This window comes from Amycolatopsis camponoti, assembly GCF_902497555.1.
GTDB lineage: Bacteria > Actinomycetota > Actinomycetes > Mycobacteriales > Pseudonocardiaceae > Amycolatopsis > Amycolatopsis camponoti.
This window is the reverse complement of sequence record NZ_CABVGP010000001.1, coordinates 1-56,135: the sequence shown is the minus strand read 5'-3', so window position 1 is coordinate 56,135 and position 56,135 is coordinate 1. Positions and strand designations below refer to the sequence as shown.

The following is a 56,135-nucleotide window of genomic DNA, read 5'->3' as shown; positions in this document are numbered from 1 at the left end:
CCGTAAGAAACGTACCCTTTTCCCCAAACCCGCCGCCCCACTAACATTGGTCTAGACCTGACCGACGCCGCCTGAGTCCGGTACATAATGCCGGAGGTGGAGAGGAAAATGATGACCGAACAACGGCCCGGCGAGCACATGGCCGCGGAGATCGCCCAGCAACCGGACGTCCTGGCCGGACTGGTGGGGCGTCAGGCGGAAATCGCCGAGGTGGCGGAAAAGATCTCACAACGGCCTCCGCGCTTCGCTTTGCTCGCCGCGCGTGGATCGAGTGACCACGCAGCGTTGTATGCGAAGTACCTGATCGAGGTACTGCTCGGCCTTCCGGCTGGTCTTGTCTCCCCGTCCACGGCGACGCTGTACGGCGCGCGGCCCGATCTGCGGGACGTGCTGTTCGTCACGGTCAGCCAGAGCGGCGGCTCGCCCGACCTGATCGAGGTCACCGAAACAGCGCGCCGCCAGGGCGCGCTGACGGTGTCCGTCACCAACACCCCGGACTCGCCGCTGCGGGCGGCGTCCGAGCTCGGCGTCGACATCGGCGCCGGCGTCGAGAAGGCCGTCGCCGCGACCAAGACGTACTCGGCGACGCTGATGGCGCTCTACCTCCTGATCGACGCGGTGCGCGGCGGCAAGGCGGCCGACGCCGAGAAGATCGGCGAGCTGGCGCAGCAGACCCTGGACGGCGCCGCCGAAGGCGTCCAGCGGGCGGTCGACCGATACCGCTTCGTGGACCGCGTCCTCACCACCGGCCGCGGCTACTCCTACGCGTCGGCGCTGGAGGGTTCGCTCAAGCTGGCCGAGACGAGCTACCTGGCCGCCCGCGCGTACAGCGGCGCGGACCTGCTGCACGGCCCGGTCGCGGCGGTCGACGGCGAGACCGCCGTGCTCGCGGTGACCAGCAAGGGGCAGGGCGGGCAGGCGATGCACGAGGTTCTCGAGGCCGTCGGCAAGCGCGGCGCGGACGTGCTCGCCGTCGGTTCGGCCGCCTCGGAGGTGCCGGCGGCGCTGCGCATCGACGTCGCCCCGACCGTCGAAGAGCTCGCGCCGATCCTGGAGATCCTGCCCATCCAGCGGATCGCGCTCGGCCTGTCGCTCGCCCGCGGCGGCGACCCGGACAGCCCGCGCGGCCTGCTGAAGGTGACCAAGACGAGGTGACCTACGCGATCGGCGTCGACGCCGGCGGAACGTCGACCAGGGCCGCACTGGTCGACGCCGCCGGCGCCGTGCTGGGCACCGGCCGCGGCGAAGGCGCCAACCCCAACGCGCACGCACCCGAGGTCGCGGCGGGCCGGATCGCCGACGCGATCACCGCGGCGCTGGGCACGCGCGACCCGGGCGAGGTGCGGGCGTCCGTCGTCGGCATGGCCGGGGTCAGCAAGCTCAGCGACGTGCGCGTGGCGGCGGTGTTCGACGCGGCCTGGACGCGAATCGGACTCACGAACGTCCGGGTGGTCGCCGACGCCGAAGTGGCTTACGCGTCCGCGACGTCGGCGCCGGACGGGACGGTGCTCGTCGCCGGCACCGGTTCCATCGCGGGCCGGATCCGCAAGCGCCGGCTGACCGGCACCGCGGGCGGCTACGGCTGGCTGCTCGGCGACGAAGGGTCCGCGTTCTGGCTCGGCCGCGAAGCCGTCCGATCCACTTTGGAGGCTCTCGGCCGCGGCCTCTCCCTGGACGGGCTGCCCTCGGCGGTGCTCGCCGCGGCGCTCGGACCGTCCGGTTTGGACGTCCGGACGGACGCGGAGCGCCTCGCCGCCGCACGCGCGTTGATCACGACCGCCAATGCCGAGGCACCGGTCCGGCTCGCCCGCTTCGCCCCCTTGGTGAGCGCGGCGCACGACGCCGGGGAGCCCGCGGCGGGCGGAATAGTGGCCCGCGCGGCCGAACTTCTGGTCGCGAACGCCCTCGCCGCGCGCGAACCGGGCGAATCGACCCCGGTGGTGCTCGTGGGTTCGGTCCTGACCGGAAACAGCCCGGTCGGTGCCCTCGTACGCCGTGGTTTGTCCGGCCTGGAGGTGCTGACCAGCTCGGATGGGGTGCTCGGGGCGGCCTGGCTCGCGGCCGTGGACGCCTTCGGCGAAGGGGTGGTTAGACCAGTATTTCCCTAAAAAATTGAGTAAAACGCGACGGGAAGACGCCAAAACGTCGACTGGAGCCCGGTAGTCCGGGTAACGTAGTCAGTGGCCCCCGGACCCTCCCCCCTCGCCGGGGGCCGCCTTATGTCCCGGGTACGTCGTCCGACCGGGTTTCGGGGGCCAATCGCAAGCCGGGGTGCTCCGGCGGCAATGCCCGGTAGAGCACCCAGCCGCTCACCGCGACGGTCAGCGCGACCAGTGGCCACGACAGCACCGTGCGGGCCACGCCGAGCGCGATCACCTGGCCGGACCACCACAGCAGGCCGTAGACGACGACGCGCAGCACGTACTGGCCGAACACCCAGACCCAGCTGGCGCGCGAGTACGCCTTCAGCAGCACGGGGTCGCGGCGCCAGCGCGTCTTCTGGCCGAGCACCAGGCCGACGACGACGCCGAGCAGCGGCCACCGGACCACGATGCTCGCGGCCCAGAGCAGCGCGCTGGCCACATTGGACATCAGCTGCAGCAGGAAGAAGTCCTGGGCGCGGCCGGTGTGCAAGGCGATCAGCGCGGCCGCGACGACGGCGGCCAGGCTGACGACCACCGCGCGGACCTTCCCGCCGCGGACCATCCGGTAGACCCCGAGCGCGACGGCGACCGCGATGGCGGCGCCGGCACCCCAGGCGATGGACTGCCCCGCCGCGAGCCAGCCGACGACGAAACCGGCGGGCGGGATACTGGCGTCGAGCGCACCTCGGCGGCCGCCGAGGATCTGCGCGAGCGACTCACGGGGTTCTGCGGACACCTGTCCAGCGTGCCGGATCGTGCCAGGCAGGCTGCAAGCAGGGAGATTTTCGCCACAAGAGTCTGGTGATTGCCTTCGAGTGTGCTGTCTCACGGCATGCGGAAGGTGAAGACTACGTAATAGAGAGGCGGGGAAGGCCGACAAGATAAGACACTGTTACCACAGGCTGAACACCGGAGGGGCTCGGACGGTTAGTTGTCGTGTACAACTACATGTCGGGGAGTCGGTCGCAGGACGGGAAGGGGACCCACCGTGTACGGATTCGACAGCTATGTGGCGATCGGGGACAGCTTCACCGAAGGGCTCAACGACGAGCTGCCGGACGGTTCGTACCGCGGCTGGGCCGACCGGCTCGCGGAGATCCTGGCGGCCGGGCGCACCGGCTTCCAGTACGCGAACCTGTCCCTGCGGGGCAAGATGCTCGACGAGATCATGGACGAGCAGCTCCCGATCGCCCTGGAACTGAAGCCCGACCTGGTCACCCTGTGCGCGGGCGGCAACGACATCATCGTCCCGGGAGCGGACGTCGACGCGGTGGCGGCGCGCCTCGAAGAGGGCGTGGCCAAGCTGCGGGCGGCGGGCATCCCAGTGCTCATCTTCAACGGCCCGGACACGAAGGTGCTGTCCGTGATGTCGGTTCTGCGCGGCAAGGTGGGGATCTACAACGCCCACCTGTGGGCGATCGCGGAGCGCCACGGCGCCCGCATGGTCGATTTGTGGACGATGGCGCCCCTCCACGACCGCCGCGCGTGGAGCGACGACCGCCTGCACTTCTCCCCGGAGGCCCACCGCCGGATCGCCCTGAAGGCAGCGGAGGTCCTGGGAGTGCCGATCGAGGGCGACTGGCGCGAGCCGTGGCCCGCGGAGGAGGTCCCGAACCGCTGGATCGACTCGCGGCGATCGGATCTGACGTGGACGAAGGCCTACCTGCTGCCGTGGATCCGGCGGCAGCTGCGGGGCGAGTCGATGGGCGACGGGTTGTCGCCGAAGCGGCCGCAGCTGGCGCCTTACGTGCCTTTGGACGTGCTCGAGGTGCCGGACAACGCCCAGGCTCGGCAGCAGGCCAGCTGAGGTCGGCCGGGAGCTGCCGAGGGTCGTGACGGCCACCTTGAGGGAGACCTGAGGGTGGCGGTCACGGGTTTCTGCCATCCGGCGGCCAGACCCAGCCCCCGGCGGCGCCTTTGCGGCTCCCGCCCAAGACCCCCAGCCCCCCAGACCAGCCCCCGCCACTCCCAGGGGGGCGTGCCCTGCTCCAGCATATCGCCCCCCTCCGACGCAAAGTGCTCAACCGATCACTCCCCCTCGAGTTGTCCACATGTCGACTTGCCTGGGGACAACTTGTGGACGACCACTCTTCCCCCGCTCGCCAACCCGCCCCACCCGGCTTACAGTCCCCTTATGTCCGGTGGTCGTCGCTGGATCCTCGTGGTCCCGATCGCGGTGCTGGTCACCGCGTTGCTGGCGGGGGTCGTCACCTGGGCCCAGGGCGGGAACATCCAGCGTGACCTCACCGCCGACGCCCAAGCCGCGCTGGCCCAGGCCGGGCTGTCCCCCGGCACCGTCACTTTCGACGGCCGGGACGCCACCCTCACCGGCTTCGCGCCCGACCAGGCGCTGCGGGCCCTCGAAGTCGTCCAGAACGTCGATGGCGTCCGGGCCGCCCAGCTGCAGGGCGACGTCACCCCCATCGCCCCCAGCACGCCGCCGCCCCCGACCACCCCGCCCAGCACCAGCAGCCCGCCGCCGACCACCAGTGCCACCGCTCCGCCGCCGCCCACCGACAAGGCCGGTGTGCAAGCCGAGATCGACCGGATGCTCGCCGAGGCGCCGATCACCTTCGTGCCGGACACCGCCCGGCTCACCCCCGAAGGCGAACAGGCCGCCCGCACCGTCGCGATCGCCCTCGCCAAGTCGCCGGCCACCTTCCGGTACCGCGTCACCGGGCACGCCGCCCGCGGGTCCGGCAGCGCCGGCGGCGCGCTGAAGCTTTCCCGGGACCGCGCCAGGGCCGTCACGCGGATCCTCACCACCAACGGCCTGACGGCCAAGCGCGTGACCTACCGGGGGCTGGGCGACACCCGGCCCGCCACCGGCGGCGAAGAGGACCGGCGCGTCGAGATCACAGTCGTTTGAGGGGTGAGTGAGCAGATGGTGTGGCTGTTCGGGCAGATCTGGCTGTGGCTGATCATCGCCTTCGCCCTCGGCGCGCTCACCTCGTGGCTGGTCCTGCGCACCCAGCGCCCCAAGCCCCGGCCCGAACCGGAGCCCGAGCCCGAGCCCGAGTTCGTGGACGTCTACGACGAGCCCGAGCCGTCGGCCGCCGAGCAGACGCAGTTCATCCCCGCGGCCTGGATGCAGCCCGGGAGCGACCGCCACGAACCCGTCCAGGACGACGAAGAACCGGAGCCCGCGGGCCACCGCGAAGGCCGGCTGCCGCTGCCTCCGCAGCGCGGCGCACAGGCCGAGGACTGGCCGACCGAAGAGGAACCCGCCTGGCCGGAAGCCGACGAGGTCACCCCGCAGTGGCCGCACCAGCCTGGGCGCGGTGGCTGACACCCATCCTGGTAAGTTCGGCTACGCACTGTGAGCGAGCCTGAGGAGGGGGTGGCGTGGCGCTCCCCCATTGGACGCCCCAGCAGGTCCTTCCGCCGGGCCGCCACGCCTGCGACCTCGCCGACGTCTACGAACGCCTGGTCTTCGACGCCCCGCACCAGAACGAGCGCGAGATCCTCTTCAGCGCGCTCAACAGCTACCTCGGCGTGGCCCGCCGGATCATGCCGTCCGGCCGCGCGTGGATCGGCGGCGAGCTCGTCACGCGCACCGCGCACCCGCCGCAGAGCCTCGACGTCGTCCTCATCCCGGACGAGTGGGGCGCGCTCAAGCGGCTCGACGACGCCGGCCGGTCGGCGCTGTACGGCCTGCTCACGCTGCGCGGCGTGATCGTCGGGCAGCCCGCGATGTACCTCGATCAGGTTCAGCCGGTCGGCGGCATGCTGGACGGCTTCCTGTGCCGCCCCGGCGACGAAGACGTGTGGGCCGAGGTCTGGGCCCGAGGCGGCAGGGGCTACCCGGAGATGATCTGGTGAGGAACGAGTTCCGGCGCATCGCCGACGAGATCCCCGGCGGCACGTGGCTCGACGACCTGGCCCGCGCCTCGGCGATGGCGGCCAACGCCAAGTTCGAGCGGACGTCCCGCTCACCGCTGCTGCACGTGTCGGTGATCGGCGAGCAGACCATCGACGCCTACACCTTCTCCGACATCAGCCGCGCCCTGCAGGACGCGACGGCGAAGATCGGGCACATCATCCGGAACCCGTCCGGCGAGGTCACCCAGGTCCAGCAGACCGACCGGGACAAGGCGCCGCTGATCCAGCGCGGCCAGGCGGGCAACGCGATCTTCTTCGGCTTCCCGGAGCTCGACGTCTCCGACGACGCGCTGATCGTCGACGGCATCGAGACGCTGTCCGAGCGCGCGGTCAAGGAGCTGTGCGACTTCCTGCCGGCGAACGGCTCGGACGACGGCGCGCTCGACGCCGTGCTGCTCCAGCGCGACACCGTCCGCAACGCGGTGAGCGACATCGTCAACGCCGTCGCGAAGAACGCCGGCATCGGGATGGCGCTGACCCCGACCGCCGGCGAGCAGGTCACCCGCAGTATGACCACCGAGCAGGCGCGGATCCTGCAGGGCAGCCTCCGCGAGTCCCGCGAGGAGGTCGGCTACGAGACGGTGCGCGGGCGGCTCGACGGCGTCCGCACCCGGCGGCGCATCTTCTACCTCGACCGCGAGTCGGGCGGCACGATCCAGGGCGCGGTGGCGCCGGACCTGCTCGACGAGATCAAGGAAAACCTCGACCGCCCGGTGACCGCCCGGCTGCGCGTCGTGCGGACGACGACGATCGACGGCCGCCGCGGCCGTCCCGTTTTCGAGCTCCTCGAAATCACCCCCGAAGTGAGCCTTTTCGACTGAGAAGTCCGGTACGCGACTTTCGTCTTGAACACCGGAACCGACCGTCGTCGTAGGCCGCACGGCCACGGAAACAGTGGGAACTCCGATATTCTTCTCATTGATCACCGGGCCACACCCTGCGCGCGTTGTCAGGAAATACCGATACCTGGCGCGAAACGGTGGGACAATGACTTTTTCCAGAATGTAACATTTTCGTTCGTGGGCACTCTTATGGGTTAACGTCGTCGCACTCCCACCCGAAGGGGTTCGCATGATGACCGACCCGCAGTACCCGCCGCCGACCGCCGCGCGCCATGGACGGCCCGCGCCACCGGTGACGGCCACGGAGCGTCGTCAAGCCAACGCGAAGCCCGGACGGAACCTCCTCGCGATCGCCGGCCTGGTGCTCGGCGTGGCCGCCCTGGTCGTCACGTTCGTCCCGGACATCGGGTTCGTCGCGTGGCCGCTGGGCGGGATCGGGCTGGTGCTGGCCGTGGTCGGGCTGGTCCAGGTCAAGAAGGGCACGACGGGCGATCGCGGGCTGGCGATCACCGCCACCGTGGTCTCGGTCGCCGCGCTGCTCACGACGGGCGGGATGCTGCTGTACTCGACCTTCCTGGGCGGCGGCGACGCCGGGCTCCACCTGCCTTCGGTGGCCGGGGACAAGCACACCGTGACGTTCCAGGTGACCTCCGCCGGCGGCGCGACCGTGCGGTACGGCAGCCTCTCGGACCAGCGCACGGAAAACGCGCCCGCGAGCACCGACGCGTGGGAAGGCCAGGCCTCCTACAACAATGGTTCGTACCTGCTGACGCTGACCGCGGACACCCGCAATTCGCAGCTCAACAACGAAATCGCCTGCGCCATTCTGGTCGACGGCAAGAAGGTCGCGGAAAACAGCGGGACGACGATCGCGCTCTGCACGGCGAACGTGAGCTGAGCTGCGGTTTTCGCCGAGCCTGGCGACCGGCCGGCCTACCCCCACGTCGGCCGGCCGGGCCGCCACGAGCCGCTCCTGGCGGCTCCCGGCCCCGGCGGGGTTTTCCCGCACGGGGCCCGGCGCCGGCGTCTCAGCCTGCCCCTCCCCTAGGGCTCAGCCGGCACTCCCGAACCTACGCGGACGCCGGCCGGGGGCACTAAGAATCCACTAAGGATCGACCGCCGGAGCCGGGTCGTGATCCATTCGCAACCGGCATTCTCCCCACGACTGTGGATCACCGCCGGAAAGTTGTCACGCGAAATCGTCACTGCAGTTCGGCGAGTTCCGCCCGGACCTCTCCGACGAGCTTCGGGTGCACGCGTTCGTAAATGCGCACCGACAACGCCAGCTGTTCCCGCGCGCCGTCGAGATCGCCCTTCGCCCGCAGCACCCGGCCCAGCGTCAGCCGCAGCGCTCCTTCGCGGGCCGCGAACTCGCGGCTGATCGCCAGGTCGATCGCTTCCCAGACGTGGCGCTCCGCCGCCTCGAGGTCACCCGCCCGGAGGCTGAGCTCGGCCAGCTTGTCCAGGGAGACGACCACCCGGTCGTCGTCGCCGAGCGAGCGGTCGATGGCCAGCCCGGCGAGCTGGTGGGCGATCGCGTCCGGCAGCCGGCCCGCCCGCTTCTCCGCCTGCGCGCAGCTGCTGAGCGCCTGGCCGCGCAGGGTGACGTCCGGCGCCTCCGCGATCGCGCGAGCCAGCCGGTCGATGGCCTTCTGGTGCTCGCCGCGCCGGCTCAGCGCGCGGCCCAGGTGCAGGTCGACCGACGTGACCAGCCGCGCGTCCGAGGAGCCCGCGGAGAGCTCCAGCGCCCGCCGGGCGTCGGCCAGGCCGGCACCCGGCAGCTCGAAGGTCAGCGCGATCTCGCACCGCGCGAGCCGCAGCCAGCACTGGCCGGCGACGTCGCCCGCGGCTTCGGCGGCGGCGACGCCGAGGTCGGCCATCCGCGACCACTCGTCGAGCAGCGGGCAGGCGACGCGGTAGCTGTGCCCGATCCGGGCCAGCCGCCAGACGTCGTCGTGGCGCCCGGCCGAGAACGCGGCGTCGAGCGCCGCGAGGAGGTTCGGCCACTCCCTCGCGAACCAGTCCTGCGCCTCGGCGAAGCCGGTCAGCGACGGCATCGCCTCCTCGGCGAGCACGCCGGTGTAGTCGAGCGGGTCGGCGACGTGACCCAGCCGGCGCCGCGCCCGGTCGGCCGCCGCCTGGTAGTAGCGGACCGCCCAGCCGATCGCCTCGTCGCGCTCCTTCTCGCCGAGCTCCTGTTCCGCGAGCTCGCGCAGGTAGAGCCAGACGAGGTCGTGCGGGGCGAAGACGTCCCGGGCCGTCTCGGCGATCAGGTTGTGCGCGGCCAGCGCGCGCAGCCGCCGCCGGGCCTCGACGACCGGGACCTGCGCCACGGCGGCCATCAGGTGCGGCCCGACCATCACCCCCGGCACCGCGCCGAGCTGCAGGAACGTCTCGGCGATCTCGCCGGGCAGGCCGCGGAAGGAGACGTCGAAGGCGGCACGCACGCTGTCGTCGGCGCCGTCGACCTGCAGCCCGGCCAGCCGCGTCCGCTCGTTGCCCAGCTCGTCGACGAGCTCCTCGGCGGTCCGTTGCGGGCTCGCCGAGAGCCGCGCTCCGGCGATCCGCAGGGCGAGCGGGAGGTAGCCGCAGAGCCGGGCGAGCGTGTGGTTGTGCCCGGCCGGGCCGGCGAGCTCCTCGATGAGCCGGACGGCGTCCTCGGGCGCGAGCGTGCCGAGGACGCGCTGCTTGGCCGCGTTCGACACGGCGAGCCCGTCGAGGCGCGACCGGCTGGTCACCACCGTCATCGTCCGCGCGCTCGGCGGCAGCAGCGGGCGCACCTGCTCGGCCGTGCGGGCGTCGTCGAGCAGCACGAGCATCCGCCGTCCGGCGATCAGCGACCGGTAGAGCGCGACGCGTTCGTGCAGCAGCTCGGGGATCTTCGCGGTCTCGACGCCGAGGCCGAGCAGGAACTGCGTGAGCAGCTCGGCGGGCTCCAGCGGCGGGTGGTGCGGGTCGAAGCCGCGCAGCGACGCGAACAGGACGCCGTCCGGGAACCGCGCCGCGACGCGGTGCGCCCACCACACCACGAGGGTGCTCTTGCCGACCCCGGCGGTCCCGGTGACGATCGCGATGGTCGTTTCGCCGGCTTCGGCGCGGGTGACCAGGCCGTCGAGCCAGGCCAGCTCGTCGGCGCGCCCGGCCAGGCTCGGCACCGCGGCGGGCAGCTGGGAGATCGGCTGCCCCCGCTCGTCGAGGACGGCGCTTTCCCGGGAAAGCTCGGCCCGCAGGTGGGAGCTTTCACGGGAGAGCTCCGGGAGGTCGGCGTTGAGCACGCGCTCGTGCAGCCAGCGCAGCTCGGCGCCGGGTTCGACGCCCAGGGTGCGGAGGGTGGCGCGCGAGACGGTCCGGTACAGCTCGAGCGCGTCCCCGCGGCGCCCGGCGTGGTACAGCGCCCGCATGAGCTGGCCGGCGGTCCGCTCGGCGAGGGGGTCGGCGCGGACGATCGGGCTCAGCTCGACGATCAGCTCGGCGTGCCGGCCGAGGTCGAGGTCGGCGTCGACGCGAGCACCGTGCACGGCGAGCCGGAGGTCCTCGAGTTCGGGTGCCCGCAGCGAGTCGGGCACGCCGCCGAGCGCCGGGCCCTGCCAGAGCGCGAGCGCTTCGGCCAGCAGCGCGGCGGCGACCTCCGGGGTGGCCTCCGACGCGCGGTCGAGCAGGCCGCGCGCCCGGTGGACGTCGACCCGGTCGGGCTCGACCGCCAGGCGGTAGCCCGGCGGCGTGGTCACGATGCTGGGGCCGTCGATGTCGCGGAGGATCCGCCGCAGGTGGGAAACGTTGCCGTGGACGATGGTCCGGGCCGTGGCGGGCGGGTCGTGGCCCCAGAGAGCGTCGATGATCTCGTCGAGCCCGACGACCTTGCCGGGCTTGAGCGCGAGCAGGGCGAGCAGCCCGCGGACGCCGGGGCCGCCGATCGGGACAGCCACGTCGCCGTCGAAGAGCTGGACGGGCCCGAGCAGCTGGAACCGGCATTCGGCCATGCTCGCGCCCACCTCCCCGGGGGTCTCCCTCGCCGCGAAAATCAACCTACCGTGGTCACGGGTTGTCGAAGGGGGCCGGTACCAGGAGTTTTGGCCGTCCTGCGGATTCCGCAGCGGCGAGTGGGACGGGGTGCGACATCCACCGGCGGAGCGTCACCCCCGGACGTGACACGACCCCGTGCCGGCGGTCCCGAGCCGCTGGTACGGGGTCGTGCTGGAACTCCCGGCTGGGCCGCCAGGGGGCGCGGTCCACCCGTCGTCTTCCCAGGCGACCGGGCGGGTGAGCTCACCCCGAGCGAAGCACCCGCCGATCGTCCGCGAAGACGTCTGTCGCGCGGGCCACACGCCCGCGCGGTGGCGACACGGTAACAAAGCGCACCGGGTCGGTCACCGCCGGGCCATCCGCGTTCCGGGGCTCCGGATGGGGGAGCCCCGGAATGACACTGTGGCTAGCGCGAGATCGGTGTCGAGTCGCGGCCGGCGATGAACGCGGGCCGCGGGGCACTCGCCGCGAACGGCTCCTGCAACGCGTTCTCCACGCTGTTGAACACCAGGAAGATGTTCGAGCGCGGGTACGGGGTGATGTTGTTGCCGGAGCCGTGCATGATGTTCGAGTCGAACCACAGCGCCGAGCCGGACTGGCCGGTGAACTGGTCGATGCCGTGCTCGGCCGCCATCTTCGTGATGTCGTCCTCGCTCGGCACGCCGACCCGCTGGTCCTTGAGCGACGCCTTGTAGTTGTCGTCCGGCGTCTCGCCGGCGCACTGGACGAACGTCCGCTGCGACCCCGGCATGATCATCAGGCCGCCGTTGAACGGGTAGTTGTCCGTCAGCGCGATGGAGCAGCTGACCGCGCGCGGCGACGGCATGCCGTCCTCCGCGTGCCAGGTTTCGAAGTCCGAGTGCCAGTAGAACCCGGTGCCCTTGAACCCCGGCATGTAGTTGACGCGGCTCTGGTGCACGTAGACGTCCGAGCCGAGCAGTTGCCGGGCCCGGTCCAGCACGCGCGGGTCGCGCACCAGCTCGGCGATCAGGTCCGAGATCTCGTGGACGTCGAAGATCGACCGGACCTCACCGGTCTTCGCCTCGGCGATCACGCGCTCGTCCCCGGCCGGCTCCCGGTCGGAGGACAGCCGCACCAGCTCCTGCCAGTACGTCTGCACCTCCCCGACGGAGAGCATGTCGTCGACCACGGTGTAGCCCTTGGTCTCGTGGTTCGCCAGCGTCGCGGCGTCGATCGGGCCGTCGGCTTCGGTGCCCCACACCGTGGGGTGCACGCGCGGCAGGTGCTCCGGCGTACCGGTGATCCGGGTCGGGTAGGTGTCGTCGACCCGGGTGTCCGTCAGCGTCACGGGCTTCGCCTCCTGTTTCCTCTCCGGTGTTTACGAGTCCTCGGTGATCAGCGGGTACACACCGTTCTCGTCGTGGACCTCGCGGCCGGTCACCGGCGGGTTGAACACGCACACGCACTTGATCTCGGTCCGCGGCCGGACCTGGTGCTTGTCGTGGTCGTTGAGCAGGTACAGCGTCCCCGGCTTGAGCTCGTACACCTTGCCGGTGGCGAGGTCCTCGATCTCGCCCTCGCCCGAGGTGATGAACACCGCCTCGATGTGGTTGGCGTACCAGAAGTCGTTGACCGTTCCCGCGTACAGCGTGGTCTCGTGCACCGAGAAGCCGACGCCCTCCTTGGCGAGGATGATCCGCTTGCTGCGCCAGTTCGGGGTCTTGATGTCGGCGTCGGTGTCGGTGACCTCGTCGAGTGTGCGGACGAGCACGGGTGAACTCCTTTACTTCTTGAGGACGGCCTTGATGGACTCGTCGATGGTCGACAGGCCCTGGGTCAGCTCGTCGTCGGTCAGGGTGAGCGGCGGCAGAAGCTTCATGACCTCGCCGTCGGGACCGGAGGTTTCCATCAGCATCCCGCGCGCGAACGCTTCGGCGCAGACGCGGCCGGCCGTGTCGCCGGATTCGAACTCGAGACCGCGCGCGAGCCCGCGGCCCTTGGCGACCAGGTTCGCTTCCGGGTAGGCCTCGACGATGCCCGAGAACGCGGCGGCGATGCGCTCGCCCTTCGCCTTGGTCGACTTCTCGAGCTCGTCGTCGCTCCAGTAGGCGTTGATCGCCTCGGTCGCGGTGACGAACGCGGGGCTGATGCCGCGGAAGGTGCCGTTGTGCTCGCCCGGCTCCCAGACGTCGAGCTCCGGCTTGATCAGCGTCAGCGCCATCGGGATGCCGTAGCCGCTGATGGACTTCGACAGGCAGACGATGTCCGGCTTGATCCCGGCGTCCTCGAAGCTGAAGAACGGGCCGGTGCGGCCGCAGCCCATCTGGACGTCGTCGAGGATCAGCAGGATGTTGTGGCGCTTGCAGAGGTCGTCGAGCCCCTTCAGCCACTCCAGGCGCGCGGCGTTGATGCCGCCTTCGCCCTGCACGCCTTCGACGATCACCGCGGCCGGCTCGTTGAGCCCGCTGCCGGAGTCCTCGAGGAGCTTCTCGAAGTAGAGGAAGTCCGGCATCGCGCCGTCGAAGTACTTGTCGTACGGCATCGGGGTGGCGTGCACCAGCGGGATGCCCGCCGCGCCGCGCTTCATCGAGTTGCCGGTGACCGACAGCGCGCCCAGCGTCATGCCGTGGAAGGCGTTGGTGAAGTTGATGACCGACTCCTTGCCGGTCACCTTGCGCGCCAGCTTCAGCGCGGCCTCGACGGCGTTCGCGCCACCCGGACCCGGGAACACGACCTTGTAGTTCAGGTCGCGCGGGTCGAGGATCCGGTCGCGGAAGGTCTGCAGGAAGTCGCGCTTGGCCACGGTGTACATGTCGAGCGCGTGGGTGACGCCGTCGCGCTGGATGTAGTCGATCAGCGCCTGCTTGAGCCGCGGGTTGTTGTGCCCGTAGTTCAGCGCGCCCGCTCCGGCGAAGAAGTCCAGATAGGGCTTTCCGCTCTCGTCGTAGAGGTGGCTGCCCTGGGCTCGATCGAACACGACCGGCCACCCGCGGCTGTAGCTGCGGACCTCGGATTCGAGCTCTTCGAAGATGCTCATGACGTTTCTTTTCTCCTACTCGCCCGGATCTTTGCGTGCGGTGAGCGGACCGATGCGGTAAAGCTCTTCGGCGAGGTGCCCGGCTTCGGGGAAATCCTCTCCGTCGAACAGCACACTGGTTTCCACCGCGGCGTTCCAGCGCTTCGCGAACGATGTGAACAGCCGGATGGACGCTTCGTTGTCCGGGGTGATGGTGGTCTCGAGGTAACGCACCCCGTCGGCGACGAGCCGCGTGTACAGCGCATCCAGCAGCGTGCCGGCCAGGCCCTTTCCCCGCTGCGACGCGTCGACCGCGACCTGCCAGACGAACCCGACACCGGGTTCCCGCGGCCGGCGGTAGCCGGTCACGAATCCGACCGCCTTGCCGCCCTCGCGCGCGACCACCGATGTCTCGGCGAAATCGCGGCACCACAGCATGTATGCGTACGGCGAGTTGAGATCGAGCTTGGCGGAATCGCGCGCGATTCGCCAGAGCTCCGCGCCGTCCGCCTTGGTCGGCGATTCGATCAAGTGCGTTACGGACATACTCAGGAAACGTAACAGAGAATTTTCGCCGTGCCAGCGACGCAGCTCACGACCCCCGCAATGACCTGCGGCGACGCGGAGTACCCGGTGAGGAGGCCCACAAACATGTTTGATGTGGATCATTCCGGGGCATACGCGCGGCTGGGTCGCGCGCCCATGGCTCGCGACCTACCCGCACCTTGAACCTTCGGCGCCGTGATCGCAAGGCGACGGGCCGCATTCCGCACGATTCCGCACGAGCGGCGCCCCGGGCCGGACGGTTGGGGTCTCGGCCGCCCGCCGGCCGCCGAGACGTCCGGTCAGGCCCCGCGCCGGTGCCGCAGACGGCGCCAGATCCCGCTCACCGGCATCACCACCGCGGGCAGGATCAGCAGGCCGGACACCACGAGCCACCACACCGCGGCCTCACCGCGCCGCCAGCCGGCCACCACGCTGCCCAGCCAGCCGAAGAACGGCTGCGCGATCGGGGGCAGGAACGCCGCCAGCAGCAACGCCGCCACGACCAGCACGCCCAGGGCCGCGAACAGCCGGCGCGCGGTGCGGCCCATGGTCAGCAGCGCCGTCGCGAGGTAGATGACGGCGCCCGCCAGCACCGGGAGGCCGATCCACTGCAGGATCGCGCCGCCGCTGTCGCCGATCACCAGGCCGGCCAGCAGCGCCAGCACGCCCGCCGCCAGTGAACCCGGCGTGCCCAGCCGGGACGCGCTCTGCGTGACCTTCGCCGTGCTCCGGGCCACCGTCCGGAGGATGCCCGCGACGGTCTTCGGCCAGCCGCCGGGCAGGCGGAACGCCACCGTCCCCGCGTTGACCGTCGCCGCGCCGAGCCTGACCAGCGTCCGCGTGAGCTGGGCCGTGCCCTGCTCACCGGCGAGCTTCTCCGCCGACACCTGGCACGCCTGGAACACGCGCTGAGCCGCGGCCGCGTCGGCGATCGGCTGCGCGGCCCGCGCGCGGAACCCGGCCGAGGCCGCGCCGCTGCAACCGCCCACCTTGACGTCGGCGGCCGCCTGCGTCGCCACGACCGGCAGCTCCTCCGCGGCGATCTCCGCCTGGCGCGTGCGGGCCAGCACCATCGCCGTCACCGGCATGCTGACCGGCCGGTCGGTGGCGAAGTCCACGGTGTTCAGCGCCGAGTCCAGCCCGAGGAACGCCAGCTCGGCGTCGAGCTGGCCGGTCAGCTCCCCGATCTCGGCGGGCTCGGCGTTGTCGTCGCGATCAGGTGCGCGCCAGGCCGGCTTGAACGCGGTCCTGATCTCCTCGCGGAAGGTCTCCGCCCCGACGAGGTCGCGCAGGGTCTCCAGCCGCCGTGGATCGAGCAGGCACTGCACCAGCCAGCCGGCGCCGTCGACGCGGCCCCACATCCAGTCGCTGGCGCGCCACGACGACTTGTAGAACGCGCCGAAGTAGTCGGCCTGCAACCCGGTCAGCTTGTCTCCCGACCGGCGCCGCTTGAGGTCCAGCAGCGTCCGCGAATCGGCGCTGACCTGCACGAGCTCGACCCGCTGGTCGACCGACGGCGCTTGGGCGAGCAGCCCGCGCGTCGCGATGTGCAGGCCGAGCAGCCGCGCCTGGACGACGTCGTCACCGCCGTCGGGCAGGGCCAGCCAGTCGAGCAGCGTCTTGACCGTGCCGGGGGTCTCCGCGCTCAGGGTCCGCAACGCGGGTGTCGCGGACCGCAACGCCGTCACCACCATCGGCCAGGCCTGCGCGACGGCGTCCGAGCGGCCGAGCCCGGCCCACTCCTGGGCGAGCTCGCGGATCCAGCCGTCGAGCGTGCTGCTCGCGCCGGGTTCGTCGTGCGCGGCGACCCACTGCGCCAGCCGCACGCCCCTGGCGGACGTCTTCCGCGCCGCGTGCAGGCCCGCCCGCGCGTTGTTGAGCTCCTTGGCCTGCGTGGGGTCGGGGCCGAGCTTGAACCCCGCGTTGATCAGCTGCAGCCCGGTCGCGACGGCGTCGTCGAGCGCGCTCGTGCGGTACGCGACGAGGTCGGCGACGGTCATGCTCGCCGACGGCGGCTCCGGCGGGATGCCGCTGCTCAGCCCGGCCACGGCGACCGCGCGCAGCTGCTGCGACATCCCCGAGGCCCACTCCCGGTCCTCGGTGTCCACATCGGACAGCGCGTACCGGCGGGTGGCGACGCGGACGAGCTCGGCCGCGTCCTCGGCCGTCCGCCGCTCCAGGTACGAAGTGGCGATCCCCTTGTCCACCAGGCACTCCGGCCCGCCGCGCAGCCCCAGCGCGGCCAGCGAGACGCGGGTGTCGCGGGTCCGGACGACGGCGTCGTTGTGCCGGGTCAGGTCCTCCAGCTCGGCGCTGATCGACTGGCTCATCACCGTCGAGACGACCTTGCTCATCGCGTTCGACAGCAACGGCGGGTTCGCCGCGTCGCAGGCGATCTCGGTCGCCTCCCGTTCCCCGGTCGGCACGACGTAGAGCAGCAGGCGCCGGACGTCGGCGTGCGACGGGCGTTCGAAGATCTCCCGCAGCGCCGGCCGCAGCGGCTTGTTGAGCAGCACACCGCCGTCGGTGAGCCAGTGCGACCGGGTCAGGTCGGTGTAGGCGGTCATGTCGGGGTGCAGCTCGTCGGCGCCGTCCGGGCCGATCGGCATCCGCGACAGCTCGAAAGCGCCCGGGAACGACGCCGTCGAGCGCGCGGCGAGCGCCAACGGGGTCTGTACGCCTTGAGTCCACAGTGGACCATCGAAGCGGAAGAGCATCCGGTGTTCGGTGTCCCGCACGAGGTTCCCGAGCGCGTCGTCGAACCGGGTGGTCTCGCCGTCGATCATGGTGCCGGTGAGCAGCACGGTGATGTCCGGCGGTTCGGCGGGCGGCGCGCCGGGATCGGTGATCCGGTGCAGCGCGCGTTCGAGATCACCGAGCAGCACGCGGTCCCCGTCGAGGATCGACCGCGGCTGCGCCTCGGCGGGGTCGCGCACGAGGTTCTCCAGCGAGCCGATCTCGATCCAGGTGTCCCGCAACACCTGCGGCGTCGAGCCGAAGGCCTCGGCCAGGCCCAGACAGGCGGCGTTGACCCCACCGGCACTGGTCCCGGTGAGAACGTCGATCGACACCGACGCGCGCAGCAGGTCGAGCAGCCGCCGGTAGAGCCCGGGTCCGGCATCACCCCGCGACTCCCGCAACAGCTGCGACGTCTCGGTGGCGACCCCGCCCATCCAGATGGCGAGGCTGGCACCGCCCACCATCGTCATGGCCAGCCGGATCTCCTGCTGCCAAGGTTCATCTGGTTGAGGCATGGGGCTCCCCCGCCCGTAGTCGTCCTGCGCAGAATAGAGGCGCAAGGTAAGCGCGGGGACACGTCCGGGTGTACGGCCGTTCGGGTGGACTTCCTCCCCCGGCCGGACCCCTCGGACGGCCTAAGCGCATTGCGCTCCCGGACGCCGGGCACGTAGAACCGTCCTCACACTCCGGCACCCAGGACGGGGTCGCACCGATGGCAACGAACCCGAACGCGGAGTCCGCCGGACACGCGTGGCCGTCCACCGGCTTCTTCGGCCAGCTCACTCCCGGGACTCGCGCCGCCATCCTGCGCCGGGGCACGCGCCGGCAGTGCTCCGCGGGGGAGACCGTGATCCACGAAGGCGCGCGTTCCGATTCCGCGGTCATCCTGCTGTCCGGCCTCTACAAGGTCGTCGGCCTCACCGAAACCGGACGCGAGGCCCTGCTCGCCATCCGCGTCGGCGGCGACCTCGTGGGGGAACTGGGGATCGCGGACGGCGAGCCGCGCAGTGCGAGCGTCCGGGCCGCCGCTCGCGGAGAGTGCCTCCGGCTCGGAGAACGCGACTACCACGCGATCCTCCGGACCCACCCGGACGCCAACCGGGCCGCTTCCCGGGCCATGGCCGCGAAGCTGCGGTCCGCCACCCGCCGTCGGGTGGAGTTCGCGACCTTCCCCGCGCCCGTCCGGGCGGCGCGCGTGCTGCGGGAGCTCGCGGCGGCGCACGGAACCCGGAACGAGCGCGGGGTCCTCATCGAGATCGCGCTGGCCCAGCCGGAGCTCGCCGCCTTGGCCGGCGCGACCGAAGCGACCATCCAGCGCGTTCTCACGTCGATGCGGGAAGAAGAGATCGCCGAGACCGGCTACCGGTGGATCCGGATCCTCGACGAGCGGCGGCTCGACGAGCTCGCCGGTTTCTGATCAGCTCGCGGCACCGGCGTGGATCCACGCCTTCGCGGTGAATCCCTTCTCGGGCATGTCCACCTCCGCCGAGGTGAACGAAGCGGGCGTGGGCACCAGACCTCGCTCGCTGAAGACGTCCCGGTACAGGCAGTCGGAAACGGCGAAGACGAAGGGAACGCCGGCGTCGCCCCGGAGCACATCTCGAGCCTGACGGCAATCGCGCAGCCGGGCCGCCGTGATGGGCCCGTGGCCCACCCACCCACTGGCTCCGCGCAGGGTCAGGCCCCGGTCCGCCCCGACGCGCAGGCGCATCGCGGCGTCGGCGCTGAGATCGACGTTGGCCTCGCGAAGGCCGGACGCCAGCTCGGAGTAGAAGGCGACCAGGACGGCTCGTTCGTCGATACCGGGCGGGAAGACGACCATGAACGAGTCGCCGCCCTCCTGCCGGTCCTCGAGCTCCGAACCCGTGGCGCGGCTGGCCCGGTCCAGCACCGTCGCGAGCCGGTCCTGGGCGCGTTCCGTGCCTCCGGCATCCCGCCCGCTGTACGCGTGGACGTCGGCGGCGACCACCAATCGCACGGCGCGGCCGCTCGCGACGCGCTCGGCGAACGGCGCGGACTTCTCCGTCTCCGTCTGGACGATGTGCACGAGCTTGCCCACCGACCGGCAGATCTGGGCACTGCACCGCACCTGGCCGGCGAGTTCGAGCAGCTCACGCGGCGCTTCCACGATGACGTGCACCACCAGGCCCGACCCGTCCATGGTCTTGACGGTCCGGCCGAAGACGTTCCCGTGCAGACCCACGACGTCCGGCTCACCACCCGGGAACGCGACGATCCGGCAGGACTCCGGCAGCGTGACTTCCAGCTCGACCGCGCCGTAGGTCCGTCCCCGCCGCAGCGGCTCCAGCTCGACCGCGGCGAGAAACCCCAGGAGCTGGGTCGTTCCCTGGTCGGCACGCCTTCGGGCCGGCGCCGGCAGGTCGTCGGGACGGGCGGGGTAGAGCAGCGGCTTCCGCAGCACCACGCCGCCGAAGCGCCTCTCTCCGCCCAGCTCGCTGCGGTCACCCGCGCCCTTCGCGACGAGGTCGACTTGGGCGAGGACTTCGTCGGGCAGCGCCTCGACGGGGATTTCAACCACGGGTGTGTTCCTCTCTGGACCAGGTCGTTTCGGTGAACCCGATGCCCGAGTCCCGCACGGCGTGCCCGAGCTTCGCCAGATCGCCGGAACGGGGGACGCCGATCAACCAGACGTCGTCGCCGTCCTGGCCGACCTGGATCGGGGGTTGTGCGGGCTGGGCATCGAGGTAGGGCTCGTACCGGCGCCGGCCCAGCGCCGTCAGCGGGACCAGCCGCTGGTTGGCCGAGCCCCGCCAGATCAGCCGGGTCGGCCGGGCCCGCGCGTACCGCCCGGTGATCACCGCGTCGGCGAAGGCCAGCGCCGCGGGCTCCCGGAGCTCGGCCTCACGAGTCGTGTATCCGGTGTAGAGCAGGATGTCCGCCTCCGGGCGGGCCCGGTCCCGAGCTTCGGCCAGCGCCGCGAGCAGGCTCACGATCCCGGCCTGCTGCAGGGGTTCGCCGCCGGAGATCGTCACGCCGTCCGCACCGTCGTCGAGGGCCTCCCGCCAGGCGTCTCCCACAGCCGCGACGGTCGTCTCGCGGCCACCGGACGGGTCCCACGTGTGCTGGGACATACAGCCCGGGCAGGCCAGCGAGCACCCCTGCACCCACAGACCCAGCCGCCGCCCGGGGCCGAGGGCCGTGACGGGGTAGTGGAGCCGCTCCAGCCGGACCACGGTCGCCGGCGTCACACCCGCACCCCGGTGTGCGGAGCGGCCGAACCGGCGGCCTGCGTCCTCGACGGGTTCCCGGCGGCGAGGGACCAGGCGTCCCGGTAGGCGGCCCAGGCCGCGGCGTAGTCGGCTTGGAGCACCTCGAGTCGCTTCTCGTGTTCCAAGGTCAGGCTCTCCTCCGGAGACACTTCGGGCTCTTCGGCGTCTTCGATCAGCACGGACGCGTGGGTCCTGACGGCCTTCAGGTTCGCCTCCTCCGCCTGCCGGAGCCCCCGGTCGGCGCGGGCGAACGCACTGACCGCGGGGTGGTTGTCGGCGATGCCGAGCAGGAACGAGAGGAGACCGGACACGACGATGACGAGACCGAACGTCGCCAGCAGGGTCGTCGGCCCGAGGTTGCTCACCGGGCTCTCGATGCGGTGCCCGTTCAGGAACAGCGGCTGCACCAGCGTCGTGCTGCGCAGCTTGGCGAGGAGCACCGCGGCACCGAACCACGCCGTCATCAAGACGCCCGAAGCCACCGTCGGGACGATCCCGATCGACGGCTTGGCCAGCCGTTTTCGCAGCCACAGCCCGGACAGGTGCGGCGCCAGCACCATGCACAGCGCAACCGGAATGGTGAAACACCAGACCAGGGCGAAGTTCCGGGGGTCGAACGCGCGGAACGTCGAGAAGTAGATGGGAACCTCGACGACGGCGAGCAGGACCATCAGGACGTACTTCAGCAGGGGTGGCACCACCGGGCTCAGCTGTCCGTCCGCCGGCCCGATCCACCGCCCCGGCACGGTCGGACCGGGGTCCACCCCGTCCTCCGGGATCGGGTCGTGGACGCCGGTCAGCAGGTCGAGCTGGGCCCGGCTCGTCTCGCGGTGGTCCTGGTTCCGCGCGAGCCGTCCCCGCGCCTGACCGATCTCGGCTTCGGCCGCCTCCCGCGCGATCCGCCGTTGCCGGGTCTGGGCCGCCTGCGCGGTCCGGAGAGCCATCAACCGTGTCTCGTGGTTGATCGCCTCCTCGGTGACGTCGCACTGCTCCTGTGCGTCGAGCAGCTGCGCGTACGGGATCGACTGCTCCTGCTCGAACGACCACTCGTCGTACTGGCCGGCCCGCGCGGCGCGGGTGCCGTCAGCCCGTCCGCGGCGGACCAGCTCGGACTCGGCGGCGCCTGCTCGTTTCCGGTTCTCAGCCATAGTTCATCTCGATCTTCGGCCGGCCGGACGCGTCGGTGGCGAACAGCTCCGTCCAGAACTCGCGGACGTTCAGGCCGTGCTTGGGGTCGGCAAGGTTCGCGCTGAGGTCGGTCGGGTAGAGGACGGTGTCGGTCAGGTGCGGCGTCAGATCACCCAGCTGGTCGATGATCGCCGCGCGCGCCTCCGGCGTGCTGATGTTCGCGGTCAGCATGTTCACGCGCCGGTCGGCCTGGACCATGTCGCTGATGACCAGGACCGCGTACGGTCCCGTTCCGCTCGGACGGGTCGAGGCGGCCTTGCGCAGCGCGCCGAGCACGTTCGAGTCGTGGGACTCCTTCCGGGCGCAGTCCAGCAGCCGCAGTGCCCGGGTGACCGCTTCCTGCCGCTGGGCCGCGCGCACCGCCTGCGGGTCACCGACCTTCGGATCGAGGTCCAAGCGCTCCTCGTTGCAGGTCGACGTGTCGCTGAGGCTGTTCAGGGCGACGAACGTCAGCTGACCGCAGCTCTGCTGCTCCAAGAAGGACTCGAGCTTCGTCTTGATCCGCTCGTCCGCGTGGAAGTCGGCACCCGACCCCGACGCGTCGACGACGACCCCGCAGGCCCGGGTCGGCGCGTCGTCAGTGAAGATTCCGTCGCTGCCGCAAGCCGACAGGGTCGACGAGAGGCACGCGGCGAGCAGAACACCCGCGTACCGCCCGCGACGGCGTCTGTGTTCGGTGGTCATCTGGTCTCCTTTCGACGGAGGGCCGCGGGTTTCACGCGGTCGCTCCGAAGACGACGATTTCGACGGCGCGGTCGATGACGGCCGCCGGCACGGCGGGGTTGGGGCTGCACCGGTGCGGGAGCAGGTCGAGCGGCCGGGACCACCGGTCGTCACGCACGATCCGGCGAGGCTGCAGCGGCGACGTGGACGCCGCCGGCCCGTCGGACCGCAAGGCCCGGTGGGCGGTGGCCAGCCGAGCCCAGTAGCGGTCGATGATCCGGTTCAGGCCCGACACCACCGCGCCGACGTCGTGCGCGGCGCAGCTGGCCACGGTCTCCCATTCGGCGAGGCTGTGCCCGAGCCGGCGGTGGTGCACCGACTTCGTGGCGCCCAGCTCTTCCGCGCGGATGACCGCCCACGCCCGGTTCCGGATCTCGACGATGAGTGGCTCGTTGTCGGTGTGCAGCCGCACGAGGGCTTCGTTCGACGCGCGGTCGGCTTCGGCGTGCAGGCTCCACACGTACCTCGTCGACGCGACCGTGATCCCGCCGGACTGTTCCAGCGTCAGCAAGGCGCCGGATCGGCTGTCCCGGGCGGCCTGCCACCGAGCCTCGACGCGATGCCGCAAGCGGACCACTGCATTGCGCGGAGAACCACCAGGCCAGCCCTCTGTTCGAGAGCGTTTAATCATGTTCTTCGACAACCCCTGAAATGATCACGAATTTACTCGGACAGTGGTCCGCGACAGCACGAGGACGCGTTCTCCCGCATCGGGTTCCGCATATGTGCCTCCGCATTGTAGGTGCCACACCGCGCTCACGGCGGGGATTCCACGAACCGGTGCATCCTCCTGGAAATCCCTGCTGTGCATGCTGTACGGGCTTCAGTTCGTCTCGGCGGCGAACTCTGTTACGCTTTTCGACAGATCAGAATAAAACCGTGTAGTAGCTTGCGAGCGGCGCGCGACTTCGGGTAAACCTCGATGCCGACGAACTGGCTACAACGGAACGGCGGGCAATTCATGACGGCATTGACGCCGACCGTCAGGGACGCGGGCAGGCCCGCCGCCCTGCGCCCGACGACCCGTCCCGAGAGCGAACCGGAAGGGCGTGCGCCGGCCGACCCGGTGGAGTTGCCGAAGGACTGCGAACTCCGCCACTGGATCGACGTCGAAGGCGCCGGCGAAGTCGAGCGGGTCGCGCTCGTCGGGCACGGACGGAAGAGCAAGGCGCCGGACCGGATCCTCAAGCTGTACAAGCCCGGCCGTGGGCCGGTCGACGGTGTCCACAAAGCATGGCGGGGCATCACGGACAAAGCGCCGAACGTGGTGCGCCTGCACACCTCGGGCCAGGTCGCCGGGCGGACGTTCGAGATCATGGACGACCGCGGCGCCCGGGTGGGCGGCTCCGGCGCGCCGGAGAGCGCGCGCCGGACGACCCTGCGCGACGTGCTGGCCGACCACCCGGGAGGGTTGACCGACGACGCGGTCGCGGACGTCGTCGGCCAGCTGGCGGGCGCGCTGGAAGCGCTCGGCCGGGTGTCGTTGGCCCACCTCGACCTCCGACCCGAGAACGTCCTGGTTTCCCCTCGCGAAAGCGGCACGGGCTGGGAGGTGACCGTTGTCGACTTCGGACTCGCGCAGCCACTCGACAAGGGGGTCACCTGGGAGGTTTCGCGACCCCTGACCCCCTACACGGCACCGGAACTGCTGTCCGCTTCCGTTTCGGCCGAGACGGACTGGTGGTCGCTCGGCATGATCACGGCCGAGTTGTCCACCGGCCGCCACCCCTTCGGGGACCTGTCCGAACCCAACATCCGGCGGCAGCTGGCGACCTGGAACGTCCCCGAACCGGCCGGCTTGGCCGCACGCGTCGCGCCGCTGTTCCGCGGGCTCACGACACGTGATCACTACCACCGTTGGGGTGCCGACCAGGTCCGATCGCGGATCGCGCAGGAACCCACTTCGGCGCCGCCGCCGGAGCCGGCCCTTTCCGTGCGCCCCTTCAGGTTCGCGGGAGAAGAGTTCTGGCACGTCCACGCGCTGATGGAGTGTCTCCAGAAGCACTGGAGCGAAGCGGCCGCGGCGCTCTTCGGTACCGAAGAGCCCCGCTGGGCCGAGCTCGCGGACTGGCTGAGCCAGTTCGACGGCCGCCCGGGGTTCTCCGCCGCCCGGGTGATCGAGCACGTCGACCGGATCGGCAGCGGCGCGGACCCCGGCTCCCCCGACGCACTGCTGCTCGTCCTGCTCCGGCACGCGGATCCTTCTCTGGTCCCCCGGTACCGCGACCTGCCGGCCGAGCCGACCGGGATGCGGCAGGCGGCACGGTGGAAGGATCCGAAGTTCGCCGATTTCGCGGAGGACTTCTGGCGGTGGCGCCTGTTCAGGGAGCTGGACGGCGCGGCGGGGGCCCGGGAGCTGAAGAACGTCGACGACCTGTGGCGGAAACTGGTGGCCCGCTGCCGGGCCGTCATATCGGTGCTCCGCAGCGACAATCCCTACACCGCACCCTTGACCCGGATTTCCGAGGAAGAGTGGCGGGCGCCCTTCTTGCGGGTCGCCGTCGACCGGACGTTCCAGGCGAAGCTGTCCGGTGATCTTTCGCGGCTGCGCGAGTACATCTCGGCTCAGCTGGGCGCGCCACTGCCGATGTTCGAGCACTTGGCCGCCACGGTGCTGCCGGAGCGGCGGCGTGGCCGATCCGCCAAGCCCGTGCCCGAGGAGCTCGTCGGGCTGCTGATACTCCACCTCCTCGCGCCGGACGTCCGGCAGGGCGTCGACGACGAACTCGCCCACCGCCGGTCGCTGATGGCGGACGAGTCGATCCGCACCCTCGCCTGGCGCCGCCGGGAGCGGTGGCGGGAGATCGAGCGCCCGGCCGCGATGGGCTGGGCGGCGGCCTCGATGGCCATCGTCGTCGTGGCGATGGCGGGCCTGCTCGTGGGTGCCGACAACCTGCCGAGATCCATCTCGCTCGCTTCCGCCGACGCGATCAGCACCGCCTGGGGTTTCGTCGCGGTCGGGCTGGCCGCGCAGACGGCGTGCGAGGTTTGGCTGGCCGCGCTGATCGGCGCTCCCTACCACCGCGAGTACTCCCTGATCATGATCTTCCTGCGGGCCGTGAACCGCGTCGGCGGCAAGGACGCCGGCCTCGTCCGGTCGGCCCTCCTGCTCGTCGGCGTGGCGGCCGCGGCCGCCGCGACACTGGCGATCCTGCTCACCGCGCCCTACCTCGTCACTTCGGCGCTTCTCGTACTCCATCTCCGTTCGGCGCGCCGCAGGTACCGGCGTTGGCAGGACGACCACGAAGAGCTGCGCAACAGCAGCACCGGCCCTGCGGCCACACCGGAAAGGCAGCCGTCATGAGCACTGGCAAGGCGTTGGCCATGAACCTGACGCCGGCGTTCGCGCCGACCCCGAGCATTTCGCTCGCCCCGGCACTCCACTCCCTGGGCAGCGCGGCCGCTTCGGCGGCGCCGTTCGTGGCCGGAGCCGCGGCCGCGGCCGGTGCGGTGTTCCTGACCCGGGCGGCCTTGCGCGGACTCGGCCGGGTCGCCGAGGCGGAAGAAGGCAAACTGGCCGAAGCGAACAAGAACCGGGCGGAGACGATCGCCTGGGACCGCGCCTTCGCCGAAGTGCTGATCCGGAACAACCGGATCGCCCGGCTGCGCGGACTGTCCACTTCGGCGTCGACCCCGGTGAGCCCACCCCCGTCGTTCGTCTACAACGGACAGACGACGGAGGAGATCGCCTCCTGGTGCACCACCGTGGACGCCCAGCTGCTCAAGACCGAGCAGGAGCTCTCGGACGCTCGGATCCGAGCCTCCCTCGGCCGGCCGGTGAGCGACCGGGCCCGGGTCGTCTACCAGCGTGTCCAACGCGTGGTCGTCTCCCGGCCGGCATCCGGTCCGGGCAACCGTCCCCCGTCGGGCGGCCCCGGCTCCGGCGGACCCCGCCCCGGACCGGGCGGCCGGTTCCCGGTCGACCTGCGCCCGGTGGTCGACGACATCCTGGCCGGCGCGATCGGCAGGATCGGTGGTGACGACATGGCCTCGTTGAGCGAGCTGGCGGCCGAAGTGCTCGCCCAGGATGGCGTCAGCGCGGGCAAAGCTTTCCTCGACGAGCTCTACCTGCAGGCCCACGAAGCCAGGGTGCGCCAGGAACGCCGGGTCGCGGACGCCGAGGACGCCGCGAAGTGGCTCGCGGCCCTCGCCCCGCTGGCCGGTACCCCGGACGGACTGTCGGCTCACCAGCGAAAGGTGCTCGCCGCGCTCGAGGAGGTGCTCGCCGAACGGCGGGAGCTGGATCCCGGGCTGCGGCTGGCCGCGGAAGAGCTCCAGGCCGTAGCCGTGCGCGCCGCGGAAGACCGGGCCATCCGAACCGAGTTCGCCCTGCAGCTGAAGCTCATGGGCTACGCCGTCGATGAACAGCACGGCACCGGTATGCGGGTGACGCACGAGAACTGGGGCGGCGACCACCACGCCGACGTCGACATCCACGCCGGAGAGTTCACCGCCGACTTCCGGACCACGGGATCGGCCGGCCGCGCGGACCTGCGCCTGACGCAGTGGGCGAAGGACGCTTCGGAAGCCAGGCAACGGCTGGAGGAAGCCGGCGTCCGGTGCGGGAAGCTTTACGTGGAAGGGCTTCCCGACCTGCCGGTCCGCGACATCGGTGACGACGAATACGCCCGGCGCCAGACGCCGAAGTTCGCAGAAAGGCCCCTCCCGCGATGACCATGACCGAGCACGCCCCGGCGACCGGACCCGAGCTCGCTCCCTCCGCCGCCGGAAGCCCCGGCTGGCTGCGCGAGTTCGCCACGACCCTGTCCGTGCACTCCCAGTTCGTGTTCCACGGCAACGTGCACGACCAGTTCGTGACCGCCGACGGCGGCCGGCTCACGTCGCTGCCCGCGCTGCTGTGGGAAGTCCTGCGCGAGAACGGCTTCACCTGCCTGTTCACCTACGACCAGATCGACGGGCTCGGTGTCCGGCCGGCGGCCGGGCCCGGGGCCGACAAGGCCAAGCTCGCGGCCGGCCGGCTCCTCAACGGCCTCGGCCGCACCCCCGACCTGACCGAGCTGCAGCAGGACATCAGCGCGGTCGTGGGCGCCGGCGAGCGGTGCGCGTTCGTCCTCGCCCACGCGTCCCGCCTCAGCCTCCGCAACAGCGACCTCGGGGCGAAAGAGCGTGACTTCTTCCTGTTCTGCGCCAAGCTCGGGGTCAACGCCTTGCGCCGCGGCGGCGCCGCTCCCTACAACCCGGTGATCTGGCTCGTCGACAACGAAGGCGACCTGCCGAACTGGCTCACCGTGGGCAACGCGCACGTCCGCAGCATCGCGGTGCCGCCGCCGGACCTCGGGGACCGACAGCGCGCGGCCGCCTTGCTGATCGAGGACTACGAGGGCGCCGAGTCCGTTGCCGCGGAAGCGAAACAGAAGGTGGTGGACGCCTTCGCCGTCGAGTCCCACGGGATGACGCTCGACGCGATGGCCGGGGTCGCGCAGCTCGCCCAGGAAAGCCGCGTCCCGTTCGACCGGCTGGCCGAGAGCGTCGCCACCTACCGGCTCGGCGTGATCGAGAACCCGTGGCGCCAGTCGCACCTGCGGGCGCGGCTACAGCAACGCGCCGGCGACCTGGGAGCGCGGGTGAAGGGCCAGCCACAGGCCGTGGCCAAGGCGCTGGACGTCCTCAAGCGGGCGGCGATGGGTCTCTCCGGCGCGCACACCGGCAAGCCCGGCACGCGACCGCGCGGCGTGCTGTTCTTCGCCGGACCGACCGGGGTCGGCAAGACCGAGCTCGCCAAGGGCATCGCGCAGCTCGTCTACGGCGACGAGAGCGCACTCCTCCGGCTGGACATGAGCGAGTTCTCGGAGTCGCACGCGGCCGACCGGCTGATCGGCTCACCGCCCGGCTACGTCGGCCACGACGCGGGCGGCCAGCTGACGAACGCCATGCGCCGCCAGCCGTTCCGGGTCGTGCTCTTCGACGAGATCGAGAAAGCGCACCCCTTGGTGCTGGACAAGTTCCTCCAGATCCTCGAGGACGGCCGCCTGACCGACGGCCGCGGCGACACGGCTTACTTCTCGGAGTCGATCCTGATCTTCACGTCCAACCTCGGCGTGCAGAAGAAGGACCCGAAGACCGGCGTGCTGCGCAACCTGATCGAACCCGGCCTCGCGTTCGACAAGGTCGATGTCGCCGTGCGCGAAGCGATCTCCGACCACTTCCGCTACGAGATCAAGCGCCCGGAGCTGCTCAACCGGATCGGGGACAACATCGTCGTCTTCGACTTCATCGGCCAGGCCGCGGCCGAAATGATCTTCTTCGGCCAGGTCGCGAACGTGCGGAACCTGGTCGCCGCGGAGCACGGCGTGTCCGTCGAACTCGCGGAGTGGGTCACGGGCGCGCTCAAGAAGGACTGCACGACCGACCTGACCTTCGGTGGCCGCGGGATCGGCAACCAGGTGGAAGCGCGGCTCGTGAACCCGCTCGCCCGCGCGTTGTTCGACGAGCCGCTGCCCCGCGGCACCCGGGTGACCGTGTCCGGTTTCGACCAGCGGAGCACTCCGCCCGCGCTGGAGCTCGTCGTCGATGAGTGAGCCGACGTACCTCTGCGAAAACGGGCACCGGTTCTCCGCCGACGCCGTGCCGGAGAACGGGCTGTGCCCGATGGACCGCAGCCCGGTGACGGCCGACGGGGCCGTCTCCGAGGCGCCGGCCGCTCCCGCACCGCGGACCACCCGGCTGCGAGCCGTGCGCGAACTGCGGGTCGTCTTCAAGACCGGCACCGTCGCCATCGCGGCGGGCACGGAAGCGATGGTGGGACGGGACCCCGAGTTCTCGGCCCACGCGAAGCTGTTCGAAAGCGATGACAGCGTCTCGCGCCGGCACGCGGTGTTCGGCTTGGACGAGGACGGGCGGGCCTGGGTCAGCGACCACTACGCGACCAACCTGACCCACGTGAACGGCGAAGCGCTGCCCCCGGGCAAGAAGCACGTCCTGAGCCAGGAGGACTCCGTCCGGCTCAGCCTGACCGTGACCGGAACGGTGAAGTTGATGCGAGGGGACCACGATGCCTGAAGACCTGGACAGACGCATCGCCGAGCTCGAAGAGGTGCTGACCGGCTCCGCCGCGGATGATCCCGAAACCCGGTCCGTGCGCATGAAGCTGGCCGCGGGGCTCAGCTCCCGCTACATCGAGCACCAGGGCGTGGAGACGGACTGCTCGCGTGCGGACGAGATCCTGAGCTCGGTGCTCGCGGACGCGGACGCCACCGCGGAGCAGCGGCAGCAGGCCTCGGTGGCCCGGGTGGCCCTCCGGATCGGCCGGGGCACCGTGGCCCACGCGCTGCGTGGCCGGAGCTGGAAGCCGGACATGGACCTGCTGCGCGAGACCGAGAAGTGGCGGCGCGACGCCGATCCCGACGCGGTCGAGACCGGGATCGCCGACGTCCTGACCGCCATCGCCGACGTCCACGATCTCGAGTCCCTGCCCCCCGACCTGCGAGCCAGCCTCGAAGTCTTCCGCACCCTCGCGCCCCTGCTCGGCTCCGGAGCGGACGAGCCCGACGCGGCGGAGGTGCTGGCCCAGGCCGTCGGTCAGGCCACCCCGGCCATGCCCGGGCTCGATCTGCTCCGGGCCACGGAGGCGTGGCTGCGGCCGACGCCCGCACCCGGCCGGATCGCCGAGCTCGAAGAAGCCCTCACCGGCCTGAGCGAAGACCACCTCCTCACCCCGATACTCCGGCGTGACCTCGCGCAGGCGCTCGTCAAACGCAGTGACCAGCACGGCCCCGAGGGGCTGGCGCGCGTCACGCAGCTGATGGAGCAGGCCGCGGCCGGCATGCCCGAAGACCACCCGTTCTACGGCGAAACGGTGCGAACCCTGGCGGGAGCGCTCGTCGCGTCAGCCGCGGCCGACGCCACCGAGGACAGCCTGGCGCGGGCCGAGCAGGTCGCCGCGCAGGTGCTGGCCCAAGCTCGCGACAGCGGATCCACCGTCGCGGGGCCCGAGCTGTTCCTCCGCTCGATGGTCGGGTTGCTACGCGGCCACGCCGACGGCGAGGACCATCCCGAGCAGGCGTTCGAGGACCTCGTCGAAGCGCTCGAAGTGCTGCCCGCCGGCCACGATCTCCGGCCGGCGGCCGTGGGGCAGCTGGCCGCGCTGCTGTCCGACCGTCATCTGCGGGAGGGCCTGGTCGAGGACGCCGAAGCCGCGCGGCACCTGCTGGATCGCGCGACCAGCGCGGTCGCGGCCGACGACGACGACGGCTCGGCCGCTTTTCTGTCGTGCCTCGCCGCGGTCAGCCGCGTCATCCAGGCCTTGGGAGCGAAGGACGACGGCAGCGTGCGTGCCGCCGCGGCCACCCTGGGGGACAGCCTGGACCGGCTTCCCGCCCAGCACGTCATGCGCCCGAACGCCGAGCTCGTGCTGACCCTCGCGAAGCTGCGGCTGGCGACGTCGGACGGAGGCGACATCCGGGCCGGGCTGGGCGGTCTGCGCGGCCTCTTGACCGGCGGCAGGTTCCCCGGCATCCCCGAAGGCGTGATCGCGACCATGTCGGACACGGTCGAGGTCCTCGACGGCCTGATGACCGCCGACGCCGCGGCGATGGTGAACGGCATCAACCGGATGGAACAGCAGGTCGCGGCCGCCGCGGCCGCCTCCGTCCAGCAGGCGGGACAGCAGGCGCTGCTGGCGAAGGCGTACCTCGCCGCCCACGACGCGGGAGTCGACCCGGAGGTCGCCGCGGACCGCGCGGTCGACCACCTCGAGGGCGCCCGGCAGACCCTCGAGCGGCACCGGGCGGGCGTGGCGATGGCCGACGTCCTCCGGGAGCTCGCCCACGCCTACCGCAAGCGCGGCGACCTCGAACCGGCCCGGCGCACGGCGTTCGAAGCGCTCGCGGTGCACGCCGGCACGGTGCTGCTGCAGACCGGTGTCGGGCACGCCGTCGTGACCGCCCGGGGAGCCACGGCCGAAGCCGCCGCCCTGGCGGCCTGGTGCCTCGACGACGGCGAGATCGCGGGCGCCGTGCAAGCCGTCGAACTGGGCCGGGGACTGGCCCTGCACGCTGCCACCTCCGCGCTCGCCGTCTCCGGCCTGCTGCGCCGGATCGGCCGGTCCGACCTGGCCGCGGCGTGGGAAGCCGACTCCGCGGCGCGGCGGGACGAACCCGCGCCGTGGGCGGCGACGGGCGACCCGGCCGGCGCGGGCGAGCCCGACCACGCGCGAGCCGCCACCGATCTGCGGCACAAGGTGCTGGCCGTGCTGCGCGGCACAACCGAAGGCGGCCGGCTCTTCACGCCGCCCGCGCCCGCCGAAATCGCCGACGCGCTCACCGCCGTGGGCGCGGACGCTCTCGTGTACCTCCTGCCCGGAGCCGGCGACCGCGACGGCTGCCTGCTGGTCGTCGACCAGGACGGCGTACCCACCGCGGTGCCCGCGCCGGCCCTGCGAATCCAGCCCGGTGGTCCGCCTGAACGCTTCTCCCGCGTCGTCGGCGCGAAGGACAAGGACGCCAGGGCCGCGGCCATCGCCGACGTGTGCACTTGGGCCGGCGAGGCGGTCTTCGAACCGCTGCGGGCCGCACTCTGCACGCAGCGGCGCCCGGCGCGGGTCGTGCTGGTGCCGAGCGGTGTCCTCGGCGTCGTGCCGTGGCCCGCGGCCCGCCTCCTCGACGGCCGGCCCGCCATCGAGGAGTTCGTGCTCTCGAGCGCCGCGTCGGCGCGCCAGTTCTTGGACACGGCGTCCCGGGCCGCGCTGCCCCTCCACCTGGAACCGGTCCTGGTGACCGAGCCCCTCGGCGACCTGACGTTCGCGGCCGACGAAGTGATCTCCCTGCGCGACGCCTTCTACCCCGACGCCAAGATCTTCGGTGATCTGTCCGCTTTCACCCCGCCCGAAGGCGGCGATGCACCGGCCACCGGGATCGGAACGCCGGAAGAGGTGCTCGCGAACCTGCCGGGTGACCGTTCCCTCGGCGCGTCGATGCTGCACCTGGCGTGCCACGCGCGCAACGCGGGCGCGGTCGAGGCGTCGTACCTCGAGCTCACCCGGCAGCTGACCATCAAGGCCGTGCTCGAGCACGCGGCGGGCCGCGCCGCCGACACCCCGGGTCCGCTCGTCGTCCTGTCGACCTGCCTCAGCGACCTGACCGAACAGGACTACGACGAAGCGCTGACCTTGGCCACGGCGTTCGTCGCGGCGGGTGCGGTGACCGTGGTCGGGTCCCGGTGGCCCGTCGACGACCAGGCCACCGCCGCCGCGATGTTCGCCTTCCACCACTTCCTCGCCCGCGAAGCGCAAGATCCCGCCCACGCGCTGCGTTCGGCACAGCTCTGGATGCTCGACGCCGGCCGGGCCGAGCTCCCGGAAATGCCGGAGGCGATGCTCGGCGACCTCGAGGAGTGCGACCTGACCGAGGTCACCGTCTGGGCGGCGTTCGCCTGCCACGGAAGGTGAATCCGGCTCAGCCGGGGTGCGACCGCGTCCCGCCCCGGCGCAGGGCCGCCAAGTCGCGACGGGCCGAGGTGAGCAGCCCCATCGCGAACCGAGTCCCGTCACCCGCACCGAGCAGGCCGATGGCGGTGTCGAGCCGGGTCGCGATGTCGTCGATCGCGGAGTGATTCAGGACCGGCACCTGTCCGCACCCGAGTTCCTGGGGGAACTCGAGCTCACCCGCTGGGCCGGCCCCGAGCAGGAGTTCCACCGCCCGAGCGGCGGACAGGGCGCCGCGGCCGAGGATCACCAGGTCTTCGATCGCGCAGAGCGGCGGGAGCCCGCCCTGGGTCGCGGCAAGCAGGGGATGCCGCTCCCGCCACCCGGCGAGCACCTGCGCGAGCCGTTGCGCCGCGGTCCGGAACGGCGCTGTCGGAAACCGCTCGTCCAGTTCCCGCAGCCACGCTTCGCGGCCCGGCCAGAAGCTCCAGACCTTCGTTTCGGCGAGCAACTGGTGGATCGGTGACTCGGGAACGAAGTCGGCGATCCGCCGCCGGTCGGGGGGTATCTGCTCGGTGCGGTAGAACCGCGCCAGGCCACCGTTGGTCACGATGGCGTACGCGGTCGACAACTTTCCGTTCCGGTGCGCCCGCACGATGTCGTTGACGTCGATGTCGGGCGAGCCGTTCCGCTCCAGCGCGGCGTCGAGAGCTTCGTAGTAGCCGAGGCGGGTCTGCCAGTTGCGCGCTCGTCCACCGTCACCGGCCGTCCGAGTACGCCAGCGAGCGGCAATCGACTGCTCCAAGCGGCGGGTCATGCAAGACATGCCCGCGAGGCTGGCAGCGACAGCGGGCCGAAACCCCCTCAAGTGAGGTCGACCGCGGCCCTATGCGGCCAGGTGCTCCAGCAAGAGCACCTGACCTTCACCGACGGCGAAGCCCAGTACCGCCCCGGTGGCGATCAAAATCCACTCGTCCTGTTCGAAGGCCGGCCGCAGCAACCGCTCGAACTCGTGCGGGGACAGCTCCTTCATCTTCGACACCAGCACGTTCCTGATGTCCATCGCGTCGGTCGCGTAGTCCTCGATGTAGCGCATCGTCTCCGGGAGGCGGGACATGATCTGCTCCGCGATCGCCAGCTTCACGTCCTGGTACTTGCGGCTGCCGACCGCGAACACCAGCAGGGGCCTCGCGACGCTCCCCAGCTCCCGGTCGAGCTGACGCTGGATCAGCGCCAGTACCCGGTCGGACAGCGGGCCGTGCAGGATTGCCTCGATCACGTTGTGCGGGGTGATGATCTCCTGGGCGATCAGCGCTCCGTACGCCTCCGCGACCTCCGCGCGCCGCTTCAGGAACAGGCCCTGCCACTCCACGCCGAAATAGCGCTTCGGCTCGATCGGGTAGAAGATCATCCGCAGCGCCAGCCAGTCGGTGAACCAGCCGGTGAACAGGCCGAACAACGGCATGATCAGCGGGAACTTGAACAGGATCCAGGCCACCATCTGGATCACGCCGATCGCGCCGCCGAAGACCAGGCCCGAGCGGGCGATGAACTTGAACTCCTTCGCGCCCGCCTCCTGGAAGATCCGGTTCAGCAGCCGCTTGTCCTTGACCAGGCTGGTGACGACCATGCCCTTGAGGTCGAACACACTGTCCACATCGGACTTGATCAGGTCGAGCACGGCCGCGACCATCCGCGGCGACTCGTGCTGGACGCGTTCGATCACCAGCCGCTGGACCCGTACCGGCAGCGACTCCCACAGCCCCGGCTGGTAGTGCCCCGCCACCTCGCGCACGATGTCTTCGACGCCCGCGAGCAGCGGTTTCTCGATCTCCTGGGCGATCCGGGACGCGTCCAGCCGCGCCACGACCTCGGCCGGCTCGATCAGCTGCTCGGTCATCGTGTCGCAGGCGATGCTCGCCATCCGCGCGGCGCGCTTGGGCACGATGCCCTGCCAGCCGAGGAACGGCTTGACGCCGATGAACTCCACCGGCTGGAACATCATCCGGATCGCGACGAGCTTGGTGCCGTAGCCGATCAGCGCGGCGACGACCGGGATCGAGACGTAGAGGGGCCAGTGCTGCGCGAAGTCGGCGACGATGCCGGCGAGGAACGACCCCATGCGGTCAGCCGAAGCTCGGGTCGCAGGCTTGCCAGAACTGCGCCCCCAGGCGCGAAACGTGGATCGTCCGCCGGACGTACTTCGCGCGTTTGACGTGCTTCTCCGCGTCGCGCACGGTCTCGTCGGTCAGCAGGATCTCGTACTGCGTCTCCAGCGACGGCACCTCTTCGTCGAGGTCGACCAGGCCCAGCCCGATCAGCCGCGTGACGTACCCGGGCACCTGGTCGGGCAGCGACACCCCGGCCGCCTTGCCGACCGTCGACGCGTTGCGCAGCGCGACGCGCCCGCTGCCGCCGAGGCCGGTGCGCTCGACGACGTCGATCGCGGGGAACGGCGAGCCGTCCGACAGCGCGGAGAGGATGCGGGCCTCGTCCGGCGTGAGCTGGCGCAGGATGATCGCGTAGAAGTACTCGCGGGCCCGCTCGCGGCCGAAGCCGATGGAGTGGTTGAGCAGCTCGGCCATCGCGGCGCGCAGCGGCTCGGCGTGGTTGTCGCGCGCGGGCACGAGCGTGACGCTGGCTTCGACCTTCCCGGGCACCGCCGGGCGGTTCATCGCGGACGCCGCCGTCAGCGCCGCGTGGTACGGGTCGTCGACCTCGTCGAGGCGGCGGCGCAGCTCGCCCAGCAGCTGGCGCTCGACCTGCCGCACCCCGCGTTCGGCGGTCTCGACGCCGGGGAGCTTGCGCCCCAGCGCGAACCCGGTGCGCGCGGCCCAGCCCGCCAGCTGCCCGGCGCGCCGCGCCAGGTCGGCCACCTCGTCGCCGGTGCCCCGGCCGTTCGGTCGCTCTGCGTTCACCGGTGGGCTCCCCTCTGCTTCCGCGCTGATGCTACCTGCGGGTAGGCCGAACGGTGGTGTGACGACCGGCATCATGTAGCCCATGAGTCCGACGCGCTGGGGCCCGCCGATCGACGTCCTCCCGTACTTCTCCAAGGAAGAACAGTCGCTGATGACGCTGCTCGGCGCGCTGACCGAGGAAGACTGGGAGCGGCCGACCATGTGCGCCGGCTGGACGGTCAAGGACATCGCCGCCCATCTGCTGGGTGACAAGGCCGGCCGGCTGTCGCGAAGCCGTGACGGGCACACCGCCGAAGCCCCCCGCCCGGGTGAGTCCTTCGCCCGCTTCATCGACCGGATCAACGAGGAGTGGGTCGTCGCGTGCCGCCGTCTCTCGACGGACGTGCTGCTCACGATGATGTACGAGCTCATGGGCCAGACGACCGAACACTGGGCGAAGCTGGACCTCGACGCCGACGGCGAGCCCGTGAGCTGGGCGGGCGACGGGCCGGCGCCGCGCTGGCTCGACGCGGCCCGTGACTATTCGGAGTTCTGGGTCCACCACGTGCAGATCCGCGAAGCGCTGGAACACACGCCGCTGGAGGCCGAGTACGCCGAGCCGATCGCCGACACGTTCGTCCGCGCGCTGCCGCACACCCTGCGCGCCGTCGAGGCGCGGGTCGGCAAGCAGGTGGGCTACACGGTCACCGGCGCCGGCAAGTGGCACGCCCGCCGCGAGCGCGACGGCTGGGTCCTGGACCGCGGCGCGCCGCCGTCACGCACGCCCTTGGCCACCGTGACTACGGACCTGGACACGTTCTGGCGGCTCTGCACCCGCAGCGCCGCCGACGTCGGCCGCGTCCGCACGACCGGCGACGAAAACGTTTGCGCCCAGGTGCTGACGATGACGTCGATCATCGTCTAGAGCTCAGCGGCGGCGTGCCTGCTTCCGCAGCTGCAGGATCCGGGCCCCGCCGATCAGCGCGACCAGCACCGCGCCGCCGATGGCCGAGAACAGCATGGCGATCGCCAGTGGCAGGCTGCCCTCGGCGCCGAAGAAGTGCACCGTCGCCGGGTCGAGGTTCTGCAGGATGAAGACCAGCAGCACCACCAGCACCACCAGCCCGGCGATGACCGCGACCCAGGTGCCGCTGATCCGCGTCGGCCGGGAGCGTTTCTTGGTGGCCGCGCTGGTCCTGGCCGGCGCCGGGCGCACCGGCGTGACCTCCTCGGCGCCGGGCCGGACGTCGCCGGCGCGCAGCTCGGCGGGCTCGAGGGCACCCTCGGGCACCTCGTCGCCGGGCAGGTCATGGCGGCCGTTTCCGGGCAGGTCGTGGTGGGTCGGGCCGGTGGGGCGGTCGGCCGCGCCCCCGCGCGCGTGCGTCATGTGACCAGTGTCCGTCCGGCGCGCGGGGAGCGCTGTGTCAAACCCCCTAACGGGCGAAGCCGTCGACCTCCCGCAGCACGCGGAGCGTGTTCTTCCCGGCCAGCTTCACGCAGTCTTCGTCACTCCACCCGCGCTCGAGCAGCGCCGCGAACAACACCGGGTACTTGGACGTGTCCTCCAGCCCCTCCGGCAGCGTGCCGACGCCGTCGTAGTCGCCGCCGAGGCCGATGTGGTCGATCCCGGCGACCTCGCGGGCGTGCTCGACGTGCGCGACGACGTCGTCGACGGTGGCCTTCGGCTTGACCGGGCCGTCCCACTCCTTCACGAACTCCCCGCGCTGGGCCAGGTTCCGGTACTCCTTGCCCGCGGTCTCCATCGCGGCCTTCAGCTCCTGGTCCCACGCGCTGACCTTCGGCGAGATGAACGCCGGCACGAACGTGGTCATCGCGACGCCGCCGTTGCCGGGCAGCAACGCGAGGACGTCGTCGGGGATGTTGCGCGGGTGGTCGTTCACCGCGAGGCAGGAGGAGTGGCTGAAGATCACCGGCGCCGAGCTGACCTCGATCGCCGCGCGCATGGTCGTCGGCGCGACGTGCGAGAGGTCGACCATCATGCCGATCTTGTTCATCTCGCGCACGACGTCGCGGCCGAACTCGGTGAGGCCGCCGTGGGCCGGCTCGTCGGTGCCCGAGTCGGCCCAGGTGGTGTTGAAGTTGTGCGTCAGCGTCATGTAGCGGACGCCGAGGCGGCGCAGGATCCGCAGCACGCCCAGCGATTCGGCGATGCTGTGCCCGCCCTCGGCCCCCAGCAGCGACGCGATCCGGCCGTCGGCGAACGCGGCCTCGGCCTCGTCGGCGGTGTCGACCAGCCGCAGGCGATCGGGGTAGCGCTCGGCCAGCTGGTGGACGACCTCGATCTGCTCGAGGACCGCCGTCACGGCGCTGTGGCCTTCGAACTCGCAGGGCACGTACACCGACCAGAACTGCATCCCGAGCTTCCCGTCGGCGAGCTTCGGGAAGTCGGTGTGCAGAGCCGGCTGCCGGACGGTCAGGTCGAGCGACGCGGCCGCCTCGACCGGGTTCGGGCCGCCGTGCTCCCGCAGCTCCCACGGCAGGTCGTTGTGCCCGTCGGCGAGGATGGCGGCGTCCAGCAGTTTCGTAGCACGCTGTAGTGCCTCGTTAGTCATCGCCCGATCGTAGGGCGCACCGATATACGCTCCGTACAAACGTCAGGGCGTGAACCACTTGACGGCCGCGCGGACGCCGTCGGGCGTGATCTGGTGCCCGCCGCGGTGGCGCTGCGTGACGACGTCGGCCCCGCGCTCGCGCAGCAGCCCGATCAGCTCCTCCGTGGACGCCAGGGGCGCCATCGGGTCGTGTTCGCCGTTCGCCAGGAAGACGCGGGAGCCGGACAGGTCGTGCGACGGCGGCTCCGGGACCGGCGACATCGCCGCGAACAACGCGGCCTCGCGCACGACCTCCGGCCGCAGCAACGTCACCGCGGCCGCGATGTTGGCGCCGTTGGAGAAGCCGACGGCGACCAGCCGCCGGTCGCCCAGCCCGTACTTCTCGCGTGCTTCGAGGACGAAGTCCGCGAGCTGGTTCGCGCGCTTGATGACGTCTTCGTGGTCGAAGACGCCCTCGGCGAGCCGACGGAACCACCGCGCGGCGCCGTGCTCCGACACCGGCCCGAAGGGGGCCAGGACGGCGGCGTCCGGGCTCAGCTCGCGCGCCAGGCCGAGCAGGTCGTCGGGGCTGCCGCCGGTGCCGTGCAGCAGGAGCAGCACCGGCGCCTCCGGCGAGCCTTCGACGTACTTGTGCTCCAGCGTCATGACAGCTCCGGATTGTTCTCGGCGGGGAGGTTGAGCTTGGGCAGCATGTGCTGGATCTCTTCGCGGCGCGGCTCCAGCCACGGCGGCAGCTTGAGCGCGCGGCCCAGCTCCAGCAGCGGTTCGTCGATCGCGAAGCCCGGTTCGTCGGTCGCCACCTCCAGCAGCGTGCCGCCCGGCTCGCGGAAGTAGATCGAGCGGAAGTACTGGCGGTCCAGGATCGAAGTGACGTGCACGCCCTGGTCGACGAGCTCTTCGCGCCAGGCCTTCTGGGTGTCCTCGTCCGGCGCGCGCCAGGCGACGTGGTGCACGGTGCCCGCGGCGACCAGCCCGCGCGGCGCGTCCGGCGTCACGAGGACGTCGACCAGCGCGCCCGGCCCGCCTTCGCCGGCGGCGAAGCGCAAACGATTGCTGTCCTGGTGGGCGAAGCTGAGGCCGAGACCGTCGGTGAGCATGCCCGCGGTGGCGTCTTCCTTGGTCACGGAGAGCGTCACCGAGTGCAGGCCGCGGATCGCGTGCTCGGCCGGGACCAGCTCGGTGTCCCACGGGTCGCGCGGGTCGCCCTGCGGGTGCGCGACGAGAGCCAGCTTCAGGCCGTCGGGATCACGGAAGGTGAGCGTCTCGTCGTCGTCGGCGTTGCGGACTGCGCCGGTCTCGACGCTGTTCGCGGCGAGGTGCTGCTTCCACCAGCCGAGGGAGGATTCGGGGATCGAGAACGACGTGGTCGTCGCCTGCCCGGTGCCGTGGCGGCCACTCGGCGCGTCGGGCCACGGGAAGAAGGTCATCAGCGAGCCCGGCTTGCCCGCGCTGTCGCCGTAGTAGAGGTGGTAGGTGCCCGGGTCGTCGAAGTTCACGGTGGTCTTCACCAGCCGCAGGCCCAGGGTCCGCAGGTAGAAGTCGGCGTTGCGCTGCGGGTCGCCCCCGATCGCGGTGACGTGGTGCAGGCCGGACGTCTTGATCGCCATGGTTGCCTCCTGGATTCAAGGTAACCGCAGAACCTCTCGCGAGCAAGATATATTCCGTACAGACTTTCCGGTAGGCTGAGCCGGTGGATCCGAAGACCGACGACGACGAGATCGTCACGTGGTGGGGCCTGGTCATCGAGGGCTACCTGGCCACGCAGGAGAAGCTGATGGGCGAGATCGCCGACCGGCTCGGGCTCGCGCCCGCGTCGTTCGACATCCTGCTGCGGCTGGTCCGCTCGCCCGACCACCGGATGCCGATGACCAAGCTGGCCACGGAGGCGGCGCTGTCCAGCGGCGGCTTCACGAAGGTGGCCGACCGCCTGGTGGCGGCAGACCTGATCTGCCGCGTCCCGAGCCCGGACGACCGCCGCGTCACGTTCGCGGCACTGACCGACCACGGGCTGGACATGGCGAACAAGGCCCAGACCGCGGCGGCGGAGATCCTGCGCCGCATCGTGCTGACCCCGCTGGGTGACGACGCGCCGGCACTCGCGGAAGCCATGCGGACACTGCGCGCGTTCAACGCCTGAGGTTGAAAAAGCTTCGCTGGTCAGCGGTTTCGTCAGCGCGCACGATGGGTCCATGCTGACCGAATCGACCATCACGACGATGCTCCCGGTGACCGACAGCGAACGCGCCGGCCACTTCTACGCGGACTCCCTGGGCCTGAAGCAGACGGGGAAGGGCGAAGACGGAACGCTGTACTTCGCGGCGGGCGCGGGAGCCATCGGGCTCCGCACCATGCCGGCGGGCGCGCAGAGCGAGAGCACGGCGTTGAGCTTCGAAGTCTCGGATCTCCCGGCCGAGGTCAAAGCGCTGGAGAACCGCGGGATTCGGTTCCAGGACTTCGAGCTGGAAGACCTGAAGACCGTCGACCACATCGCGCAGCTGGGCAACGAGCGGGCGGCGTGGTTCTCCGACTCCGAAGGCAACGTACTCTGCCTGCACGAGGTTCTGGCCTGACCGGGATCACTCGCGGTTCCGGCGGATGAAGATGTCGCCTTCCTCGAGGTCGAACAGGTTCTCCGTTCGTTCGTCGAAGCCACCGCCCTTCCAGTCCGGGGCGTTCTTCCCGCTCATGTTCAGCCGCGATCTCCAGTGCTCGTTGCGCCGGTCGTCCTGCCGGATCCGCCGGCTCAGCCTGATCCACCAGCCGGTGGTCAGCTTCTGCTCCTTGACGGTCTCCGCGAACCGGCGGCCGGCCACGCGCATCTCGGGCGTTTCGTGGTCCTTCCACCCGGGCAGGCCACTGACGATGAAGGGCGTCTCCAGCGTCAGGCGCGCGTGGTCGGACCAGTCGACCTTCAGCTCCACCTCGATCACACGCAGGCCGGTGGCATCACAGGCGTAGACGCCGACGGATTCGATGGCCTCCTCGGCGACGCCGTCGGCCACCTTGTCCACATGGGACTCGCCGACGTCCGCGTACATGAGCAAGAACCGGAACTGATCCTGAATGGACTCGAGTCGAGCCTGGACCCAGGTGTGGGTGTAAGTCCTCGGAGTGGTCACTTCGCTCCCTTCGCCGGCTCGTAGAGGTAGTCGCGGAGTACGGCCGACCTCAGCCTGTGCACCGTCCGCGCCGCGTCCAGGACGGCGATTTCGTCGAACCGCGGCTGGCTGGACAGCATCGCGCTGCCGCGTGCCGCCCGCTCCCGCACCACGGTCCGCATGTCGGCGGGCGCCTGCTCCAGGTAGCCGAGCAGGTGCGACCGGAGCAGCATCGTGCGCACCTCGGCGAAGTAGGCGAGAGGTTCGGAGTCGAACTCGGCGAGCAGCTTGCCGATCGCATCGCCGTCGGCGAGGGCACCCAGCATCCAATGGACGACTTCGGCCACTTCCTGGCGGGTCGGCGACCATTCGACGGGGGCCATCCGGCCGTGCCGCCGCAACGGCGGGTAGATGCGGAGGAGGTTGTTGCCCGTGACGAAGACGGGCACGCGGCAGGGCCGCTTGCGGCCAGGGTCGACCGGGCGGTCCGCGATGTGCATCAGCTCCGCGAGGATCTGCTGGTGGTTGACGGTTCCGGTGTTCTGCTCCCATTCGCCGACGGTGGTGTCGATGTCGTCCACGAGCACGGCGGTCGGCACGCCTTGGCGGATCGCTTCCGACCCCGCGGAGTAGGTCCGCGCGACGAGCTTCCCCGGCTCGCCGGCCAGCCCGCTCTCGAGGTCCGAAGCGTTGATCCGCAGCACTTCGACGTGGCACCGCTCCAGCGCGGCGGCCAGCTGGGCCGACTTGCCGTCGCCCGGCCTGCCGAAGAACCCCATGATGGGCGCGTGGGCCGGGAGGTGCAGGTAGTTCGCCCACAGGTGCAGCCGGACCTGCTCGAAGAACCGGGGCAGCAGGAAAACGTCGTTCATGAGCGCCCCTCATCCCGTCCGGTCCGCAGGCGGAGGACTTCTTCGGAAAAATCACTCAGGAAATCGTCGACCGCTCGGCCTTCGATCACCGCCGGCGCGATTTCCCCCCGCCCGGGCAGGCCCTCGGCACGCCGCCGGAACGACTCGATGGCGTTGTTCTGCCTCCGTTCGACGGATCGCTCGACTCGCGTACGGAAATCGTCGATGACGGGCACCACCGTCTTCTCGCGGTCGATCCGGAACCGCTCGGTCAGGGCCAGGTGGTCGGTTTCCAGCACGAACACGTCCTGCCGGGTCACCGCGAGGTACCGGGCCAGCACCAGCACCGCCTGTCTGATCTCCGCCAGTTCGCAGCCCAGGCTGGTTTTTTCCGCCACGAGCCGCGCGACCTGCTCCTGGAGTTCGCCGACGTCCACGCTGTCACGGCGCTTCGCGAAGAATTCGTCCGCGAGACGCGTGACGAGGGTCGGCACGGCAGCCGTGATTATCTCGGCAATCATGCCACCCCAGTCGCGCATGCTTCCGCGCTCGTTACCCGGGGTGCCGCTTTCATCCGTTCGGCTGAACAATTACCCCAATGACGGCATCAATTTGATCGCATTGCCGCCGAGAACGCCGTTCAAGACGTCCTCGGGCCAGCCCAGCCCGGTCAACGCCCGCACGTTCTTCGCCACCGACGGCACTCCCGGCCAATCCGTCCCGAACACGAACTTCCCCGCCAGCCGGGCGAGGTCGAACCGCTGGTAGTACTCCGGCAGCTTCTTCGGCGGCAACCCGGCCAGGTCCAGCCAGACGTTGTCCCGGGCCAAGGCCAGGAAAGCCGCCACGTCGTACCACCACCCGCGGCCGCCGTGGGCGAAGACGAACTGCAGCGACGGGAAGTCCTCGACCACATCGGACATCAGCTCGGGGTTCCCGAAACTCGTGCGAGACCCCGGGAAGCTCGACGTTCCCGAGTGGAGGATCACCGGCACCCCGCGCTCGGCACACAGCTGGTAGACCGGGTACAGCTCCTTGTCCGCCGGGGAAAACGCGCCGTGCACCGGGTGGATCTTCAGCGCCACCGCGCCCAGGTCCAGCTGCCGGGCGACCTCCGACGCCGGCGGGTGGTGCAGGTACGGGTTGACGTTCGCCACCAGCCGGAAGCGAGAAGGGTTGTGCTCCACCAAAGGCAAGTTGTCTTCGATCGGCTGGATCCCGGTCGCCCGCGGGCTGTATTCGCAGAACAGCAGCACCCGGTCGACGCCCTCGGACTCCATCAGCTCGTCCATCGCCGACGGGATCACCTCCCCCGAAGAGGAGTACACCGAACGCCACGGGTACGAACCCGCGAAGTCGTGCGCCCACTGCGTCCAGGCGGGCTTGAGCGTCGGCAGGCGCGGCGTGTGGACGTGCGCGTCGACCACGAAGTAACCGTCGATCACTGGCTGGGCACCACCCGCAGGACGTCCCGGACCTGCTCGCGGATCACGTTCCGGCGGATCTTGCCCGTCGCCGTCTTCGGCAGTTCCGCCAGTTCGACCACTCCTCGCGGGCGCTTGAACGCCGCGAGACCTTCGCGGCAGAACTCGATCAGCTCGGCCGGGTCCACGGCGAACCCGGGCGCGGCCACCACGCACGCGACCGGCTTGTCGAGCCCGTCGGCGTCCGGCGCGGCGACCACCGCCACCTCCGCCACCGCCGGGTGCTGCCGCAGCCGTTCCTCCACTTCGGACGGTGACACCCAGATCCCGCCCGCCTTCAGCATGTCCCCGAACCGGCCCAGGCAGGAGTACGTGCCGTCCTCGTTGCGGACGTAGCTGTCGCCGGTCCGCAGCCACTCGCCCTGGAAGACGAGCTTCGTCGCGTCGTACCGGGCCCAGTAGCCGGTCGCCGTCGACGGCCCGGCCACGAACAGCTCGCCGGGCTTGCCGGCGGCGTCGATCACCGCGCCCGCCTCGTCGCGGATCTGCACGGAGTAGCCCGGCACCGCGACGCCGGTGGTGCCCGGCCGCACCGCGCCGGGCTGGTTCGACAGGAAGATGTGCAACGCCTCGGTGGACCCGATGCCGTCGAGGATCTCCAGCCCGAAGCGGGCCCGGAACCGTTCGAACAACGACGCGGGCAGCGGCTCACCGGCCGAAACCGCGTGCCGCACCGAGGAAAACGAGTCGTCCGGGACGTCGCTCGCGAGCAGAGCCGCGTAGAACGTCGGGACGGCGAAGAACAGCGAAGGCTTCTCTTCACGAGCCCGTCTGGCGAACAACGCCGGCGTCGGACGCGCGGGCTCGAGCAGCGTCGTCCCGCCCGCCCCCAGCGGGAAGAAGCACGAGTTCCCCAGCCCGTAGGCGAAGAAGAGCTTCGGGACGGACAGGAACCGGTCCACCGACGTCGTCGCCAGCACGCCGCGCGCGTACGTCTCGCACACCGCGCGGATGCTCGCGTGCCGGTGCATCGCGCCCTTCGGCTGTCCCGTCGTCCCGGACGTGTAGAGCCACAACGCGGGCGAGTCCTCCCACGTCTGTCCACTTCGGAACGCGCCGGTCAGCGACGACCACTCGTGCGTCCGGACGCCGAACGCCGCCGCGTCCGACCGGTCGAGCACGACGTCGGTGACCTCCGGCGCGAACCCGAGCGCGGTCACCGCCTGCTCGGCGAACTCGCCGGACACGCACAGCAGGCGCGCCCGCGAGTCGGCCAGCATCTTGCCCAGCTCGAGCCCGGTGACCATGGTCGACACCGGCACGGCGACCGCGCCGGCCAGCATCGCGCCGAGGATCCCGGTGAGCAGCTCGACGTCGTCCACCATGCAGAACATGACGCGCTCTTCGGGCCGCACACCGAGCTCGACGAGCCCGCCCGCGACCCGCCGCGACTCGGCCGCCAGCTCGGCGTAGGTGAGCGTGCGGCGGGGCGACACGACCGCGGTCGCGTCCGGTCGCCCGGCCGAAAGCAGGTACTCCGCGGCATTGAACCCTGTCGCCACCAGGCCTCCTACGTGAGGTAGACGTACTCGTAGTCGAAGGGCTTCCCGTTGATGCCCTGCCGCGGCGGCGCCACCCAGCTCGCGATCTTCCCCCGCTCGTACACCGGGTGCATCAGCGAGCGGACGAACGTGAGGTCCTCGGTGGTGGGCAGCCACTTGCTCTTGCCCGCCTGCCAGGTCGGCTCGTCGACGATGGTGCCGTCGGGAGTGACGTGGTGGCCGGAGTTTATGCCGACTTCCCGGTTGAAGCCAGGGTGCGGCAAGCGGAACGTGAAGTCGATCCCGGCGTCGGAGAGGATCTTGTTCCAGCGCTTCACGCCGGTCTGGCAGTCGGCCACGTACTCGCTGCGCAGGTCGAGGTTCAGCAGCAGGATCGCCTGCATCTCCTCCGACGTCCAGGTGCCGTCGCCGCCCGGTTTCTCCAGCGTGCGGGCGTCGCCGGTGAGCTTGTGGTCGTCCTTGCGGCGGCCCTCCTGCCAGCGGCCCTTGAGCCCGGCAGTGTAGTAGTTGGCCGCGTTCGTCGACGTCTCGCTGCCGAACAGGTCGAGCGAGACGGTGTAGTGGAAGTTGATGTACTTCTGGATGATGTCCAGCGGGATGCCGCCGTGCGCGGCGATGTCGAGCGTGTCGTGCTCGCGGATCAGCTCGGCGCTGCGGGTCACCACGCGGTCGACGCCGGTGGTGCCGACCATCATGTGGTGCGCCTCCTCCTTCAGCATGAACTCGCAGGTGCGCGAGAGCGGGTCGAAGGAGGACTCCTTGAGCGTGCCGAGCTGGTACTTCCCGTCGCGGTCGGTGAAGTAGGTGAACATGTAGAAGGCCAGCCAGTCGGCGGTCTCCTCGTTGAACGCGCCGAGGATGCGGGGCGCGTCGGGGCTGCCGGAGTTGCGCAGCAGCAGCCCTTCGGCCTCGTCACGGCCTTCGCGGCCGAAATAGGCGTGCAGCAGGTACACCATCGCCCACAGGTGCCTGCCCTCTTCGACGTTGACCTGGAACAGGTTCCGCAGGTCGTAGAGGCTCGGCGCGGTGAGCCCGAGGAGCTTCTGCTGCTCGACCGACGCCGGCTCGGTGTCGCCCTGGATGACGATCAGCCGCTGCAGGTCGGCGCGGTATTCGCCGGGCACCTGCTGCCAGACCTCTTCGCCCTTGTGCTCGCCGAAGGCGATCCGCCGGTCGGGGTCGCGCTCGGCGAGGAAGATGCCCCACCGGTAGTCCGGCACGTTGACGTGGTCGAAGTGCGCCCACCCCTCCCGGCCGACGCTGACGGCGGTGCGCAGGTAGACGCCCTGGGTCTCCAGCGTCGGGCCCATCTCGCCCCACCAGTGCATGAACTTCGGCTGCCAGCCCTCCAGCGCGCGCTGCAGCCGCCGGTCTTCGGAGAGGTTGACGTTGTTGGGGATCTTGGCGTCGTAGTCGATCTTCTCGGGCATCTGCGCTCAGACCCGCTTCCTGTCGAAGACGGCCTTCTGTCCCGTACCGTATCGGCGCAGCGCGCCTTCGGGCCCGGATGCGTTCGGCCGGGTGAAAATCCAGTTCTGCCAAGCCGCCAACCGGCCGAAGATCTTGGTCTCGACGGTCTCGGGACCGACGAACCGGTGGTTGGCCTCCATGCCGGTGAGCGCGTCCGGGGACAGCGACGCCCGGCCCTCCAGCGCGATCCGGATCTCGTCCTCCCAGTCGAGGTCGTCCGGGGCGTCGGTGACCAGGCCGAGTTCGACGGCCTCGGCCGCGCTCAGCTCGTGGTCCTTTTCGCGCGCGAGCCAGGCGAGGTGGTCGTCGTCGCCGTAGAAGCGCGTCTGCAGGCGGGTCAGGCCGTTGCCCATCGGGAACGGGCCGAAGTTGGCCTCACTGAGCCTGATGGTCGCGCGTGCGTCGCTGTCTTCGTCGTCGATCGGCGGGCCGTCGAGGAGGTACTGGCGGTCGGCGGCGAGCGCGAGTTCGAGCAGCGACCCGGCGAAGCAGCTGCCGGGCTCGATCAGCGCGATCAGCGTGCGGCTGGTGACGTCGAGGCGCTTGAGCGTGCGCTTGAAGTACTGCGTGATCTCGTTGCCCAGCCAGTCCTTCGCGCCGAACACGGCCCGTTCGTGCGCGAGCACCTTCTCCGGGTCGCCCTGGGTCTTCAGGATCCACGTGCCGGCTTCGACCTCGTTGGTGCGCAGCCGCAGGATGGCGTCGTCCAGCTCGCGGGTCATCGCGAGGAACCAGCCGTTCGCGCCTTCTTCGTGCAGGTCACCGGGGTCGTTTTCGGGTCCCTTGACGGTGATGGTGACCTGGTCCTTGGCCACTTCCGTGTCGACATAGCGATGTTCGAGCGGCGTCAGCTCGATCCCGCCCTCACCGGTCCGGTCGGACTCCCGCGCGATCTCCCGAGCCCGCGCCGCCACGGCCTCGCGGAACCCCTGGCGCGGCACCAGTTCGTCGACCAGCCGCCAGTCGACCGCGGTCTTGCCCTTGACGCCGTCGGAGCGCGTCGCGAAGACGTCGGCGAGGTCCTTGCGCACGCGCCGCTTGTCGACGACCCGGGTCAGGCCGCCGGTGCCGGGCAGCACACCGAGCAGCGGCACCTCCGGCAGCGCGACGGTCGACGAGTTGTCGTCGATCAGCAGGATCTTTTCGCAGGCCAGCGCGATCTCGTAGCCGCCGCCGGCGCAGGTGCCGTTCACCGCGGCCACGTACGTCTGGCCGGAGTGCGCGGTCGCGTCCTCCATGCCGTTGCGGGTCTCGTTGGTGAACTTGCAGAAGTTCACCTTCCAGTGGTGCTCGGACGCGGCGAGCATCCGGATGTTCGCGCCCGCGCAGAAGACCTTGTCCTTCGCACTGGTCACCACCACCACGCGGACCTCGGGGTGCTCGAACCGCAGCCGCTGGGTCGCGTCGTACAGCTCGATGTCGACCCCGAGGTCGTAGGAGTTGAGCTTGAGCTCGTAGCCCGGGACGAGCCCGCCCTGCTCGTCGACGTCCATTTCCAGCCACGCCACCTCCCCGTCGAGCTGGAGGCGCCAGTGGCGGTACTCGTCCGGACGGCGTTCGAAGGTCACCGGTGTGGTGGTGGTCACCCGTCCGAGTGTCTACACAGTTCCGACGAACGTCAATGTTGTGTAGAAACTTGATCTCGCGAGGTCACCCGGTCGAGTGTCGCCCAGGCCCAGGTGAGGAACACCCAGAGTGCGAGCCCCGCTGCGGCATCCGTGAAGATCGTCGCGAAGAAGAACCCCGGGATCTGCGGTACGCCGGTCAGGAAGTGGCCGAGGGTGATCATCCCGGCCAGCGAATAGACCAACAGGAAGGCCAGCGCCCGCGGGTACTTCTTCCGGACGTACGCGCGGTAGCCGAGCCAGCCGAACGTCGTGAACAGCACCCAGCCGAAGGCGACGACGATGCCCGCCACCGTCGCCGAGACGCCCGGCAGCTGCGGGTAGTCCGCGACGCGAATGGCGTTGTGCGCGTAGTGGATTGTCGTACTGACCAGCGAAAAGCCGAGGATCACGCGAAGCGGCGTCAGACCCTTCTCCTGCAGAACGTCCATCTCGGGCCCCCTGTGCCGATTTGATAGATCGCTCTAGCGACGTTACCGCGCGGCGGCCGCGCCGGGCAAGACGCGGCCGCCGCCGGGGATCACACGAGGTCGATGCGGTGCTGGGTCACCGGGTAGCCCGCCTTGGCGAAGGCCTTGGCCATCGGGACGTTGCCGACGTCGGTGCCCGCGACGATCTGCTCCGCGCCGTACCCGATGAGGTCGTGCGTAGCCTCGACCACCAGGTCGTACGCGTAGCCGTGGCCGCGCTGCTCCGGCACGACGGCGACGTAGCCGACCACCGGGTCGTAGGCGTTGCGGCTCGGCAGGACGAACCCGGCCAGCTCGCCCTCGGGTGTGTACGCCAGCCGCCACCAGTCCCGCGGCGCCGGCATCCACAGCATGATGTCGAGGTCCTCGCGGGCGGCCGCGTCGAGCCCGTGCTCCTCGACCGTCTTCCGCACGTGCGCGTCGAGGCTGCCGGCGTGCACCCGCCTGAAGACGTCGAGGATCACGTCGTCGTCCGGCTCGGGCCGGAAGACGAGCCGGCCGGTTCGCGCCGGCAGGCCGTTCTCCGGCGTCCAGCAGAACCGGTAGCGCTCGACGAGCTTGCGGTAGCCCGCCTTCTCGGCCGCCTCCACGCGGATGGTGACCTCGTGCGCGACGTCCGGGTCGTCCTGCCAGCCGGGCGGCGTGGTCAGGGAGTACTCCGCGCGCAGCGGGACCCGTTTCAGCAGCTCGACGCCCGCGTCGAAGTCGGTGAAGTCGAACCAGTCGAGCGCGATCGGTTCCGCGTCCTTGGGGGTGCCCCACCACGCGGCCCGCGCCACGACGACGTCATCGCGCAGCGCGACCCAGACCCATTCGGGCCGGTATTCGCCCTTGGCCGCCATCTCGGCGAAGTCGTTGCCGAGCAGCTTGCGGCCGACGAGGCCGCGGTCGGGCAGGGAGGTGAACAGTGATTCTTCGCCCGCTTCGAGCGGGCGCACGACCAGATCGGTCATGGAAGTCCTTCCGGGAGTACGCGCTCCCGGTCAGAAACCCGGCACCCTCGAGGCGAGGTGGGAGCGCGTGATCGGTTGCGTGATCATCGGACCCACCTCCCTTCCGCTCGTTCCGGGGTGCGCCGCTGAAGCTAGGGGCTCCTGCGGTGGGCGTCAACGTATTTTCTGGAGGACGACCCGCGTGCTCAGCCGCGGCTGCGCGTAGGAGTGCGAAGCCTCCAGGACGTACTCGCCGGCGATGTGCCGCCAGCCGTCTCGCCAGACTTCAGCGGACCTCGGCGGCACGACGATGTCGGACTCGACCGATTCACCGGGGCCCGCTTCGACGCTCGCGAACCCCACGAGCCAGCGGGGCGGCCGGTCACCGCGCTCGGTCGGGGCCAGGTAGAGCTGCACGACTTCACGGCCCTTGCGCGTCCCCGAGTTGCGGACGCGGACCCGGACGCGTGCGCCGCCTTCGTCGTCCGGGTAGACGTCGAGTTCTTCGTAGACCCAGGTCGTGTAGCCCAGGCCGTGGCCGAACCAGTACGCGGGTTGCGTCTCTGTCTTCGCGTAGGCGCTGTACCCGATGTACACGCCTTCGCCGTACTCGAGAACGCCTTCTTCCGGCGTCACGTCGGTGACCGGGGCGTCTTCGAGCTTCGCGGGCCACGTCGTCGGCAAGCGGCCGCCGGGCTCCTCGCGACCGAAGAGGACGTCGGCGAGCGCGTCGCCGCCCGCCTGGCCGGGGAACCAGGTGAGCAGCACCGCGGCGACGTCGTCTCGCCACGGCAGCTCCACCGGGGAGCCGGCGTTGACGACGACCACCGTGTTCGGGTTGGCCGCCGCGACCCGCCGCACGAGTTCGTCCTGTCTTCCCGGCAGCGCCAGGGAAGTCCGGTCGAAGCCCTCGCTCTCGACCTCGGCGGTGGTGCCGACCACGACGACCGCGACGTCCGACTTCCCCGCCAGGGCAACGGCTTCGTCGAGGGCGGCGTCCGGGTCGAGGACCGGGCCGCGGTGGCCGAGCGCGAAGGTGACCCAGGCGAAGGTGCCGCGGGCGAACTCCGCCATCTCCGACGGGATCCAGTACGTCAGGCTGACGTCGACGAGCTCGCCCGCCGTCAGCTCGACCTCCCGGCGCTGCTCGATCACCTGCATGATCGACGTGAAGACGTCGCCGCCTTCGGGCAGGTTGACGCCGTCGAAGAGGGTCTGACCCGCGACGGTGAGGCGGAGGTCGCCGGGGCCGGTGACGGCGAAGGTGTGCGTGCCGCTCCGCTCCGGCAGGTAGGTGCCTTCGATCTCGACCGACGCGAGCGTGGCCAGGTCGAGCCCTCTCGGCAGCTCGCCGATCCAGTTTATTTTGGCTTCCCTGAGCGGAAATTCAGCCAATCGGGTGCCGTCTGCCGCCTTGGCCGTCGCGCGGAGCCGGAAATTGTCGGTGGCCGGCGGTAGCGTCGTTCGCGGATCGGCACCGATGGCGAACGCCAGGTCGGTGCTCGGGGGAACGGCCTTCCGGAGGCCGTCCAGAGGGGAGACGATGTGTTCGGGGAACACGGTGGCGCTGCCGCCGCCGAGGATCTTGGGGTCCGCGGCCAGCGCGCCGATCAGGGCGATGCTCTGCGGGGCACGCAGGGGGAGCACGCCGGTTTCGTTGCTGAGCAGCACGAACGACCGGTGCGCGATCTCGCGCGCGATCGCCTCACCGTCCACAGTGGATTGCCATGGGGTGGGGCCGCCGCCGAGCGCGCCGGTCCGGTGGGCCAGCAAGAGCACGCGCCGCACCATCTCGTCGACGACGTCTTCGTCGACCTCGCCGCCGCGCACGGCTTCCGCGAGCTGTTCCCCGAAAACCGTGCGGGGGCCGGGCATCGCGACGTCGAGGCCGCCGTTGGCGGAGGCGACGGTGTCGCGCGCGGCCAGCCAGTCGGAGACGATGAAGCCGTCGAAGCCCCATTCGTCGCGCAGCACGCCGTTGAGCAGTTCGTCGTGCTGGGTCATCGTGGTGCCGTTGACACTGTTGTAGGCGGCCATGATCCCCCACGGCTTGGCCCGCCGGACGATGAGTTCGAACGGCGCGAGGTAGAGCTCGCGCAACGCGCGCTCGCTGAGGTGGACATCGGCGGTGAAGCGTTCGGTCTCGAAGTCGTTGGCCACGAAGTGCTTGACCGTGACGGCGACCCCGCCGTCCTGAACGCCGGTGACGTAGCCGGCGCCGATCATCCCGGTGAGGAGGGGATCTTCCGAGTAGCACTCGAAGTGACGGCCGCCCAGGGGCGAGCGCTGGAGGTTGACCGTCGGGGCGAGGAGGACGTGCACGCCCTTGCGGCGGGCCTCCTGCGCGAGCAGGCGGCCGGCCCGCACCGCCAGGCGCGGGTCCCAGCTCGCGGCGAGGGCCGTCGGGCTGGGGAGCGTCACCGAGGGGTCGTCCGGGCTCCACCGGACGCCGCGGACGCCGACCGGGCCGTCCGAGAGCACCACGGACCGGAGCCCGATCCGCGGGAGCCCGGGCAGGCTCCAGACGTCCTGGCCGGCGAGCAGCCTCGCCTTGGCGTCCAGGTCGAGCTCGGCCAGCAGCGCGTCGACGTCGAAGCTCATGGGCGCGTACTCTACCTGGCGTCGGGTAGTGAACGTTATGGTTCCGTGACAGCTTGTCCCGTAGGCTCGGGATCATGACCCGGGCCAGGGGCGCCGACCGCCGAGCGAGCATCGTCCGAGCGGCGTTCGAAGTGATCGCCGAACGCGGCTATCGCGGCACTTCGCTGGCGGCGGTGGCCGACCGCGTGGGGCTGACCCAGCAGGGGCTGATGCATTACTTCCCCACGAAGGAGGATCTGCTGGCGGCGGTGCTGGAGACCCGCGACGAGTGGGATCTGCTGCACTTCGGCCACGCCCCGCAGGGCGACGAGTCGTCGATGACGGTCAACCAGCTGGCCGAGCTGGTCGACTACAACGCGACCCGGCCGGGGATCGTCCAGACGTACACGGTGCTGGCGGCGGACAGCGTCACGGAGGACCACCCGGCGCGCGAGTACTTCCACGACCGCTACGAGCGCGTGCGGGCGGGCATGACCCAGATGCTCGAACGCCACCGCGACGAGCTCCCGCCGGGAGCGACGCCGGAACAGCTGGCGCCGATCGCGATCGCGGTCCTGGACGGCTTGCAGCTGCAGTGGCTGCTCGACCCGGCGGAGGTCGACATGCCGGCCGGGTTCCGCACGTTCCTGACGCTGCTGGGCATCAAGCCGGACTGACGCGGCCACGACCGGCTGGGACTTCCCCGCGCCGTAGCGCGCGAGTGCGTCCGCCGCCGAGCGCAGCCTGCCCCCGGCCGCTCTTCAGCCCATGCCCACGCTCTGGCGCTCCACCGCGATCAGCGCCACCTCCCGCGCCTGCTCGCGCGGGTACGGCTGCCCGATGTACTTGGTCGCGATCCGGTCGATGATCGCCCAGCCCGCGTCCCCGTCGATCCACTTCTCGACTCGTCCGCGGATGATCACCGGCTCGAACGGGTTGTCCACCGGTGTCAGGGAGAGCGCCACTCGCGGGTCGCGCCGCAGGTTGCGGGCCTTGCGGGAGTCCGGGCCGGTCATGATCGCGATGTGGTCCCCCTCCGGGTCCACCCAGATCGGGATCGAGTGCGGGGCGCCGTCGGGCAGCAGCGTGGCGAGGTGACCCACGACGGCGGTTTCGAGGATGCGGCGGACGTCGGCGTTGATCATGACGGTCTCCTTCAGGCGATCGCGTAGTGGAGGTGGGTGACACCGGGCGCGGCGACGGCTTCGATCAGCCGGAGCCGGACGTGCGAGGGAAGCTCCTGGAAGAACGACCGGCCGCCGCCGAGCAGCACGGGCACCTGGTGGAGGACGACCTCGTCGACGAGCCCCGCGGCGAGCGCCGAGGTCAGGACGCCGCCACCCATGAGGCCGACGTCCTTCCCGCCGGCTGCCTCGCGAGCGGCCTCGATGGCTTCCTTGACGTCACCGAACAGAGTCTGCCGCTCGGTCAGCTCGGGCGCCGGCCGGTGGCTGACGAGGAAGAGCGGGGCGCCCGGGTGCGGGCTGCCGCCGCCGAAGCGGTCCGAGTCCTCGTAGGTGTTGCGGCCCGCGACGACCGCGCCGATGCGGCCGGCGAGGCTGTCGAAGACGCGGGCACTCGGCGCGCTGAGCTTGAAGAAGTCGAACACCCGGCTCCGCGTGTCGCCGTCGGTGTACCAGTCGAAAAGCGTGCCGCCGTCGCCCAGGCCGTGCCCGGGGCCGGCGTCGCGGCCGGTGATGTACCCGTCGACCGACACCGCGTGGGCGCTCAAGACCTTGCTCATCGCCGCGATCCTTTCGGAGTTCCTTGAGGAGACTTCAAAACCGTAGCAGTCAGAGTTCCCTGAGGGAACCCTGACTGCTAAAGTGGCTTCATGCAGCGCACGAACTTCAGCGAGCTGGCCGCGTGCTCGATCGCGCGCACGCTCGACGTCATCGGCGAACCCTGGTCACCCCTGATCCTGCGGGACGTCTGGGTCGGCATCAGCCGGTTCGAGCAGATCCAGGCCGACCTCGGCATCTCGCGCAAAGTGCTCACCGAACGCCTGAACCACCTCGCCGACCAGGGGATCGTCGAGCGGCGGCCGTACGACCGGCGGCCGCGCTACGAGTACGTCCTGACCGAAATGGGCACCGAGCTCGTCGACATGCTCATGGCCATGACCCGCTGGGGCGACAAGTGGCTCGCGGGCGAGGCCGGCCCGCCGGTGCTCTACCGCCACCACGCGTGCGGCGAGATCACCACCGTCGACCTCCGCTGCACCCACTGCGGCGAGTCGATGCACGCACGCGACATCGACGTGCTCCCCGGCCCCGGCGCGGCGAACCAGCCGTCAGAGCAGCCGCGGCTGGGCCACGACCTCCCGTAGCCGCCGCAACGTCCGCAGCGTCGTCTCGAGGTCCTCCTGGGACACGGATCCCGCCACGTCCTCCGCCCAGCCGACCTGCGCCGACCCCAGCTCGCGCAGCGCTTCCTTCGCCCGCCGCGTCACCGACAACAACGGCGCCCGCGCGTCGGCCGGATTCGGCAAGCGGTCGAGCATTCCGTTGCGCAGCAATCGGTTCACCGTCTCCTGCACGCTCTGCCGGCGCAGCCCGCGGCGGCGCGCGACCTCCGCCGCGGTCGCCGGGCCGTCCTCGAGGAAACCGAGGACCTGCCACTGGGCCGCCGTCAGCCCGACCGGCTCCGTCAGCGCGTCACCCGCCGCGAGGAAACCGCCGTTGCACGCGAAGACCGCGTCGACCACCCGGGTGAAAATCTCGGCTCGATGCGACCGCATGCGTGCTAGTCTCGCACATCGACAGGTACCTGTCGAAATGGAGACGACCATGGACATGCCCACCCTCGGGCCCGCGCACGACGCCCTGAAGGCCTTCGCGGGCGACTGGACCGGCACCGAAGACCTCGCCGCCTCGCCGTGGGCACCGGCTTCGACCGCGCGCGCCGAGTGCGAATACCGCTTGGCCCTCAACGGCTTCGCGCTGGTCCAGCACTATCGCCAGCACCGCGAAGACGGCTCGGAGTTCTTGGGGCACAACGTGTTCACCGTCGACCCGCAGTCCGGCGAAACGCTCTGGTACGGCTTCGACAGCTACGGCTTCCCGCCCGAGTCACCCGCCCGCGGTGACTGGGCCGGCACCACGCTCGTGCTCGACAAGAAGACGGCCCGCGGGGTGGCCCGGCACCGGCTGACCCCCGACGGCGGCACCCTGACGCACGAAATCGACGTCAAGATGGGCGAAGACCGCGAATTCAGCCCGTTCCTGCGCGCGCGGTACACCCGGAAAACCGGGTAGGGCACCGCTCGGGCGTCCGGAATTGTCGGACCCCCGGAGTAGAGATGTAAGGGTGCGCAGAACCGCCGAACCGCCTCAGGACTCGCCTCCGCTGATCGGGGTCGAGAACGTCAAGATGCCCGAATGGGCGCGCGTCGACGAACGCGTGGCCGACGCCGGGTTCGGCCAGGCCGTGCGCGCGTTGCCGGCCGCGATCGCCGTCGTGCTGCGGCTGGCCTGGCGGACGTCGCCGAGGCTGACGCTGCTGGCCGGCCTCGTGCACGTCGTCTCGGGCTGCGTCACGGCGTTCGGGCTGCTCGCCACCGCGAACGTCTTCACCGCGCTGCTCGAACAGGGCCCGACGCCGGAGCGCGTGCTGCAGTCGCTGCCGGCGATCGCGGTCGTCATGGGTTCGTACGCGGCGCGCGCGATGCTCGACGCCGCGGTCGCGGCCGTCGAGGGGGCGCTGCGGCCTCGCGTCACCGCGGCGGCGGACGACGCGGTGACGGCGGCGGTCGTGCGCGTCGGGCTGATCGCGTTCGAGGACGCGGACTTCCGGGAGCTGGCCAGGCAGGGCGCGCGGTTCGGCGTCCGGTCGATCGAGACGAGCCTGCGCCGGGTGGCCGACCTGACGTCGTCGGCGATCTCGCTCGCGGCGGCGATGCTCACCGCGGGCTTGCTCAACCCGTGGCTGGCGCCGGTGCTGCTGCTCGCCGCGGCGGCCGACGGCTTCGCCGCCGCG

At 70.9% G+C, this 56,135-nt stretch carries 52 protein-coding genes and 1 pseudogene; 21 read left to right on the top strand and 32 right to left on the bottom strand.

The genetic code is table 11. The features are described 5' to 3' along the window. The first annotated feature begins 108 nt into the window (after positions 1 to 108). On the top strand, positions 109 to 1,155 hold the full coding sequence (locus AA23TX_RS00265; protein ID WP_155540596.1) for an SIS domain-containing protein: 1,047 nt from the start codon (positions 109 to 111) through the stop codon (positions 1,153 to 1,155). Beyond that, positions 1,152 to 2,108, top strand: a complete 957-nt coding sequence (locus tag AA23TX_RS00260; RefSeq protein ID WP_155540595.1) for an N-acetylglucosamine kinase — start codon at positions 1,152 to 1,154, stop codon at positions 2,106 to 2,108. Before AA23TX_RS00265 ends, AA23TX_RS00260 begins: the two co-directional genes overlap by 4 nt. Before the next feature lie 109 nt (positions 2,109 to 2,217). Here the strand turns inward: AA23TX_RS00260 and AA23TX_RS00255 are convergent, their stop codons facing one another. Continuing rightward, positions 2,218 to 2,880, bottom strand: a complete 663-nt coding sequence (locus AA23TX_RS00255) for a DUF3159 domain-containing protein (RefSeq protein WP_155540594.1) — start codon at positions 2,878 to 2,880, stop codon at positions 2,218 to 2,220. Positions 2,881 to 3,132: 252 nt separating this feature from the next. Here AA23TX_RS00255 and AA23TX_RS00250 point away from each other — a divergent pair, with 252 nt between their 5' ends. The 6 genes from AA23TX_RS00250 (at position 3,133) to AA23TX_RS00225 (ending at position 7,766) form a co-directional block, all read left to right on the top strand. After that, positions 3,133 to 3,951: an SGNH/GDSL hydrolase family protein gene (locus AA23TX_RS00250; RefSeq protein WP_155540593.1), complete on the top strand. Its 819-nt coding sequence runs from the start codon at positions 3,133 to 3,135 to the stop codon at positions 3,949 to 3,951. A 327-nt stretch (positions 3,952 to 4,278) separates the two neighbouring features. Beyond that, on the top strand, positions 4,279 to 5,013 hold the full coding sequence (locus AA23TX_RS00245) for an OmpA family protein (RefSeq protein WP_230862284.1): 735 nt from the start codon (positions 4,279 to 4,281) through the stop codon (positions 5,011 to 5,013). Between the two features lie 3 nt (positions 5,014 to 5,016). After that, on the top strand, positions 5,017 to 5,433 hold the full coding sequence (locus AA23TX_RS00240) for a hypothetical protein (RefSeq protein WP_338422479.1): 417 nt from the start codon (positions 5,017 to 5,019) through the stop codon (positions 5,431 to 5,433). Between the two features lie 56 nt (positions 5,434 to 5,489). Next, a complete protein-coding gene (locus AA23TX_RS00235) occupies positions 5,490 to 5,966 on the top strand; it encodes a DUF6932 family protein (protein WP_155540592.1) in 477 nt (158 codons plus the stop codon). After that, a complete protein-coding gene (locus tag AA23TX_RS00230) occupies positions 5,963 to 6,847 on the top strand; it encodes a hypothetical protein (protein ID WP_155540591.1) in 885 nt (294 codons plus the stop codon). Before AA23TX_RS00235 ends, AA23TX_RS00230 begins: the two co-directional genes overlap by 4 nt. Before the next feature lie 250 nt (positions 6,848 to 7,097). Next, complete coding sequence (locus tag AA23TX_RS00225; protein WP_155540590.1) at positions 7,098 to 7,766, top strand: DUF4190 domain-containing protein; 669 nt, start codon at positions 7,098 to 7,100, stop codon at positions 7,764 to 7,766. Positions 7,767 to 8,070: 304 nt separating this feature from the next. Here the strand turns inward: AA23TX_RS00225 and AA23TX_RS00220 are convergent, their stop codons facing one another. From AA23TX_RS00220 to AA23TX_RS00195, 6 genes are all read right to left on the bottom strand, one after another. Next, entirely contained in the window at positions 8,071 to 10,848 is a 2,778-nt protein-coding gene (locus AA23TX_RS00220; protein WP_155540589.1) for an AfsR/SARP family transcriptional regulator, read from the bottom strand. Between the two features lie 449 nt (positions 10,849 to 11,297). After that, positions 11,298 to 12,200, bottom strand: a complete 903-nt coding sequence (gene thpD, locus AA23TX_RS00215) for an ectoine hydroxylase (protein WP_155540588.1) — start codon at positions 12,198 to 12,200, stop codon at positions 11,298 to 11,300. A gap of 30 nt (positions 12,201 to 12,230) precedes the next feature. Continuing rightward, entirely contained in the window at positions 12,231 to 12,623 is a 393-nt protein-coding gene (locus AA23TX_RS00210) for an ectoine synthase (RefSeq protein ID WP_155540587.1), read from the bottom strand. Between the two features lie 12 nt (positions 12,624 to 12,635). Further along, positions 12,636 to 13,889 (bottom strand): diaminobutyrate--2-oxoglutarate transaminase, encoded by a 1,254-nt coding sequence (gene ectB / locus AA23TX_RS00205; protein ID WP_155540586.1) that lies wholly within the window; start codon positions 13,887 to 13,889, stop codon positions 12,636 to 12,638. A gap of 15 nt (positions 13,890 to 13,904) precedes the next feature. After that, complete coding sequence (gene ectA / locus AA23TX_RS00200; RefSeq protein WP_196425126.1) at positions 13,905 to 14,414, bottom strand: diaminobutyrate acetyltransferase; 510 nt, start codon at positions 14,412 to 14,414, stop codon at positions 13,905 to 13,907. Positions 14,415 to 14,713: 299 nt separating this feature from the next. Further along, positions 14,714 to 17,668: a patatin-like protein gene (locus AA23TX_RS00195; RefSeq protein ID WP_155540584.1), complete on the bottom strand. Its 2,955-nt coding sequence runs from the start codon at positions 17,666 to 17,668 to the stop codon at positions 14,714 to 14,716. 197 nt (positions 17,669 to 17,865) lie between these two features. Between AA23TX_RS00195 and AA23TX_RS00190 the strand changes: the two genes are divergently transcribed. Continuing rightward, positions 17,866 to 18,570 (top strand): Crp/Fnr family transcriptional regulator, encoded by a 705-nt coding sequence (locus AA23TX_RS00190; protein ID WP_155540583.1) that lies wholly within the window; start codon positions 17,866 to 17,868, stop codon positions 18,568 to 18,570. Here AA23TX_RS00190 and AA23TX_RS00185 read toward each other — a convergent pair whose 3' ends face one another. The 5 genes from AA23TX_RS00185 to AA23TX_RS00165 are packed head-to-tail and all read right to left on the bottom strand — an operon-like array spanning position 18,571 to position 22,862. Next, entirely contained in the window at positions 18,571 to 19,692 is a 1,122-nt protein-coding gene (locus tag AA23TX_RS00185; RefSeq protein WP_155540582.1) for a hypothetical protein, read from the bottom strand. Next, a complete protein-coding gene (locus AA23TX_RS00180) occupies positions 19,685 to 20,362 on the bottom strand; it encodes a 4Fe-4S single cluster domain-containing protein (RefSeq protein WP_155540581.1) in 678 nt (225 codons plus the stop codon). The genes AA23TX_RS00185 and AA23TX_RS00180 overlap by 8 nt, the downstream gene beginning before the upstream one ends. After that, complete coding sequence (locus AA23TX_RS00175; RefSeq protein ID WP_155540580.1) at positions 20,359 to 21,531, bottom strand: hypothetical protein; 1,173 nt, start codon at positions 21,529 to 21,531, stop codon at positions 20,359 to 20,361. Before AA23TX_RS00175 ends, AA23TX_RS00180 begins: the two co-directional genes overlap by 4 nt. Continuing rightward, entirely contained in the window at positions 21,524 to 22,255 is a 732-nt protein-coding gene (locus AA23TX_RS00170) for a hypothetical protein (protein ID WP_155540579.1), read from the bottom strand. The genes AA23TX_RS00175 and AA23TX_RS00170 overlap by 8 nt, the downstream gene beginning before the upstream one ends. A gap of 31 nt (positions 22,256 to 22,286) precedes the next feature. Beyond that, the gene (locus AA23TX_RS00165; protein ID WP_155540578.1) at positions 22,287 to 22,862 is read right to left on the bottom strand and encodes a hypothetical protein; all 576 of its coding nucleotides are present in this window, start codon (positions 22,860 to 22,862) and stop codon (positions 22,287 to 22,289) included. A gap of 393 nt (positions 22,863 to 23,255) precedes the next feature. Between AA23TX_RS00165 and AA23TX_RS00160 the strand changes: the two genes are divergently transcribed. Genes AA23TX_RS00160 through AA23TX_RS00140 form a run of 5 tightly spaced genes read left to right on the top strand, consistent with a single transcriptional unit; the run spans position 23,256 to position 32,699 of the window. Next, on the top strand, positions 23,256 to 25,598 hold the full coding sequence (locus AA23TX_RS00160) for a protein kinase domain-containing protein (RefSeq protein ID WP_196425125.1): 2,343 nt from the start codon (positions 23,256 to 23,258) through the stop codon (positions 25,596 to 25,598). After that, on the top strand, positions 25,595 to 26,968 hold the full coding sequence (locus AA23TX_RS00155; protein ID WP_155540576.1) for a hypothetical protein: 1,374 nt from the start codon (positions 25,595 to 25,597) through the stop codon (positions 26,966 to 26,968). Before AA23TX_RS00160 ends, AA23TX_RS00155 begins: the two co-directional genes overlap by 4 nt. Then, complete coding sequence (locus AA23TX_RS50680) at positions 26,965 to 28,833, top strand: AAA family ATPase (RefSeq protein ID WP_196425124.1); 1,869 nt, start codon at positions 26,965 to 26,967, stop codon at positions 28,831 to 28,833. Before AA23TX_RS00155 ends, AA23TX_RS50680 begins: the two co-directional genes overlap by 4 nt. Further along, on the top strand, positions 28,826 to 29,314 hold the full coding sequence (locus AA23TX_RS00145) for an FHA domain-containing protein (protein WP_155540575.1): 489 nt from the start codon (positions 28,826 to 28,828) through the stop codon (positions 29,312 to 29,314). The genes AA23TX_RS50680 and AA23TX_RS00145 overlap by 8 nt, the downstream gene beginning before the upstream one ends. Beyond that, positions 29,307 to 32,699 carry a CHAT domain-containing protein gene (locus tag AA23TX_RS00140; RefSeq protein WP_155540574.1) on the top strand — a complete coding sequence of 1,131 codons (3,393 nt, stop codon included), beginning with the start codon at positions 29,307 to 29,309 and terminating at the stop codon, positions 32,697 to 32,699. Before AA23TX_RS00145 ends, AA23TX_RS00140 begins: the two co-directional genes overlap by 8 nt. A gap of 7 nt (positions 32,700 to 32,706) precedes the next feature. Here the strand turns inward: AA23TX_RS00140 and AA23TX_RS00135 are convergent, their stop codons facing one another. The 3 genes from AA23TX_RS00135 to AA23TX_RS00125 all read right to left on the bottom strand — a co-directional run bounded on the left by AA23TX_RS00135 (position 32,707) and on the right by AA23TX_RS00125 (position 35,593). Then, positions 32,707 to 33,492 (bottom strand): hypothetical protein, encoded by a 786-nt coding sequence (locus AA23TX_RS00135; RefSeq protein WP_155540573.1) that lies wholly within the window; start codon positions 33,490 to 33,492, stop codon positions 32,707 to 32,709. A gap of 69 nt (positions 33,493 to 33,561) precedes the next feature. After that, on the bottom strand, positions 33,562 to 34,797 hold the full coding sequence (locus AA23TX_RS00130) for a DUF445 domain-containing protein (protein ID WP_155540572.1): 1,236 nt from the start codon (positions 34,795 to 34,797) through the stop codon (positions 33,562 to 33,564). Positions 34,798 to 34,801: 4 nt separating this feature from the next. Continuing rightward, a complete protein-coding gene (locus tag AA23TX_RS00125; RefSeq protein WP_155540571.1) occupies positions 34,802 to 35,593 on the bottom strand; it encodes an Abi-alpha family protein in 792 nt (263 codons plus the stop codon). A gap of 82 nt (positions 35,594 to 35,675) precedes the next feature. On the opposite strand from AA23TX_RS00125, the gene AA23TX_RS00120 reads away from it, so the two are divergent. After that, positions 35,676 to 36,497 carry a maleylpyruvate isomerase family mycothiol-dependent enzyme gene (locus AA23TX_RS00120; RefSeq protein WP_155540570.1) on the top strand — a complete coding sequence of 274 codons (822 nt, stop codon included), beginning with the start codon at positions 35,676 to 35,678 and terminating at the stop codon, positions 36,495 to 36,497. Positions 36,498 to 36,500: 3 nt separating this feature from the next. Here AA23TX_RS00120 and AA23TX_RS00115 read toward each other — a convergent pair whose 3' ends face one another. From AA23TX_RS00115 to AA23TX_RS00100, 4 genes are read right to left on the bottom strand one after another with little or no spacing between them, the layout of a single operon-like run. Next, positions 36,501 to 36,959, bottom strand: a complete 459-nt coding sequence (locus AA23TX_RS00115) for a LapA family protein (RefSeq protein WP_155540569.1) — start codon at positions 36,957 to 36,959, stop codon at positions 36,501 to 36,503. 46 nt (positions 36,960 to 37,005) lie between these two features. Next, entirely contained in the window at positions 37,006 to 38,145 is a 1,140-nt protein-coding gene (locus AA23TX_RS00110; protein ID WP_155540568.1) for a dipeptidase, read from the bottom strand. Between the two features lie 42 nt (positions 38,146 to 38,187). Then, positions 38,188 to 38,790 carry an alpha/beta hydrolase gene (locus tag AA23TX_RS00105; protein ID WP_155540567.1) on the bottom strand — a complete coding sequence of 201 codons (603 nt, stop codon included), beginning with the start codon at positions 38,788 to 38,790 and terminating at the stop codon, positions 38,188 to 38,190. Then, positions 38,787 to 39,752: a ring-cleaving dioxygenase gene (locus tag AA23TX_RS00100; protein ID WP_155540566.1), complete on the bottom strand. Its 966-nt coding sequence runs from the start codon at positions 39,750 to 39,752 to the stop codon at positions 38,787 to 38,789. The genes AA23TX_RS00105 and AA23TX_RS00100 overlap by 4 nt, the downstream gene beginning before the upstream one ends. A gap of 83 nt (positions 39,753 to 39,835) precedes the next feature. Between AA23TX_RS00100 and AA23TX_RS00095 the strand changes: the two genes are divergently transcribed. Together AA23TX_RS00095 and AA23TX_RS00090 are read left to right on the top strand one after the other, a co-directional pair. Continuing rightward, the gene (locus AA23TX_RS00095) at positions 39,836 to 40,282 is read left to right on the top strand and encodes a MarR family winged helix-turn-helix transcriptional regulator (RefSeq protein ID WP_155540565.1); all 447 of its coding nucleotides are present in this window, start codon (positions 39,836 to 39,838) and stop codon (positions 40,280 to 40,282) included. Positions 40,283 to 40,334: 52 nt separating this feature from the next. Continuing rightward, complete coding sequence (locus AA23TX_RS00090; RefSeq protein WP_155540564.1) at positions 40,335 to 40,715, top strand: VOC family protein; 381 nt, start codon at positions 40,335 to 40,337, stop codon at positions 40,713 to 40,715. A 6-nt stretch (positions 40,716 to 40,721) separates the two neighbouring features. Here AA23TX_RS00090 and AA23TX_RS00085 read toward each other — a convergent pair whose 3' ends face one another. The 10 genes from AA23TX_RS00085 to AA23TX_RS00040 all read right to left on the bottom strand — a co-directional run bounded on the left by AA23TX_RS00085 (position 40,722) and on the right by AA23TX_RS00040 (position 52,178). Next, positions 40,722 to 41,264 carry a hypothetical protein gene (locus tag AA23TX_RS00085; RefSeq protein WP_155540563.1) on the bottom strand — a complete coding sequence of 181 codons (543 nt, stop codon included), beginning with the start codon at positions 41,262 to 41,264 and terminating at the stop codon, positions 40,722 to 40,724. Beyond that, complete coding sequence (locus tag AA23TX_RS00080) at positions 41,261 to 42,115, bottom strand: AAA family ATPase (RefSeq protein ID WP_155540562.1); 855 nt, start codon at positions 42,113 to 42,115, stop codon at positions 41,261 to 41,263. Before AA23TX_RS00080 ends, AA23TX_RS00085 begins: the two co-directional genes overlap by 4 nt. Beyond that, positions 42,112 to 42,633 carry a hypothetical protein gene (locus AA23TX_RS00075; RefSeq protein ID WP_155540561.1) on the bottom strand — a complete coding sequence of 174 codons (522 nt, stop codon included), beginning with the start codon at positions 42,631 to 42,633 and terminating at the stop codon, positions 42,112 to 42,114. The genes AA23TX_RS00080 and AA23TX_RS00075 overlap by 4 nt, the downstream gene beginning before the upstream one ends. 51 nt (positions 42,634 to 42,684) lie before the next feature. After that, on the bottom strand, positions 42,685 to 43,539 hold the full coding sequence (locus AA23TX_RS00070; RefSeq protein WP_155540560.1) for an amidohydrolase family protein: 855 nt from the start codon (positions 43,537 to 43,539) through the stop codon (positions 42,685 to 42,687). Further along, entirely contained in the window at positions 43,536 to 45,080 is a 1,545-nt protein-coding gene (locus tag AA23TX_RS00065) for a benzoate-CoA ligase family protein (protein WP_155540559.1), read from the bottom strand. The genes AA23TX_RS00070 and AA23TX_RS00065 overlap by 4 nt, the downstream gene beginning before the upstream one ends. 8 nt (positions 45,081 to 45,088) lie before the next feature. Next, positions 45,089 to 46,510 carry a benzoyl-CoA 2,3-epoxidase subunit BoxB gene (boxB, locus tag AA23TX_RS00060; RefSeq protein ID WP_155540558.1) on the bottom strand — a complete coding sequence of 474 codons (1,422 nt, stop codon included), beginning with the start codon at positions 46,508 to 46,510 and terminating at the stop codon, positions 45,089 to 45,091. A 6-nt stretch (positions 46,511 to 46,516) separates the two neighbouring features. Then, entirely contained in the window at positions 46,517 to 48,136 is a 1,620-nt protein-coding gene (gene boxC, locus AA23TX_RS00055) for a 2,3-epoxybenzoyl-CoA dihydrolase (RefSeq protein WP_155540557.1), read from the bottom strand. Positions 48,137 to 48,168: 32 nt separating this feature from the next. Further along, positions 48,169 to 48,606 carry a hypothetical protein gene (locus AA23TX_RS00050; protein ID WP_196425123.1) on the bottom strand — a complete coding sequence of 146 codons (438 nt, stop codon included), beginning with the start codon at positions 48,604 to 48,606 and terminating at the stop codon, positions 48,169 to 48,171. Between the two features lie 89 nt (positions 48,607 to 48,695). Next, a complete protein-coding gene (locus AA23TX_RS00045; RefSeq protein ID WP_155540556.1) occupies positions 48,696 to 49,598 on the bottom strand; it encodes a GNAT family N-acetyltransferase in 903 nt (300 codons plus the stop codon). 153 nt (positions 49,599 to 49,751) lie between these two features. Then, positions 49,752 to 52,178 carry a beta-glucosidase H gene (locus AA23TX_RS00040; RefSeq protein WP_155540555.1) on the bottom strand — a complete coding sequence of 809 codons (2,427 nt, stop codon included), beginning with the start codon at positions 52,176 to 52,178 and terminating at the stop codon, positions 49,752 to 49,754. Between the two features lie 74 nt (positions 52,179 to 52,252). Between AA23TX_RS00040 and AA23TX_RS00035 the strand changes: the two genes are divergently transcribed. Continuing rightward, a complete protein-coding gene (locus AA23TX_RS00035; protein ID WP_155540554.1) occupies positions 52,253 to 52,834 on the top strand; it encodes a TetR/AcrR family transcriptional regulator in 582 nt (193 codons plus the stop codon). 84 nt (positions 52,835 to 52,918) lie between these two features. Here AA23TX_RS00035 and AA23TX_RS00030 read toward each other — a convergent pair whose 3' ends face one another. Further along, a complete protein-coding gene (locus AA23TX_RS00030) occupies positions 52,919 to 53,302 on the bottom strand; it encodes a PPOX class F420-dependent oxidoreductase (protein WP_155540553.1) in 384 nt (127 codons plus the stop codon). A gap of 11 nt (positions 53,303 to 53,313) precedes the next feature. Further along, positions 53,314 to 53,901, bottom strand: coding sequence for a dihydrofolate reductase family protein (locus AA23TX_RS00025; protein WP_155540552.1), 588 nt, complete (start codon positions 53,899 to 53,901; stop codon positions 53,314 to 53,316). Between the two features lie 90 nt (positions 53,902 to 53,991). On the opposite strand from AA23TX_RS00025, the gene AA23TX_RS00020 reads away from it, so the two are divergent. Next, positions 53,992 to 54,486 carry a winged helix-turn-helix transcriptional regulator gene (locus AA23TX_RS00020; RefSeq protein ID WP_155540551.1) on the top strand — a complete coding sequence of 165 codons (495 nt, stop codon included), beginning with the start codon at positions 53,992 to 53,994 and terminating at the stop codon, positions 54,484 to 54,486. Here the strand turns inward: AA23TX_RS00020 and AA23TX_RS00015 are convergent. Next, positions 54,451 to 54,897: a MarR family winged helix-turn-helix transcriptional regulator gene (locus AA23TX_RS00015; protein WP_155540550.1), complete on the bottom strand. Its 447-nt coding sequence runs from the start codon at positions 54,895 to 54,897 to the stop codon at positions 54,451 to 54,453. The genes AA23TX_RS00020 and AA23TX_RS00015 overlap by 36 nt on opposite strands. A 49-nt stretch (positions 54,898 to 54,946) precedes the next feature. On the opposite strand from AA23TX_RS00015, the gene AA23TX_RS00010 reads away from it, so the two are divergent. Continuing rightward, positions 54,947 to 55,414, top strand: a complete 468-nt coding sequence (locus AA23TX_RS00010) for a DUF1579 family protein (RefSeq protein WP_230862283.1) — start codon at positions 54,947 to 54,949, stop codon at positions 55,412 to 55,414. Positions 55,415 to 55,466: 52 nt separating this feature from the next. Then, positions 55,467 to 56,135 (top strand): annotated as a pseudogene (locus AA23TX_RS00005) (ABC transporter ATP-binding protein); the annotation flags it as partial.

Bases quoted from the DNA above. Each gene is read 5' to 3' on its own strand.
- AA23TX_RS00025 (WP_155540552.1), bottom strand. From the start codon at position 53,901: ATGAGCAAGGTCTTGAGCGCCCACGCGGTGTCGGTCGACGGGTACATC.
- AA23TX_RS00220 (WP_155540589.1), bottom strand. From the start codon at position 10,848: ATGGCCGAATGCCGGTTCCAGCTGCTCGGGCCCGTCCAGCTCTTCGAC.
- AA23TX_RS00030 (WP_155540553.1), bottom strand. From the start codon at position 53,302: ATGATCAACGCCGACGTCCGCCGCATCCTCGAAACCGCCGTCGTGGGT.
- AA23TX_RS00195 (WP_155540584.1), bottom strand. From the start codon at position 17,668: ATGCCTCAACCAGATGAACCTTGGCAGCAGGAGATCCGGCTGGCCATG.
- AA23TX_RS00015 (WP_155540550.1), bottom strand. From the start codon at position 54,897: ATGCGGTCGCATCGAGCCGAGATTTTCACCCGGGTGGTCGACGCGGTC.
- AA23TX_RS00105 (WP_155540567.1), bottom strand. From the start codon at position 38,790: ATGACGCTGGAGCACAAGTACGTCGAAGGCTCGCCGGAGGCGCCGGTG.
- AA23TX_RS00075 (WP_155540561.1), bottom strand. From the start codon at position 42,633: ATGCGCGACTGGGGTGGCATGATTGCCGAGATAATCACGGCTGCCGTG.
- AA23TX_RS00170 (WP_155540579.1), bottom strand. From the start codon at position 22,255: ATGACCACCGAACACAGACGCCGTCGCGGGCGGTACGCGGGTGTTCTG.
- AA23TX_RS00130 (WP_155540572.1), bottom strand. From the start codon at position 34,797: ATGGGGTCGTTCCTCGCCGGCATCGTCGCCGACTTCGCGCAGCACTGG.
- AA23TX_RS00145 (WP_155540575.1), top strand. From the start codon at position 28,826: ATGAGTGAGCCGACGTACCTCTGCGAAAACGGGCACCGGTTCTCCGCC.
- AA23TX_RS00155 (WP_155540576.1), top strand. From the start codon at position 25,595: ATGAGCACTGGCAAGGCGTTGGCCATGAACCTGACGCCGGCGTTCGCG.
- boxB (WP_155540558.1), bottom strand. From the start codon at position 46,510: ATGCCCGAGAAGATCGACTACGACGCCAAGATCCCCAACAACGTCAAC.
- AA23TX_RS00225 (WP_155540590.1), top strand. From the start codon at position 7,098: ATGATGACCGACCCGCAGTACCCGCCGCCGACCGCCGCGCGCCATGGA.
- AA23TX_RS00120 (WP_155540570.1), top strand. From the start codon at position 35,676: ATGAGTCCGACGCGCTGGGGCCCGCCGATCGACGTCCTCCCGTACTTC.
- ectB (WP_155540586.1), bottom strand. From the start codon at position 13,889: ATGAGCATCTTCGAAGAGCTCGAATCCGAGGTCCGCAGCTACAGCCGC.
- AA23TX_RS00020 (WP_155540551.1), top strand. From the start codon at position 53,992: ATGCAGCGCACGAACTTCAGCGAGCTGGCCGCGTGCTCGATCGCGCGC.
- AA23TX_RS00135 (WP_155540573.1), bottom strand. From the start codon at position 33,492: ATGACCCGCCGCTTGGAGCAGTCGATTGCCGCTCGCTGGCGTACTCGG.
- AA23TX_RS00265 (WP_155540596.1), top strand. From the start codon at position 109: ATGATGACCGAACAACGGCCCGGCGAGCACATGGCCGCGGAGATCGCC.
- AA23TX_RS00140 (WP_155540574.1), top strand. From the start codon at position 29,307: ATGCCTGAAGACCTGGACAGACGCATCGCCGAGCTCGAAGAGGTGCTG.
- AA23TX_RS00080 (WP_155540562.1), bottom strand. From the start codon at position 42,115: ATGAACGACGTTTTCCTGCTGCCCCGGTTCTTCGAGCAGGTCCGGCTG.
- AA23TX_RS00100 (WP_155540566.1), bottom strand. From the start codon at position 39,752: ATGGCGATCAAGACGTCCGGCCTGCACCACGTCACCGCGATCGGGGGC.
- AA23TX_RS00050 (WP_196425123.1), bottom strand. From the start codon at position 48,606: ATGGACGTTCTGCAGGAGAAGGGTCTGACGCCGCTTCGCGTGATCCTC.
- AA23TX_RS00190 (WP_155540583.1), top strand. From the start codon at position 17,866: ATGGCAACGAACCCGAACGCGGAGTCCGCCGGACACGCGTGGCCGTCC.
- AA23TX_RS00045 (WP_155540556.1), bottom strand. From the start codon at position 49,598: ATGACCGATCTGGTCGTGCGCCCGCTCGAAGCGGGCGAAGAATCACTG.
- AA23TX_RS00110 (WP_155540568.1), bottom strand. From the start codon at position 38,145: ATGACTAACGAGGCACTACAGCGTGCTACGAAACTGCTGGACGCCGCC.
- AA23TX_RS00090 (WP_155540564.1), top strand. From the start codon at position 40,335: ATGCTGACCGAATCGACCATCACGACGATGCTCCCGGTGACCGACAGC.
- AA23TX_RS50680 (WP_196425124.1), top strand. From the start codon at position 26,965: ATGACCATGACCGAGCACGCCCCGGCGACCGGACCCGAGCTCGCTCCC.
- ectA (WP_196425126.1), bottom strand. From the start codon at position 14,414: ATGTCCGTAACGCACTTGATCGAATCGCCGACCAAGGCGGACGGCGCG.
- AA23TX_RS00175 (WP_155540580.1), bottom strand. From the start codon at position 21,531: ATGGCTGAGAACCGGAAACGAGCAGGCGCCGCCGAGTCCGAGCTGGTC.
- AA23TX_RS00245 (WP_230862284.1), top strand. From the start codon at position 4,279: ATGTCCGGTGGTCGTCGCTGGATCCTCGTGGTCCCGATCGCGGTGCTG.
- AA23TX_RS00160 (WP_196425125.1), top strand. From the start codon at position 23,256: ATGACGGCATTGACGCCGACCGTCAGGGACGCGGGCAGGCCCGCCGCC.
- AA23TX_RS00040 (WP_155540555.1), bottom strand. From the start codon at position 52,178: ATGAGCTTCGACGTCGACGCGCTGCTGGCCGAGCTCGACCTGGACGCC.
- AA23TX_RS00010 (WP_230862283.1), top strand. From the start codon at position 54,947: ATGGACATGCCCACCCTCGGGCCCGCGCACGACGCCCTGAAGGCCTTC.
- AA23TX_RS00115 (WP_155540569.1), bottom strand. From the start codon at position 36,959: ATGACGCACGCGCGCGGGGGCGCGGCCGACCGCCCCACCGGCCCGACC.
- AA23TX_RS00035 (WP_155540554.1), top strand. From the start codon at position 52,253: ATGACCCGGGCCAGGGGCGCCGACCGCCGAGCGAGCATCGTCCGAGCG.